The following is a 47,511-nucleotide window of genomic DNA, read 5'->3' as shown; positions in this document are numbered from 1 at the left end:
CTCCAGCGTGAAGTTCACCGTCTCGGTAACCCCTGCGATCTTGACCTCGACCTTGTAGGCCCCCGGTTCGGCGGTCGTGGACCCCGACGGCGTCGGGGGGGGGGGGGGGGGGGGGGGGGGGGGGCCCCCCCCCCCCCCCCCCCCCCCCCCCGCACCCGTTTCGCCCCACCTGTGCCACCTCTCCCACCCCACCCGTAGACCGTCGACACTCACCCCCCTCGCATCACCGCCGGTCAACCATTCGGCCGTATGTCACCCACCTGGCTGTTCAGCGGGCAGGGGACCCGGGGGCGTGTGAGTCTTGGTGTGTCGGGAGGGGGTGGCTCCTGCGAAAGGTGGCGCCGTGGGTGGCGGAGTGCGGACGATGTCCGGGACACAGGCCGGGACACAGACGACGATCCAGGTCGGAGCACAGGCCAGGTGGTCGGCAGCGGCAGCCGGACTGCTCTGCACGGCCCTTCTGCTCATAGCCCCCGGCGCGCACGCCGAGGAAAGGGCCGTCCCCAGCGAACCGCCGTCCGCGCCCCCCGCCTCCGCCCCCCTCGCCCCGTTCCGCGTGCTCCCCTCCGTGTCCCCGTCGTCCCCCCTGCTCACCGAGCGGCTCGCCGGCAGCGCGGCCGGGGAGGGGCGCACCCACCCCGGCCGGGCCACGTCCTCGCCCGCCGACAGCCCCGCCGACAGCCCCGCCGGCAGCTCAGCCGACAACCCTGCCGACAACCCTGCCGCGTCCGCCGAGCCCTCCGGCTCCCCCTCGTCCTCGGAGTCGCCCGCCGAGAGCCCGGGGACGGGCCGTGAGCCCGCCGCGGCGCCCAGGCCGCCCTTCAACACCCCGCCGCCCCGCGTCCGCCTCGAAGCCGCGCAACCGTACGCCCCCGGGCCCGCCCCACGGACGTACGAGCCGAGTGCGGGCCCCTTCGACGCCATGGAGGCCACAGGCTCCGAGCGCGCCGAGGAGCCGGCCGACCCGGTCATGCGCGTCCTGCCACTCGGTACCGGCATGACCCTCACCGGCCTGGGCCTGGGGTTCCTCGGCCTCCGGCTGCGCCGCGGCTGACTCCGTCCCAACCCCAGGTTTGATCCCCGTCCCGCGCCTGACGGGCGGAGCGCCCGCGCCCGGCGGTCGGAGCGCTCAGGTCCGACAAACGTGCGCCTGACGCACGACGTGCTCACGTCCGACGAACAGGCGCCCGACGCACGACGCGCTCACGCCTGACGCCCGGCACACCCGGGCTGCGCATGGGCCTTGCATCGGTTCTGTCCTCCGAACGGGTGCAGGAGGTATACATAACCGCCGCGATTACCGCCGCGACCCGTACGCGCTCGTGGGCTCCCACGGCCCGCCGACCGGCCCACCCAAGGGGAAGCACCGCACCATGACCGGTTCAGCGCCGCAGGCCGGCACACCCCTGCCCGGGCGGCCCGTGCTGGAGCTCAGGAACCTGACCCGCACCCATGGCACCGGGCCCGCCGAGGTGCACGCCCTGTGCGGCATCGACATGGCCGTGCAGCCGGGGGAGCTGGTGGCGGTCATGGGCCCGTCGGGATCCGGGAAATCGACGCTGCTGACGCTCGCGGGCGGGCTGGACGCGCCCACGTCCGGGCAGGTGATCGTGGAGGGCCGGGACATCGCGAAGCTGAACCGCCGCGCGTTGGCGGCCATGCGGCGCCGGTCGATCGGCTATGTGTTCCAGGACTACAACCTCGTGCCCGCCCTGACCGCCGCCGAGAACATCGCCCTGCCCCGTGAGCTGGACGGCGTGCCCACCCGCAAGGCCCGCGCCGAGGCGATGGACGCGCTGGCCGAGCTGGACCTCACCGGTGTCGCCAAACGCTTCCCCGACGAGATGTCCGGCGGCCAGCAGCAGCGCGTGGCCATCGCCCGCGCCCTCGTGGGCGACCGCCGCCTCGTGCTCGCCGACGAGCCGACCGGGGCCCTGGACTCCCGGACCGGCGAGGCGATCCTCGCGCTGCTGCGGGCGCGCTGCGACGCGGGTGCGGCGGGCGTGATGGTCACCCACGAGCCGCGGTACGCGGCCTGGGCCGACCGCGTGGTGTTCCTGCGCGACGGCACGATGGTCGACCAGACGCTGACCGCGCGCGCCGAGGCGCAGCTCGCGGCCGAGGAACCCCGGTGAAGCGCGTGTCCGGCATACGCGTGCCGCGCGTCACGGGCGTCCCCGCCTGGCGCGCGGCCCTGCGGATCGCCCGTCGTGACGCGCTGCGCGCCAAGGCCCGCAGCGCGCTCGTCGTCGTCATGATCGCACTGCCGGTGCTGGCCGTGACGGTGGCGGACGTGACGTACCACAGCGCCGGTCCGTCCCGGGCGCAGGAGGTCACCCGGGAACTGGGTGCGGCGGACGCGCAGTTCAGCGACGCCGGGTACGGCCCGGGGCCGATCGTGCAGATGCCCGACGCGAGCCGTGTGGGGACACCGCGCGGCAGCGCGGACGAGACGCAGAACGACGGTGCCGTGGGCCGGCCCGTCGATGTCGCGGCCGTCCTCGCCGACCTCCTCCCCAAGGGCACCCGCACCGTCACCTCCCAGGACGTCGACGGGCTGGTCCGCACCACCCAAGGGCTGCGGCGCGTCACCGTCCGGGAGATGCCCGCCGCCGATGCCCTGCTGCGCGGCAAGGTCGACGTCCGCCGCGGTCTCCTGCCCGACGAGCCCCAGGAGCTGGCCGCCACCACCGCCTTTCTGGAGTCCTCCGGGCTGCACGTCGGTTCGCACACCCGGATCAAGGGCCTGGCCAGGGAGTTCCGGATCACCGCCGCCGTGGAGCTGCCGGGCGAGCTGAACGGCGAGTACCTCATCGCCCGGCCGCACGCCGTGATCGACCCGTGGCGGGTGCAGGCCGAGCGCGACAAACGGGCCGCGCCGCCGCATCCGATGCCCAAGGAGTACTACGTCGCAGCCAAGGGCGACGGGGTCACCTGGCAGGACGTACGGGCCGCCAACGAGCGCGGCGTACTCGTCCGCTCCCGCGCCGTGCTGCGCGACCCGCCGCCGGACACCGCCGTGCCGGCCGCCCGGACGCCGGGCGTCGGCATCGGTCCCGGCTCCGCCGCGGACACCGGCATGGGCTCCCGCCGGGCGACCGTGGCGCTCGCGACCGTCGCCGCGATGGCGGTCCTGGAGATCGTGCTGCTCGCGGGCCCGGCCTTCGCCGTCGGGGCCCGCCGCGCCCGCCGTCAGCTCGGGCTGATCGGCATCTGCGGCGCCGACCGCGGGCAGCTACGGGCGGTGGTGCTGGCGGGCGGCTTGGTGCTCGGCACCGCCGGCGCCGTCCTCGGGGTCCTCCTCGGGCTCGGGCTCAGCGTGCTGTGCCGACCGGTGTTCGAGGAGTGGGACGGGCAGCGCTTCGGGCCCGTCACCGCCGTGCCGTCGCACCTGCTGACCATCGTCGGTCTCGGGGTGCTCACGGGCGTGCTGGCCGCGCTCGTCCCCGCGCTCGTCGCGGGCCGCCAGTCGGTGCTCCAGTCGCTGGCCGGCCGCCGCGGCGTGCGCCACGGCTCCCGGGTGCTGCCGTGCCTCGGCCTCGCGGCGATCCTGCTGGGCGGCGGCCTCGCCCTGGTCGGCGGGGCGACGGGCAGCGGCTGGGCGGTCGTCGCCGTCGGCTCGGTCGTGGCCGAACTCGGCATGCTGGCGTGTGTCCCCGTGCTGGTCGGAGCCTGCGCCCGGTTCGGCGGCCGGCTGCCGCTCGCCGCCCGGTTCGCGTTGCGCGACGCGGCCCGCAACCGCGGCCGTACCGCCCCCGCCGTCGCCGCCGTGACCGCCGCGGTGGCCGGGACGGTCGCGGTGGCGACGTACACGGTCAGCCTGATCGCCGAGGACCGCTTCGGGTACGAGCCGCTGCTGCGGCCCGGCACGGTCGCGCTGCTGGTCGACTCGTACGCGAACGAGGGCGGTCACCCGGAGAAGGCGCTGCCCGCCCTCCGCCGGGCCATGGAGCACGCCCTTCCGGTCACCGGCGAGCGCGCCGACGTCGACCGGGTCTGGGCGGGCGCCGACTGCTACACCCGCGCCTCCGGGGACGACTGCGGAGAGATCGAGCTCGTCCGCCCCGACACCCACCGCTGCCCGCTGGAGGGCCCGACCGGCCGGGACCTCGCCGAGCGCCTCAGCGCGGACGAACACCGGCGGCTGCGGCGCGGCCCCGAGTGCGTGGACGCCGGAGGCTTCTCCTCCATCGGCGACGCCGGGGAGAAGGTCCTGGTCGGGGACGCCCGGTTGCTGCGCACGTACGTCGGGCTGCACGACCCGGCGGCCGAACGGGCCCTGGCCGAGGGCAAACCGGTGCTGCTCAACAGCGCCTACGCGCAGGACGGCCGCGTCCAGCTGAAGATCACCGCGACCGGTGAACCGCTCACGACAGCCGGCACCCCTGGCCCGCACGGCACCCCCGGCACGCACGGCACCCCCGGCCCACACGGCACCCCGAGCCCCTACAGCCCTCCCGACACACACAGCACTCCCGGCACACCTGGACCGAGCGGCCGGGGCACCGGCAGCGGCTACAGCCCCACCACCGGCCACAGGGGCCCTGTGCCCCCCACCCGCCCCGCGCCCCCCGACCCGTCCCGCAAGGTCTTCCTCGACGCCTATGTCGCCCCCGAGGCCTATGCCGCCACGCCCGGCGTGCGGCTGATCCTGCCTGCCGTCCTCGCACACCGGCTGAATCTGCACACCGCCCCGGCGGGGTCCTTCTACGCCGTGCGCCACACCCCCGGCAAGGCCGAGGAGGAGCGGGCGAACGCCGTCCTCGACCGGGGGGACGCGGCGACCAGCCTCTACATCGAGCGCGGGCCCGAGACCGACGGGGACGACTTCTTCCTGAGGGCCCTCGCCGTCTTCGCGGGCCTGGTGACCATAGGGGCCGCCGTCGCCACCACCGGTCTGGCCAAGGCGGACGCGGAGGCCGATCTGACCACGCTCAGCGCGGTGGGCGCGCCGCCGGGAGTGCGGCGCGGCTTCGCCGGCTTCCAGTGCGCGGGCGTCGCGGGGCTCGGCGTGCTGTTGGGCTCGGTCGCCGGAGTGGTGCCCGCCGTGGCGCTGCGGCTGGTCGACGGGCGCGACGCGCTGGCTGCCATGCGCCGGGATCCGCTGGTCCCCGCCCATACCCCGATCGAGCTGCCCTGGCCCACGCTGACGGTGCTCGCGGTGGGTGTCCCGGTGCTCGCCGGCCTGCTCGCGGCCTGTTCCACGCGGTCTCGGACGTCACTGCCCCGGCGCGCGGGATAGGCCTCCGCGCGCCGGAGTACGACCCGGGGCGTGCGAGGAAGGTGGATCAGGCGTGTACGGGGGCATCAACCGGGGGAAACCACGGGTGCGAGAGAATGGCGGCATGGAGATGCCGAGGAATGAACGGTCGCAGGAGAGCCCCCAGGTCCTGGTCGTAGGCCCGGACGGCATGGCTCTCGGCAACGCCAGCCCCGGCGGCGGGGTGGGTGACGACGAGTCGCGCGAGGTCCCGGTGACGGAGATGGTCGAACAGCCGGCGAAGGTCATGCGCATCGGCAGCATGATCAAGCAGCTGCTGGAGGAGGTCCGGGCAGCTCCTCTGGACGAGGCGAGCCGGGTCCGGCTCAAGGACATCCACCACAGCTCCGTCAAGGAGCTGGAGGACGGCCTGGCGCCGGAGTTGGTGGAGGAGCTGGAGCGCCTGTCGCTCCCGTTCACCGACGACGCCATTCCGACCGAGGCGGAACTGCGCATCGCGCAGGCGCAGTTGGTCGGCTGGCTGGAGGGTCTTTTCCACGGCATCCAGACGGCGCTGTTCGCCCAGCAGATGGCGGCACGCGCCCAGTTGGAGCAGATGCGCAGGGCCCTGCCGCCCGGTGTGATGGGTGAGGACGACGACGAGGGCCACCACGGCGGCGCCCGCTCCGGTCCGTATCTGTAAGGCCGTCAGACGGTAAGTCCCGTCAGCCGATAGATTCTACCGGAGATCGCAGAGCGGTTCGTGCCCGGTGCGTCTCGCGAGACGCACCGGGCACGCGCGTGTGCGGGTCCTAACCGGGTCCTACCGGGTCCTACGAGGGGTCGCCCGTCGAGACGGTGAGCACGAACTGCGCGCTCGGCGACTTCGGGTCGAACGGGTCGCCCGCGGCCGGCACCTGGTTGAGCACCGTGCCCTTGCCCCAGGTGTTCTCGGCCTGGACGTCGACCCGGTACTTCCAGCCGGCGGCCTGGAGGCACTCCTTCACCGAGTCGATGTAGATGTACTTGAAGTCGGGCGCGGACTTCTTCGTCTTGTCGTTGTAGACGTCGTAGGCCTTGCTGCACTTCTCCGGGGCGATGGTCTTGGACTTGTCGCCGTCCTTGTGGCTGCTCTGCGGCACGGTGCCACCGGTGCCGCCGCCCGTCGTCGTGCCCGCCGCGGGCGACTGCGAGGCCGTGCTCTGCCCGGCCTCGTCCTTCGTGTCCTTGCCGTTCAGCGCGATGGCGGCGATCACGCCGATGACGGCGAGGACCGCGACGACGCCCGAGCCGATGAGCACGCCCTTGTTGCTCTTGCCGCCGCTGCCGCCCGTACCGCCGCCGTGCGAGGACGGGGCCGGGGACGGGTTGATCGTGTACGGCGGCGGGGTGTGCGGGCCCGGGCCGGACTGCTGGTAGGACTGGGCCGGGGTCGGGTAGCCCTGGTTGGCCGGTGCCGGGGTCGCCGGGCCGTAGCTGTTGTACGGGCTGTGCGCGGTCGGCTGGTAGGGCGTCTGCACGCCCTGCGGACCGGGCGCCGCGGCCTGCTGGTCGACGGGCGGGAAGACGGCCGAGCCGACGCCCGCGCCGCTGCGCGCCGGCGGGCCGCCCGAGATGATGATCGGCGAGGGCGCGGCGTGCGCCGTGCCGGCCACGCGCGCGCACTCGTCCCGCATGGACTCGGCGCTGGGGAAGCGCTCGTTCGGGTTCTTCTTCAACGCCCGGGCGACGAGGGCGTCGACGGCCGGCGGGATCGAGCTGTTGATGGTCGACGGCGCGACCGGCTCCTCCTGGACATGCGCGTAGGCGATGGCCAGCGGGGAGTCCGCGTCGAAGGGCAGCCGACCGGTCAGCAGCTCGAAGAGCATGATGCCCGTCGAGTACAGGTCGGAGCGGGCGTCGACGCCGCGGCCGAGGGCCTGCTCGGGGGAGAGGTACTGCGGGGTGCCGACGACCATGCCGGTCTGGGTCATCGAGGTGACGCCGGACTGCATGGCGCGCGCGATGCCGAAGTCCATGACCTTGACCACGTTGCGCTTGGTCATCATCACGTTGCCGGGCTTGATGTCGCGGTGGACGAGGCCCATCTCGTGGCTGACCTCGAGCGCCGCCAGCACATCGGCGGTGATCTTCAGCGCCTTCTCGGTGGGCATGGCGCCGTACTGACGGACGTCCGCGTCGAGCACGGACCGCAGCGGCTGGCCCTCGACGTACTCCATGACGATGTACGGCATGGTCGAACCGTCGAGGTCGTCCTCGCCCGTATCGAATACCGAGACGATGTTCGTGTGTGTGAGTTTGGCGACGGACTGCGCCTCGCGGCGGAAGCGCTCGCGGAAGGACGCCTCACGGCCCAGTTCGGTGTGCAGGGTCTTGATAGCGACCTGACGGTCGAGGACACTGTCATAGGCCAGGTGCACGGAGGCCATGCCGCCTTCGCCGAGCAGATCACGCAGCTGGTAGCGGCCGCCGCCGACGGAACGTCCTGTGTAGCGGCCTTGTGCGCCGTCCTGGCTCATGGTGTTGCTTCCCCCTCGGCACACGGCCTGGCGTACTGACTGGCGTACTGATCCGGCGTACCGGTCCACCTGATCGACATATCTCGGCCAAGTCTGCCCGAGGGCGCGGGCACGTCAAGCCACGTGCCCGTTCCGTGACCGGATACGCGACAAGCCGTCACGAGATTTGCCTTGGTTCGCCCTGTACAGGTTTCATAGCCGGTCCATCCCGGACCGGCGCGCCTCGCGGAGCCTGTAGCGTGCCTTAGCGGAAGACAGCTTTCATCGAGTTTCCCCGCGCATTCGCCTCCCACGCGAAGCGGCCACACACGACGGCGAGGACTGATGGCACAGACGCAGAGCGCCCAGGGTCCGTCCGACCCTGACGCCAACGGGGGCGGTATGCCCGATGTGCCTGAAATGTGGGGCAATGGCGGCCTGGTCGGCGACGGACGCTACCGCCTCACCCACAGACTCGGCCGCGGCGGCATGGCCGAGGTCTTCGCCGCCGAGGACGTGCGCCTCGGACGCACCGTCGCGGTCAAGCTGCTGCGCGGGGACCTCGCCGAGGACCCGGTGTCCAAGGCGCGCTTCACCCGCGAGGCGCAGTCCGTCGCCGGTCTGAACCACCACGCGGTGGTCGCCGTCTACGACTCCGGCGAGGACCACGTCGGCCGCAACGTCGTGCCGTACATCGTCATGGAGTTGGTTGAAGGCCGCACTATCCGGGACCTGTTGCTCGGCGCCGAGGCGCCGCCGGTCGAGCAGGCCCTGATCATCGTCTCGGGCGTGCTCGAGGCGCTGGCCTACAGCCACCAGCACGGCATCGTGCACCGTGACATCAAGCCCGCCAACGTGATCATCACGCACAACGGCGCCGTCAAGGTCATGGACTTCGGCATCGCCCGCGCCCTGCACGGCGCGGCCTCCACCATGACCCAGACCGGCATGGTCATGGGCACCCCGCAGTACCTCTCCCCCGAACAGGCCCTCGGCAAGACCGTCGACGCCCGCTCGGACCTCTACGCCACCGGCTGTCTGCTCTACGAACTGCTCGCGCTGCGCCCGCCCTTCACCGGCGAGACCCCGCTCTCGGTGGTCTACCAGCACGTCCAGGACACTCCCGTGGCGCCGTCGCAGGTGCTGGAGTCGGTGCCGCCGGAGCTCGACGGGCTCGTCATGCGCTCCCTCGCCAAGGACCCGGACGACCGGTTCCAGAGCGCGGAGGAGATGCGCGGTCTGGTCCAGTACTCGCTGCAGATGCTGCACGAGTCCGGCAGCCACACGGGCGCCTGGAACACCGGCCCGGTCGCGCACACCGGTGCCGCCACCACGGCCATGGGCATGGCGAACACCACCGCCCTGCCGCACGCCCCGCACGGTGACACCTCGCAGCAGCCGATCGTCCCGTCCCGCAACGGCGGTGACGAGGGCGGCTTCGACGGCTACGGCGGCGGTCACGGCGGTCGCAACGGCGGCGGCAAGGGCAAGATGTGGCTGGTCGCCGCCCTCGCGGTGATAGCGATCGCGGTGGGCGTGGTCTTCGCGGTGAACCAGGGCAACAAGTCGTCCGGCGACACCCAGAAGAAGAAGCCGGACAAGACCACCACCGCACCCAGCTCGCCGAGCCCCGGCACCTCCAAGAGCCCCGAGAAGCACTCGCCCTCCGCCGAGCCCAACGGCACCACGGGCAACACGGGCGAGGAGGAGCCGGATCCGGAGTGGACCCGGGACACGGGCAACCACCCGACCAAGGACCCGACCAAGGACCCGACGACCGGGCCCACGACCGGCCCGACGACCGGGCCGACGGCCCCGGTCACCCAGGACCCGACGACGGGCCCGACGGACGACCCCAAGCCGCCCACGAACCCCCCGGGCGATTCGGGCGGCACGCAGGGTGGCGCCGTCCAGGGCGCCACCGGCTGAGTGACGACAGCCGAGAAGCAGTGAGGCCGGGCCCGTCCCGGCCCGCCCCCGGTCCGCCAAGGACCCGGAGCGGGCCCGGGACGGGCCTGTAGCCGTTTCTGAGGGCCTTACGCGCCGCGCGCCGGGAAAAACCCTCACCCGCCCCCGCTCAGTCCGTGAAAGCCTCGCGCACGGCCTCGTACTCGCGCGTCCACCACACCGACAGCGCCGCCGACGCGGGGAAGCCGGGGTCGGCGCGGTGGTCGCCGAGCTGATAGCGCCAGCGCAGCATCCAGAAGTCGTTGAGCCGCTCCCACCACACCCGGTGCACGGCGGCGGCCAGTTCGGCCTCGCTCGCGCCGGTCGCGCCCCGGTACGCGCGCGCGTACGGGCGTACCTTCGCGAGGTCCAGCGTGCCGCCGGGGCGCAGGAAGAAGATCACGGCGGCCCGTACGGCCTCCTCCGCGCGCGGCTGGACGCCCAGGCGGTCCCAGTCGACGATCGCGGCGGGTTCGGCGCCCCGGTAGAGCAGGTTGAGCGGGTGGAAGTCGCCGTGCACCCACCCCCGGGCGGGGGTGGCGCAGGGGGTCGGCCGGCGGTGGGCGTGCGCCTCCAGCAGGGCGCGGCGCTCGACGAGGCGGTGCTCGGCCAGTTCGTCGAAGGGGTCGCGGGGGCGGCCGCCCTTGCGGCGGACCAGCGTCAGGAGCTCCTCGATGAGGGTGTAGGTGTCCTCGGGGTCGGCTGCGGCGTCCGGGGCGGGCCCGGAGCCATCACAGGCCCCCTCCGGGCCCTCCATGACCTGCTCCAGACACGTGTGGACGTGGCCCAGCAGGGTGCCGAGGCGGCGGGACTGGACGGCGGTGAGCTCCTCGCCGTCGCGGTGCCGGCCGTCGACCCAGGGGTGCAGGGCATAGCAGCGGCCGCCGAGGACGGTGACCGTGGAGCCCTCGGCGTCGGCGACGGGAGGGGCGACGGGCAGGCCGAGCGCGCCCAGCCGGAGCGTCACATGGTGCTGGCGGGCGATGGCGGCCTGGTCGCCGTCGAGATGGTGCTTGAGGAAGAAGCGGCCGCGGGTGGTGGAGAGGCGGTAACCGCGGTTGAGGAGGCCCTCGGTCAGCGGTTCGCAGGAGACGGGCTCACCGTCGAGTCCGTAGCGGCCCAGCAGGGTGCGCAGGGTGCCGCCGTCGGGCCCCTGAGCTCCGGCGTGAACAGGTCCGGCATGAACAGGGGAGACAAGTGAGCGCGGCACATGTCAAATGTTAGATCACGGCGAGTGCGTGAACTGTCGCGCGGGGACGCCTTCCAGGTGATGCAGGCTGATGAACTGCGGTTCGATGCACAGGTATTCGGGATCGAAGGGGGCTCCGTCCGCGGTGCGCGGGGGGCGCCCGAACAGCTCGGTCTCGGCGGGGCTCGGGGTGAAGAGCCGTGCCATGCCCACGAATTGGACGGTCCACACGTCCTCGTCGCCCTCTTCGCGACCGCTGAGGTTGTCGGCGCTGTACGCGACGACGCTGCCGTCGCACGCCTGGGCGTAGCCGAAGCCGCCGTGCAGTCGCAGCAGGACGCGGGGCGAGGGCGACGCGGGGGCGTCGACCACGATGTGGCGGGCGACGGTGACGAACGGGAGGGCGCGCATGCTGACCGAGGCCCGGCCGTAGGGCGTGCGGGCGAGCAGATCGAGCGCTCGGCGCTCGTCGGTCGCCTCCGGGCGGGCGATGGCCGGGGACGGCTGGGGAAGCTCGGAAAGCATGGTCACCACTGTGCCCGCTGAGAGCGGTGCGAAGGAAGAGGACACCCGGCCCTTTCGTTTCGGGACGTTGGTCCCGAATCCCTGCGTTTTGCCTGGCCGGCGGCGGTCGTCGTACGCACCGCCGCTGCGCGACGGTTGTCCTCAAACGCCGGACGGGCTTGATTCGGACGGCCTCAGCCACATCAAGCCCGCTGGGGGTCCCCCCAGCGGTAGCTGGGGGAGATTGAGGACGCGCCCGCAGGGCGCCCGCCGCCGCAGGCGGCAAGGACGGCCCGCAGTCGACGGACCGCCGGCCAGGCGAGAGGCGTCAGCGGGACTTCTCCGCCTGGAGCCGTGCGACATACGCGGCGGCCTGGGAGCGGCGCTCCATGCCCAGCTTGGAGAGCAGGCTGGAGACGTAGTTCTTGATCGTCTTCTCGGCGAGATGCAGCCGCTCGCCGATGACGCGGTTGGTCAGGCCCTCGCCGATCAGGTCCAGGATCCGGCGCTCCTGGTCGGTGAGGTTCGCGAGCCGGTCGTCGCCCTTGGGGTCCTTGCCGTCGCGCAGCCGCTCCAGTACCCGGGCGGTCGCCACCGGGTCCAGCAGGGATTTGCCGGCGGCCACGTCGCGCACCGCCGAGAGCAGTTCATTGCCCCGGATGGCTTTCAGGACATAGCCCGACGCACCTGCCATGATCGCGTCAAACAGGGCTTCGTCGTCCGCGAACGACGTGAGCATCAAACATTTGATGTTTTCGTCCTGAGAACGGATCTCGCGGCATACTTCTACTCCGCTGCCATCCGGAAGGCGAACGTCCAGAACGGCCACATCCGGCCTGGTGGCGGGAATGCGCACGAGTGCGTCGGCGACCGTTCCGGCCTCGCCCACGACCTCGATGTCCTCCTCCGCGGAGAGCATCTCGTGGACGCCCCGACGGACGACCTCATGGTCGTCGAGCAGAAATACCGTGATTTTTCGTTGTTCGGGCACACGATCAGTCTCACACATCGACTCTTCCCCTGCTCTTGTCCTCCGGGATAACGTGCGGTCGTTCCGGCAGCTCGCAAGGCTGTGCTCACAAGGCTGTGACCAGTAGCGGAACCCCGCTTTGCGCATTTACTTGGAAATCCAAGCAAAATCGCAGGTCAGTAGGGGTTTCGCAGGAATGCGGCCTTCTGGGTAACGTGCTTATTGCAGGCCTTTGGCCGGGGCGCCTGTCACGCCCGGTTCCGGCCTCGGCACACCCACCCCGTGTGCCGTCGGGGATCGAGCGAGCCTCCCCCTGTCTCACGGCGGGGGGACCCCCTCTGGCCGCCGGCGACCCCGGGGGCCGGACAGACGGAGGAGCACACGTGACCGTGGACAGCACTGCCGCGCGCAAGCCGCGACGCAGCAGCAGCAAGCGCGCCGGAAAGCCGGCCGCCTCGCCGGGACAGCCGGAGCTCGTGCAACTGCTGACGCCCGAAGGCGTACGGGTCGAGCACCCGGATTACTCCATCGACCTCACGCCCGAGGAACTGCGCGGCCTGTACCGGGACATGGTGCTGACCCGCAGGTTCGACGCCGAGGCCACCACCTTGCAGCGGCAGGGCGAGCTGGGTCTGTGGGCCTCGCTGCTCGGCCAGGAGGCCGCGCAGATCGGCTCCGGCCGGGCCACCCGCCCCGACGACTACGTCTTCCCCACCTACCGCGAGCACGGCGTCGCCTGGTGCCGCGGGGTCGACCCGACCAATCTGCTGGGGATGTTCCGCGGGGTCAACCACGGCGGCTGGGACCCCAACGAGAACAACTTCCACCTCTACACCATCGTCATCGGCTCGCAGGCGCTGCACGCGACCGGTTACGCCATGGGCGTGGCCAAGGACGGCGCCGACTCCGCCGTGATCGCCTACTTCGGCGACGGCGCGTCCAGCCAGGGCGACGTCGCCGAGGCGTTCACCTTCTCGGCCGTCTACAACGCGCCGGTCGTCTTCTTCTGCCAGAACAACCAGTGGGCCATCTCCGAGCCCACCGAGCGGCAGACCCGCGTCCCGCTCTACCAGCGCGCCCAGGGCTACGGCTTCCCCGGCGTCCGCGTCGACGGCAACGACGTCCTCGCCGTCCTCGCCGTCACCAAGGCCGCCCTCGAGCGCGCCCGCACCGGCCAGGGCCCGATGCTCATCGAGGCCTTCACGTACCGCATGGGTGCCCACACCACCTCCGACGACCCGACGAAGTACCGGCGGGACGAGGAGCGCGAGCAGTGGGAGGCCAAGGACCCGATCCTGCGGCTGCGCGCCTACCTCGAGAGCGAGGGCAACGCCGACGAAGAGTTCTTCGCCGGGCTGGAGACCGAGGCCGACGCCCTCGCCAAGCGGGTGCGCGACGCGGTCCGGACCATGCCGGACCCGGACAACATGGCCATCTTTGAGAACATCTACGCCGACGGCCACGCCCTCGTCGACGAAGAGCGCGCCCAATTCGCCGCATACCAGGCGTCCTTCGCAGAGGAGAGCAACTGATCATGGCTGCCGAGAAGCTCTCCATCGTCAAGGCCATCAACGCCTCGCTGCGCACCGCCCTGGAAACCGACCCCAAGGTCCTGATCATGGGTGAGGACGTCGGCAAGCTCGGCGGCGTCTTCCGGGTCACCGACGGTCTGCAGAAGGACTTCGGCGAGGACCGGGTGATCGACACCCCGCTCGCCGAGTCCGGCATCGTCGGCACCGCGATCGGCCTGGCGCTGCGCGGCTACCGTCCCGTGGTGGAGATCCAGTTCGACGGGTTCGTCTTCCCCGCGTACGACCAGATCGTCACCCAGCTCGCCAAGATGCACGCCCGCGCGCTCGGCAAGATCAAGCTGCCGGTCGTCATCCGCATCCCCTACGGCGGCGCGATCGGCGCCGTCGAGCACCACAGCGAGTCCCCCGAGGCGCTCTTCGCGCACGTCCCGGGCCTCAAGTGCGTCTCGCCGTCGAACGCCGCCGACGCGTACTGGATGCTCCAGCAGGCCATCCAGAGCGACGACCCGGTCATCTTCTTCGAGCCCAAGCGCCGCTACCACGACCGCTCCGAGGTCGACACCGAGGCGATCCCCGGCCCGCTGCACGCGGCCCGCACCGCCCGCCCGGGCACGGACCTCACCCTCGCCGCCTACGGGCCGATGGTGAAGACCTGTCTGGAGGCCGCCGCGGCGGCCGAGGAGGAGGGCAAGTCCCTGGAGGTCCTGGACCTGCGCTCAATGTCGCCCATCGACTTCGACGCGATCCAGGCGTCCGTGGAGAAGACCCGCCGCCTGGTGATCGTGCACGAGGCCCCGGTCTTCCTGGGCACCGGCTCCGAGATCGCCGCCCGGATCACCGAGCGCTGCTTCTACCACCTGGAGGCCCCCGTCCTGCGGGTCGGCGGCTACCACGCCCCCTATCCGCCGTCGCGTCTCGAGGACGAGTACCTTCCGGGCCTGGACCGGGTGCTCGATGCCGTAGACCGCGCGTTGGCGTACTGAGGGGCCGAGGAGAGTCGTGACGATGACTGCAAGCACTGCCAACGACCAGCGCTTCCGCGAGTTCAAGATGCCCGACGTGGGCGAGGGCCTCACCGAGGCCGAGATCCTCAAGTGGTACGTGGCCGTCGGGGACACCGTCTCCGACGGGCAGGTGGTCTGCGAGGTCGAGACCGCCAAGGCCGCCGTCGAGCTGCCGATCCCCTTCGACGGCGTGGTGCACGAGCTGCGCTTCGGCGAGGGCGTGACGGTGGACGTCGGCACCGCGATCATTTCGGTCGACACCCAGCCCGGTGCGGGACCGGCCGAGGCCGCCCCGGCGGCGCCCGCCGCGGCGCCCGCGGTCGAGGCCGAGCCGGAGCCGCAGGGCCGCCAGGCCGTGCTGGTCGGCTACGGCGCCGCGCCGTCCTCGACCAAGCGCCGCGCCCGCAAGGCGCAGCCCGCGCCGGTGCAGCAGCACATGGCCGCGGCGATCCAGGCGGAGATGAACGGCCACGCCGCCCCGGCTGCCCCTGCGCCGACCGCCCCGACCGCCCCTGCGCCGGTGCCTGCCGCGCCTGCCGCACCCGTGGAGCCCGCCGGCCGGCCGTTGGCCAAGCCGCCGGTCCGCAAGCTCGCCAAGGACCTCGGCGTCGACCTCGCGACGGTCGTCCCGACCGGCACGGACGGCATCGTGACCCGCGAGGACGTCCACGCGGCCGTGGCCGCGCGCACGGCACCGGCCCCGGTCGCGGAGGAGCCGGCGGCCCCCGCCGCGCCCGCGCCGTCCGCCGCGGCCGACTTCGCCGCCCGTGAGACGCGGATCCCGGTCAAGGGCGTGCGGAAGGCCACCGCCCAGGCGATGGTCGCGAGCGCCTTCACCGCGCCGCACGTCACGGAGTTCGTCACCGTCGACGTGACCCGCACGATGAAGCTCGTCCAGCAGCTCAAGACCGACCCCGACATGGCCGGGCTGCGCGTCAACCCGCTGCTGCTCGTCGCGAAGGCGCTGCTCGTCGCGATCAAGCGCAACCCGGACGTCAACGCGTCCTGGGACGAGGCCAACCAGGAGATCGTCCGCAAGGACTACGTGAACCTCGGCATCGCCGCGGCCACGCCGCGCGGTCTGATCGTCCCGAACATCAAGGACGCCGGGGCCAAGACCCTTCCCCAGCTGTCCGCGGCGCTCGGCGAGCTGATCGCCACCGCCCGCGAGGGCAGGACCAGCCCGGCGGACATGTCCGGCGGCACGGTCACCATCACCAACGTCGGCGTCTTCGGCGTCGACACCGGCACGCCCATCCTCAACCCGGGCGAGTCCGCGATCCTGGCGTTCGGTGCGGTCAAGCTCCAGCCCTGGGTCCACAAGGGCAAGGTCAAGCCCCGCCAGGTCACCACCCTGGCGCTGTCCTTCGACCACCGCCTGGTCGACGGGGAACTCGGCTCCAAGGTCCTCGCGGACGTGGCGGCCGTGCTGGAGAACCCCAAGCGTCTGATCACCTGGGGCTGACGCACGCGCGCGTGCCTGTTCGGGAGCCCCTGAACAGGACGAAGGGCCCGGACGCTCCCTCCTCACCCCCCTCCAGCGAGGAGAGAGCGGCGTCCGGGCCCTCTGCCCGTGTGCGGAGCGGCCTCGGGATATACCCACCCCTGGTAGAGGGTGGAATGGCCCGTGCTGCGCAATTTACTTAAGATTGACCAACACTTGCAGTGTCGGAATTTGGAGGGCGCGTGAACCGCGTCGACGGCGAGTCCATCAGCCGCCTGCTGCGCGCCTGGCGGTCCCGCGTCGACGCCCGGACCGTCCCCGAACTGCGCGGCCTCCACCCCCGCCCCGGCCGCCGGCTCTCCCAGGCGCACGTGGCCAGGATGACCGGGGTCAGCGAAGGCTGGTACCGCGCCCTGGAGGCGGGCCGCCGTCAGGACTTCTCCGAGAGCTTCCTGCTGCGCGTCGCGCAGGCGCTGCGCCTCAGCGAGGCCGAGACCCTGACCCTCTTCCTCGCCGTCTGCGGCCGCCGCCCGCCCGGCCTCCTCGCCCCCGACCCGACGGACCTCCCCCGCGGCGTCCAGGCCCTGCTCGAACAGCAGGTCTCCTACCCCGCCTACCTCTCCGACGTCGCCTGGAACGTCGTCGCCGCCAACCCCCTGATGGGCGAGTGGTTCCCCTGGGTCCTGCGCCCCGGCGCGAACCTCATGCGCTGGACCCTCCTGGACCCCGAGGCCCGCGAGCAGATGCTCGACTGGGAGGACAGCTGCGCCCGCATCTACCTCGCCATGCTCCGCGTGGCCGCCAACAGCAACCCCGCCGACGCCCAACTGCGCACCCTCGTCCACGACATCCTCGAAGCCGACGCCGACTGCCGCCGCATATGGTCCGAGGAATCCGACGTCGTCGAGCACCGTGACGGCCACGTCTTCCGGCTGCGCCTGCCGTACCACGGCAACGCGGAAATCCGCGTGACCACCCACGTCCTCCTCCCCATACAGCGCCCGGACCTGCGCTTCGTCTTCATCACCCCCATGGACGGCTGGGCGGGGGTGTAAGCGGCGTCGGGTCGGTAGCCATGTGGCGTCCCGCATCGCGAAACGCCACTCCCCACGGATACCTGTTGTATCTATGCTGTGCGCATGTCAGCAACCGCCACCGCCAAGCGTCCTGCCGCCGACCGTGTGTACGCGCATGTGAAGGACGCCGTGCTGCAGCGGCGCTACGAGGGCGGGACGTTGCTGACCGAGGGGGACTTGGCCGGTGAGGTGGGGGTCTCGCGGACTCCGGTGCGGGAGGCGTTGCTCAGACTCGAGGCCGAGGGGCTGCTCAAGCTCTATCCGAAAAAGGGGGCGTTGGTGCTCGCCGTGTCCGCGCAGGAGATCGCGGACGTGGTGGAGACCCGGCTGCTGGTGGAGAAGCACGCGGCCGGGAAGGCCGTGCCCGCGGCGCCCGCGCTCCTCGCCCGGCTGGAGGAGCTCGTGGAGGACATGCGGCGGCAGGCCGCGGCCGGGGACCTCGCCGCGGTGTCGGTCAGCGACCGGGCCTTCCACGCCGAGATCGTGCGCAGCGCGGGCAACCAGATCCTCTCGCGGCTGTACGACCAGCTCCGCGACCGGCAGTTGCGCATGGGCGTCGCCGTGATGCACGCCCATCCCGACCGGATCGCGAAGAACATCGCCGAGCACATCGAGATCCTCGAAGCGCTGCGCGCCGGGGACGCGGAGGCGGCCATCGGCATCGTCGACCAGCACGTCAGCTGGGTGCGGAACCTGGCACAGGGCCACGAACGATGACAGGGGGAGAGGCGATGAGCGGGGGTTCCACCGGGCTGCCCGGCGACCCACCCGGCGGGCGGCGGGCGATGGCCGTCTGGGGGCTGGGCGTCGGGGTGTACTTCGTCGCGATCGTCTTCCGCACCAGCCTCGGTGTGGCCGGCATCGACGCCGCCGAGCGGTTCCACATCAACGCGTCCGCCCTGTCGACGTTCTCCATACTCCAACTGCTGGTTTACGCCGGCATGCAGATACCCGTCGGCCTGATGGTCGACCGGCTCGGCACGAAGAACGTGCTGGCGCTCGGCGTCGTGCTCTTCACCGCCGGGCAGTTCGCGTTCGCGCTCTCCCACTCGTACGGCACGGCCCTCGCCAGCCGCGGGCTGCTCGGCTGCGGTGACGCGATGACGTTCATCAGCGTGCTGCGGCTCGGTGCGCGGTGGCTCCCCGCCCGGCACGGGCCGATGATCGCGCAGGTCGCGGCGCTGTTCGGGATGGCGGGCAATCTGATCTCGACGCTGCTGCTCGCGCGGCTGCTGCACAGCGCGGGCTGGACGACGACGTTCGCCGGCAGCGCCACGGCCGGCGTGGTCGTACTCGTCCTGCTGCTGCTCTTCCTCAAGGACCACCCCGAGGGGTACGCACCCGTACCCCACTCCCACACGGGCAGCGGCTTCGTCCGGCAGCAGATCGCCCGAGCCTGGCGGGAGCCGGGGACGCGGCTGGGCATGTGGGTGCACTTCACCACCGGCTTCCCGGCGATGGTCTTCCTGCTGCTGTGGGGCATGCCCTATCTCGTCGAGGCGCAGGGCCTGAGCCGCGGGACCGCGGGCGCCCTGCTCACCCTCGTCGTGCTGTCGAACATGGCCATCGGCCTCGTCTACGGCCAGGTCATCGGCCGGCACCGGGCCGCCCGGCTGCCGCTCGCCCTCGGCACCGTCGCCGCGACCGCCCTGCTGTGGGCGTCGACCGTCGTCTGGCCCGGCACGCACGCCCCGATGTGGTTGCTCATCGCGGAGTGCGTGGTCCTCGGCGCCTGCGGACCGGCCTCGATGATCGGCTTCGACTTCGCCCGCCCCGCCAACCCGCCCGAGCGCCAGGGCACGGCCTCGGGCATCGTGAACATGGGCGGGTTCGTCGCCTGCATGACCACCCTGCTGGCCGTGGGCCTGCTGCTGGACGCGACCGGCGACAACTACCGGGTCGCGTTCGCGTCGGTGTTCGTGCTGGAGGCGCTCGGCCTGTCCCAGATCCTGCGGCTGCGCACCAGGGCGCAGCGGCGGGAACGGGAACGGGTGGTGGCGTCACGGGTGGAGACGGTCCACGTGCCTGTCTGACGGGCGCGGGCCGACGGCGGGATCACGCGCGCAGGATCACGGCGTGCCCGCGGTCACGGCGTGACGGCGAACTCCCGGAGGATCGCCGCCGCCAGCCGCCGCTCACCCTCCACCTTCACCCGGTCCGCCACCGCCTCCGGGCGCACCCGCCCGCACGCCAGGCGGGCATAGGTCTCCCAGTCCAGGGCGAGCGTCGCCGTCGGCCCCAGCGACACACTGCTGTCGATCGCCCCCCTGCCCTGCGCGTCGATGCGCACCGTCCGCAGGAACTCCAGCGGCCCGTGCACGTCGAAGACGACCGCCGACCCCGCCGGAGCGCCCGCGTCCATCGCGACGACCTTGGGCAGGGCGAGAAGCAGGAAGTCACGGGTGAGGGCCGCGCCCGGGGAGTCGAGGTTGCCGGGCTTGCCCAGGGCGCGCCGCAGGTCCTGTTCGTGCGTCCACACGTCGAAGGCCCTTATCGTGAGCGCCCGTTCCAGCGTCTGCTCGTTGCCGCTGCCCAGCGGCCAGCGGACCGGCGCCTGCGGGGAACGCGTCTCGTTGCGCAGCTGACGCGAGCGCCGGATGATCGTGTACTCCAGCTCGGACGTCATCTCCAGAGCCGTGTGGCAGCGCCGCACATCGACCTGCACCTCGATGTACCGCGAGAACTCGTCGGTCACGTGGTAGAGATCGCGCGGCAGTGTGTGTATCGGCCTTGGCTCGCCCAGCATTTCGCACTCGACGCCGATGACGTGCGAGACCACGTCGCGCACGGACCACCCGGGGCATTCGGTGGCCCGGTTCCATTCGCTCTCCGCGAGCGGTCTCACCAATTCGTTGATGGCCTCGATGGAATGGGTCCAGGCGTCGATGGCGGGCTGGAGGCTTGGGTGGACGGTCACGGGACCCCTCGGGCGGTGCGGTACGTACGCGGACTGACTGCTCGGACGGGCTGCGCTGCTACTGCCGTGCTGCTACTGGAGTTCGGTTAAGTGCTGTATGGGTTCTATGCAGTTAAGTTACGCTGCGCACGGGCGCCCCGGCAGGGCTTTCAACGACGAACGCGTGCCGCGCCGACGGTTCGAATGCTGAGAGTGGTGGTACTGTGCGCGCCTCTTTGATCCAGATCGGTGTGGACCCGGACGAGCCGGTCGCCGAGCGCCGGACGCGAGTGGCTTCCCTCGTGCGCGAGCAGCGGGGCAGCGATCTCGTGGTGCTGCCCGAGCTGTGGACGGTGGGCGCCTTCGCGTACGAGTCCTTCGCCGAGGAGGCCGAGGCGCTGGACGGCCCCACGGCCGAGGCCATGGCGGCGGCCGCCTGGGACACCGGCGTCTGGCTGCACGCGGGCTCGATCGTCGAGCGGGACCCTGACGGCCCGCTCTACAACACCTCCCTCGTCTTCTCGCCCAAGGGCGACCTGGTCCGCACCTACCGCAAGATCCACCGCTTCGGCTTCGACAAGGGCGAGGCCGTCATGATGGCCCCCGGCTCCGAGGCCGTCACCGTGCCGCTGCCGCAGACCACCCTCGGCCTCGCGACCTGCTACGACCTGCGCTTCCCCGAGCTGTTCCGCGCACTCGTCGACGCGGGCGCGCAGACGCTGGTCGTCCCCGCGGGCTGGCCGGCGCGGCGCCGCGAGCACTGGACGCTGTTCGCCAAGGCGCGGGCCGTGGAGAACCAGTCGTACGTCCTCGCCTGCGACACCGCGGGCACCCACGCGGGCGTCGAGCAGGCCGGGCACAGCATCGTGGTCGACCCCTGGGGCGAGGTCCTGGCCGAGGCGGGCACGGGCGAGGAGGTCCTCACCGTGGACCTGGACACCGCCCGCGTCGCCAAGGTCCGCGAGGACTTCCCGGCGTTGAAGGACCGGGTGCTGGGCCGGAAGTAGCCCGGAAGCAGCCGGGCCGGGCCCGCCCGGCCCGGCAGGAATACCCGCGCCGACCGGTGATGTTGGATAGGGGCATGGCCCCACACGCACGCGTCCGCGCCCCCGAACTCATCGGAAAGGGCGGCTGGCTGAACACCGGCGGCACCGCCCTCACCCTGGCCGACCTGCGAGGACGCATCGTCATCCTCGACTTCTGGACGTTCTGCTGTGTGAACTGCCTGCACGTCCTGGACGAGCTGCGGGAGCTGGAGGAGAAGCACCGCGACACCGTCGTGATCATCGGTGTGCACTCGCCGAAGTTCGTCCACGAGGCCGAGCACCAGGCCGTCGTCGACGCCGTCGAGCGCTACGAGGTGCACCACCCCGTCCTGGACGACCCCGAACTCGCCACCTGGAAGCAGTACGCCGTGCGGGCCTGGCCCACGCTCGTCGTCATCGACCCCGAGGGCTACGTCGTCGCCCAGCACGCAGGCGAGGGCCATGCCCACGCCCTGGAGCAGCTCGTCGGCGAGCTGGAGGCCGAGCACGCGGCCAAGGGCACTCTGCGGCGCGGCGACGGCCCCTACGTCGCCCCCGAGCCGGTCGCGACCGATCTGCGCTTCCCCGGCAAGGCCGTGCTGCTCCCCGGCGGCACCTTCCTCGTCTCGGACTCCACCCGGCACCAGCTCGTCGAGCTGGCCGCGGACGGCGAGAGCGTCGTGCGACGCGTCGGCTCCGGCGAGCGCGGCTTCGGCCCCGACGGCTTCAGCGAGCCGCAGGGCCTGGCGCTGCTCCCCGACGGCACGGTCGCCGTCGCCGACACGGTCAACCACGCCCTGCGCGCCTACGACCCCGCCACCGGCGCCGTCACCACCCTCGCGGGGACCGGCCGCCAGTGGATGCAGGGCCGCCCCACCTCCGGCCCCGCCACCGAGGTGGACCTGTCCTCCCCCTGGGACGTGGCCTGGTTCGCGGACCGGCTGTGGATCGCCATGGCGGGTGTGCACCAGCTGTGGACGTACGACCCGGCGACCGGCACCGTCGAGGTCGCGGCCGGTACGACGAACGAGGGGCTGGTCGACGGACCGGCGCCCGAGGCGTGGTTCGCCCAGCCGTCCGGGCTGGCCGCCACCGAGGACCGGCTGTGGGTCGCGGACTCGGAGACCAGCGCCCTGCGCTACGTCGAGCGGGACGGTGAGGGCTTCGCGGTCCGCACGGCCGTCGGCACGGGGCTCTTCGACTTCGGACACCGCGACGGCGAGGCCGGTCAGGCCCTCTTCCAGCACCCACTGGGGGTGACCGCCCTGCCCGACGGCTCGGTGGCCGTCTCCGACACGTACAACCACGCCCTGCGCCGCTACGACCCGGCGACCGGCGAGGTCACCACGCTCGCGACGGACCTGCGGGAGCCGTCGGACGCGGTCCTCGTCGGCGACGACATCGTGGTCGTGGAGTCCGCCCGGCACCGGCTGACACGGCTGCGGTTGCCGGAGGAGGCCGTTCGGGTGGAGTCCGTCGCGCACCGCACCCAGCGGGCGGCGACCGACGTCGCGCCCGGGCGGCTGCGGCTGGACGTCGTCTTCCAGGCCCCGACGGGCCAGAAGCTGGACACCCGCTACGGGCCGTCGACCCGTCTTCTGGTGAGCTCGACCCCGCCGGAACTCCTGGCAGAGGGCTCGGGCACCGGTACGGACCTGGGCCGCGACCTGGTGCTGGCGGACGGCATGACCGAGGGCGTGCTGCACGTCTCGGCGATGGCCGCGTCCTGCGACGACGACCCGGAGAACGAATACCCCGCCTGCCACATGCACCAGCAGGACTGGGGGGTACCGGTGCGCGTCGTGCCCGGCGGCGCCGAGCGGTTGCCGCTGGTCCTGGCGGGCCTGGACACGTAAGCGGCTCAGGGCGCCGGGGTCAGCGCGTGTAGCGGTGTTCCTCCTCGACGACGGGCGCGGCCGGGGGCGGCGGCTGCGTCCTGCGTCGCTGGAAGATGCTGACGTAGGCGCAGACGCCGAGGATGCCGACGGCCATCAGGATCAGGCCGAGCAGGGTGACGTTCACGCCGTCCATGTGCCAGTCCACGGCGAAGGTGAGGATGGCCCCCACCGCGATCAGACCGATGCAGCCGCCCATACCCATGGCAAACGCCTCCGATGTCGATTGGCCGTTCCGGTTCGCTGGGGTGCGGGTACCCCGGACCGGGCCGGCCAATCAACGTCGGTCCGCTACCACTTGAGCGCGGCGGCCTGACTGTCCTGCCAGTACGTCCCCTGGGCCTGGTCGTCGACGTGGACGGAACCGCCGGGCAGGGGGGCGTCCACCTTGTCGCCGACGCTGCTGCCGTCGCCCGGGCCCTGGAAGGAGACGGCGAGCTTCTTGGCCTTGCGGCCGGTGCCGCCCGAACCGTCGGCGGCGGAGGTGATGATGCCCGCGTAGGCGGACTTGCCCGGGGCGAGGGTGACGGGAGCCTGGGGGCGGCTCTTGTCGATCACGGGGGTCGTGGCCTGGTCCTGGTCGAAGCGCAGGAACGGATAGCCGTGCGCGGTGCAGGCCGACTTCGAGGTGTTGGTGGCCACCACCAGCAGGTGGTTGACGGGCGTGCTGACGGCCTTGACCTCGACCTTGACGGTGCCCGAGGCGCAGACGCCGGGCGCGGCGCTCTTGCCCTTGTCGCTGCTGCCGGCCGCGGAGCCGCTCTCGCCGCCCTTGGCCTCCGCCGCCGCTTCCTCGTCCTTGGCGGGCGACGCCGTGCCGGCCGGGCCGGTCTTGTCCGACGTGGAGCCCGCGTCGTCTCCGCCACCACCACAGGCGGTGAGGGTGAGGGCGGCCGTGGCGCTGAGCGCGGCGGCGGCTATGCGGGTGCGCATGGACATGGTGGTTTCTCCCCGATGAGACGGTTGACGGGCCGGTAAGGCCGATCTTCCCACCCGTGCGGGCGGACCACCGCTGCGCGGCGGTGTCCTCAATCGCCGGACGGGCTGCGATTGGCTGGGCTCAGCCATATCCAGCCCGTCCGGCGATTGAGGACGCGCCCGCAGGGCGCCCGCCGCCGTAGGCGGCACAGCCGGGCCTCAGCCCTCCAAGAAGGCGGTCAGCGCACCCGCGAGAAGGTACGGGTCATCCGCCCCGCACAGCTCGCGCGCCGAGTGCATGGAGAGGATCGCGACGCCGATGTCGACCGTGGTGATGCCGTGCCGGGCGGCCGTGATGGGCCCGATGGTGGTGCCGCAGGGCATGGAGTTGTTGGAGACGAAGTGCTGCCAGGGCACGCCCGCCCGCTCGGCCGCGGCGGCGAAGACGGCCCGTCCGCTGCCGTCGGTCGCGTACCGCTGGTTGACGTTGACCTTCAGGATCGGGCCGCCGTTGGGCATCGGGTGGTGGCCCGGGTCGTGGCGCTCGGAGTAATTGGGGTGCACGGCGTGGCCGGTGTCGGAGGACAGACAGACCGTGCCGGCGAACGCACGCGCCTTGTCCTCGAACGAACCGCCGCGGGCGAAGACGGACCGCTCCAGGACATTGCCCAGCAGCGGGCCTTCGGCGCCGGTGTCGGACTGGCTGCCGTTCTCCTCGTGGTCGAACGCGGCGAGCACGGGGATGTACGGCAGGCTCGCGGACGCGGTGGCCGCGGTGAGCGCGGCGATGCCGGCGTGCACGGACAGCAGATTGTCCATCCGGGGGCCGGCCAGCAGCTCCTGGTCGCGTCCGAGGTAGGCGGGGGCCTCGACGCTGTGGACCATCAGGTCCCAGCCCGTGACCTCCTCGGCCGCGACGCCCGCCTCCTCGGCGACGAAACGGATGAGGTCGCCCTCGTGCGGGTCGCCCAGGCCCCAGATCGGGGTCATGTGGCGCTGCTTGTCGAGCTTGAGGCCCTCGGAGTTCACCGACCGGTCGAGGTGCACGGCGAGCTGCGGCACGCGCAGCAGCGGCCGGTCCACGTTGACGAGGTGGTGGCTGCCGTCCCGCAGGGTGATCCGGCCGGAGAGGCCGAGGTCGCGGTCGAGCCAGGTGTTGAGCAGCGTCCCGCCGTAGAGCTCCACGGCGATCTGCCGCCAGCCGTGCGAGCCGGTGTCCGGCACCGGCTTGACGCGCAGGTTGGGGGAGTCGGTGTGCGCACCGATGATCCGGAAGGGGGTGGCCGTGGTCGCCCCGTCCGGCACGTACCAGGCGATGATCGCCCCACCGCGCGTCACGTACTTGCCGCCGGTCGACGCGTCCCACGCGTCGGTCTCCGCGACCTGACGGAAGCCCGCCTTCTCCAGCCGCTCGGCGGTGTTGGCCACCGCGTGGTACGGCGAGGGGCTCGCCGCGAGAAAGGTCATCAGGTCGTCGGTGTGGCCGCGGTCGAAGCGGTGCGCAGAGCTCATGGCCTCAGGATAAGGATCAGGGCAAGTGATCGGGGGGTCTTGCACGGTTGATGCGCGAGATGCGAAAGGCCCGCCTCCCCAGGGGAAAGCGGGCCTCGCGCATGACGGGATCAATCCCTGGAGCAGACCTTTAGAACGCGGCCTCGTCCAGCTCCATCAGGGAGTTGTCGACGGACTCGGCGAGCGAACGCTCGACGGAGACGCCGGGCAGGATGTTCTGGGCGAAGAACTTCGCCGCCGCGATCTTGCCCTCGTAGAAGGCCTTGTCCTTCGAGGAGGCGGAGCCGAGCTTCTCGGCGGCCACCGCGGCGCCCTTGAGCAGCAGGTAGCCGATGACGACGTCACCGGAGGCCATCAGCAGGCGGGTGGAGTTGAGACCGACCTTGTAGATGGACTTGACGTCCTTCTCGGTCGCGGCGAGGTCGGTCAGCATCGCGCCGACGATCCCCTCCAGGTCGACCGCGGCCTTGGCGAGCTGGTCGCGGGCGGCGGCCAGGTCCTCGCCGCCGGCGGCCTCGGCGAGGAACTTCTTGATCTCCTCGGAGAGGGTGGTCAGCGCCTGGCCCTGGTCGCGGACGATCTTCCGGAAGAAGAAGTCCTGGCCCTGGATGGCCGTGGTGCCCTCGTACAGCGTGTCGATCTTGGCGTCACGGATGTACTGCTCGATCGGGTACTCCTGGAGGTACCCGGAGCCGCCGAAGGTCTGGAGCGACTGCGCGAGCTGCTCGTAGGACTTCTCCGAGCCGTAGCCCTTGACGATGGGCAGCAGCAGGTCGTTGAGACCGTGCAGCGCCTTGGCCTCCTTCAGGGAGGCCTCGTCGCCCGCGTGCTCCTTGACCAGGATCTCGTCCTGGACGGCGGCGGTGTAGAGGACGAGGGCGCGCATGCCCTCGACGTACGCCTTCTGCGTCATCAGCGAGCGGCGGACGTCGGGGTGGTGCGTGATGGTGACCTTGGGGGCGGCCTTGTCCATGAAGTTGGCCAGGTCCGGGCCCTGCACGCGCTCCTTGGCGTACTCCAGCGCGTTGAGGTAGCCGGTGGAGAGGGTGGCGATGGCCTTCGTGCCGACCATCATCCGGGCGAACTCGATGATCATGAACATCTGGCGGATGCCGTCGTGCTTCTCGCCGACGAGCCAGCCCTTGGCGGGGTGCTTGTCGCCGAAGGTCATCTCGCAGGTGTTGGACGCCTTGAGGCCCATCTTGTGCTCGACGTTGGTGGCGTAGACGCCGTTGCGCGCGCCCAGCTCACCGGTCTCGAAGTCGAACTCGAACTTCGGCACGAGGAAGAGCGACAGACCCTTGGTGCCCGGGCCGTGGCCCTCGGGGCGGGCCAGCACGTAGTGGAAGATGTTCTCCGCCATGTCGTGCTCACCGGAGGTGATGAAGCGCTTGACGCCCTCGATGTGCCAGGAGCCGTCCTCCTGCTTGACGGCCTTGGTGCGGCCGGCACCGACGTCCGAACCGGCGTCCGGCTCGGTCAGCACCATGGTGGAGCCCCACTGCTTGTCCACCGCGAGCTTGGCGATGCGCTTCTGCTCCTCGGTGCCCTCCTCGTAGAGCACGCCCGCGAACGCGGGGCCGGAGGAGTACATCCAGATCGCCGGGTTGGCACCCAGGATGGTCTCGGCGAAGCCCCAGAGCAGGGAGCGCGGCGCGGTGGTGCCGCCGATGCCCTCCGGGATGCCGAGACGCCACCACTCGGCGTCCATGTAGGCCTGGTAGCTCTTCTTGAAACTGGCCGGAACCGGAGCGGTGTTGGTCTCCGGGTCGAAGACCGGCGGGTTGCGGTCGGCGTCCACGAAGGAATCGGCCAGCTCGTTCTCCGAGAGGCGCGCGATCTCCGCGAGGACGCTCTTGGCGGTCTCGACGTCCATCTCCGCGAACGGGCCGGTGCCGTACAGCTTGTCGCGGCCGAGAACCTCGAAGAGGTTGAACTCGATGTCGCGGAGATTCGACTTGTAGTGGCCCATGACAACGGCTCCGTAAGGGTGGGAGGTGGATCCTCAACAACTACCGGGCAGTAATTTCCATGATGCTACCGGTCGGTAATAAGACGCAACCCCTGATCGCCCAACTGTGACTGAGTACGCTTCGGTGCATGTACGGCTACGACCAGAACGTGGGCACACAGGGCTACGCCCCGCCGCAGCAGTCCGGCGGCTACGGCGAGCAGCCGCTCTACCCCGAGCCGTCCCCGCCGTCGCTGGCCGACGCGGTGCGGGCCTTCACCACGGGCTCGATGTCCGCCGAGGACTTCCAGATCATCTTCTCGACCTCGAAGGTCTACTGCCCGCGCGGGGACACGCCGGGCTTCCTCGCCCTGCACAACACCCAGCAGCCGGTGATCCCGATGTTCACCTCGCTCAAGGAGCTGCGGCGGTACGCGGGCAAGGAGTCCAAGTACTTCGTGATCACAGGCGCCGAGGTCATCGATCTGCTGCCCACCGGCTACGGCTTCGTGCTGGACATGGAGGGCGACCACCGGATGGTCTTCGACGCGAAGGCCGTCGAGCAGATGGTCGACTTCGCGATGCGCCGGATGTATGGCTGACCGTGGCCGGTTCGGCTGCATGCAGCCCGTCCGGCGATTGAGGACGACCTTCGCGTAGCGAAGGTGCGCACGCCACGGCCCGCAGGGGCCGACGTTCGCGGCTAACCCGTCGCCCGGCGGTAGAGCTTCTCGATGTCGTCGCCGAAGTACGAGCTGTACGACGTCTCGTCGTCGCCGCCGCCCTGGAAGCCGCCCAGGACGCCGTTGATCGTGCCCAGGCCCGTGGCCCGGTCGACGTCGGTGAGGATGGGGCCGCCGCTGGTGCCGTTGGGCAGGCCGTGGCACTCGAAGCGCAGCTGGGTGGGGCCGCGGGTGCCGGTGGTGTTCTGGCAGGCGAGGGGGCGCTCCTCGCCGATGGGGTAGCCGATCACCCGGGCCGGGCGGTCCGGCTCGGGGCGGAAGCGGATGCGCTCGGCGCCCGTGACCCGCTCGATGGGGGTGTCGTCGCCCACCCGGCGGACCCGCAGGAACGCCACGTCGTGGTCCTGGTCGCCGCCGGCGGCCCACTCGGGGGCGATGTCGACGGACGTGGGCACCCAGACGCCGTAGGGCGCCAGGCCGTCGTGGTAGCCGGGGACGAAGGCGATGTCGGTGCGGAATTCGCGCTGGTACACGCAGTGGGCGGCGGTGACGACCAGATCGCCCCGGGGGCTGTGGACGACGCCGGCGCTGCAGCTGTGGTCCGGTTCGCCCTCGCCCGTGTAGAACAGCGGGCCCACGGCCGGCGAGGGGTCGCTCTCGCGGGCCTCCAGGGGCTTCGAGGCGGGCAGCGGGTCGCTGCCGGAGCCGACGGCCGCGGGTGCGGGCACGGGGGGCTTCGCCGGGGTGCGGACCACCGACCGCATCGCCTCGGCGCTCTCGTCGCCCAGGGCCCTCGGCTCCTCGTAGTGCCCGTCGGCGTCGCCCTCGGCCAGGGGCGCGTCCGAGGCCTGACCGCGGGTCGCCATCAGCAGGCCGATCACGATCAGGGCCAGGACGGCGGCGATCAGAGCGGCTGTCCCGGCGGGACCCGAGGCGTAGCCGCGGTCGGTGGCTTTCAGGCGCATTCACCCAGTGTCCACGTTCGAATGATGTTCGCGCCGGAGGCGCGCGCCCGGCGCGTGCCCCGGAGTGCGGCCGTCGGGTGCCCCGGGAATGGGGGCGCCCTTGCAGGTTGTTCACTCTTCAACTAACTTGAAGGCGTCGCAACCGAGGAGGCTGTCATGCCCGCAGTAACCGTAGAGAACCCGCTGACCCTGCCCCGCGTGGCCGCCCCGGCCGACGGCCGGCAGCGGCCGGTGCTGCACGTCGCGACCGCGCCGAGCGGTTTCGAGGGCGAGGGCTTCCCCGTCCGCAGGGCCTTCGCGGGGCTCTCTTACAAGTACCTCGACCCGTTCATCATGATGGACCAGATGGGGGAGGTGGACTACGGACCGGGCGAGCCGAAGGGCACGCCCTGGCACCCCCACCGCGGCTTCGAGACGGTCACCTATCTGATCGACGGCACCTTCGTGCACCAGGACTCGCACGGTGGCGGCGGCACGATCAACGACGGCGACACCCAGTGGATGACCGCCGGGTCCGGTCTGCTGCACATCGAGGCCCCGCCGGAGTCCCTCGTCGTCAGCGGCGGGCTCTTCCACGGCCTCCAGCTGTGGGTGAACCTGCCGAAGGCCGACAAGATGATGGCCCCCCGCTACCAGGACATCGGCGGCGGCAAGGTCAAGCTGCTCACCTCGGCCGACGGCGGCGCGCTGCTGCGGCTGATCGCGGGCACCATCGACGGCCACGAGGGCCCGGGCATCACCCACACGCCGATCACGATGACGCACATCTCCCTCAACCCGGGCGCGGAACTCACCCTGCCCTGGCGGCCGGACTTCAACGCCCTCGCGTACGCGCTCTCCGGCAGCGGCACGGCGGGCGCCGAGCGGCGGCCGTTCGGAATGGGGCAGTCCGTGGTCTTCGGCAACGGCGACTCGATCACGGTCCGGGCGGACGACAAGCAGGACACCCGCGGCCCGAACTTCGAGTTCGTGCTGCTCGGCGGGCAGCCGATCCGGGAGCCGATGATGCACTACGGCCCGTTCGTCATGAACACCCACGCGGAGCTGGCGCAGGCCTTCGAGGACTACCAGGCCGGCCGCCTCGGCACGGTGCCGGCTGACGCCGTGTAGTTCGTGCGGGCCGTCCGTGCCGCCTGCGGCGGCGAGCGCCCTGCGGGCGCCCGCCGCCGCAGCGGGGGTGCGCACACCCCTCACCCACCCGGCCCCGACCACCGAGCTCTCAGCGCATCACCGTGATGCGCTGAGCCCGTGCCGACCGAATCGGAGCTGAAGCCGCTGCTGCCCCGTGCCGTGCGCAAGCTGGCGGCCTGGTGCCTGGTCCTGCTGCTGGTCGCGGGGGTCGCCGCCGTCGGGGTGTGGCTGTGCGTCCAGCTGAAGGCGGCTGTCACGCCCGTACTGCTCGCGCTGCTCGGCACGGCGCTGCTCGGGCCCGTGCACCGACGGCTGCTCGCGATGGGCGTGCGGCGCTCGCTCGCGGCGGCGCTGACCTGCCTGCTGCTGCTCGCGGTCGTCGGCGGCACCGGCTACGTCGTGGCCGCCGCGCTGATCGACACCGGGGACCAGATCATCGCCTCGGTCAAGGAAGCCGCCCGGAAGCTCGCGGACCACTTCGGCGCCGCCGGGACCTCGCTCGACGACCTGGCGAGCAACGGCAAGGAACTGCTGGGCAAGTTCGGCAGCACGGCCGCCTCCGGTGTGCTGTCCGGGCTCAGCGTCGTCGGCGAGATGATCGCCCTCGCCGTGCTGGCCCTCTTCCTCACCTTCTTCTTCCTGCGCGACTCCGACAAGGCCGCCGCCACGGTGCACGCCCTCGCCCCCGGGAACTCCGGCCCCCGCCTGGAGGCGATGGGACGGCGCGGGTACCGGGCGGTCGAGGGGTTCATGCGCGGCACCACGCTCATCGCGCTGATCGACGCGGTGTGCATCATGGCCGGGCTGCTGATCCTGCGGGTGCCGGGCGCGGCGGGCCTCGGCGCGCTGGTCTTCGTCACCGCGTACATCCCCTACCTCGGCGCCTTCCTGTCCGGAGCGGTCGCGGTTCTGGTGGCCCTGGCCGACCGGGGCCTCGGCACGGCCGCGTGGGTGCTGGGGGTGGTGCTGGCCGTACAGGTGCTGGAGGGGCACGTGCTCCAGCCGATGATCCAGAGCCGTACGGTGCAGATGCATCCGGCGACGGTCATGCTGACGATCACGGCGGGTGCGAGCGTCGCGGGGATCCTCGGCATGCTGCTCGCCGTGCCGCTGACGGCGGCGGTCTTCGGCGTCGTCTCGGAGCTGCGCGCGCATTACGCTCCGCGGTCCCGGGCGGGCGGGTAGACCACCGGGCGGGCTTGTTTCAAGCCCGTCCGGCGATTGAGGACGCGCCCGCAGGGCGCCCGCCGCCGCAGGCGGCAACGACGGCCCGCAGCCGAAGGCGCTACGTCACCTCCGCCAGCCCCTCCGGACTCAGCAGCGTCCCGTGTGTGCCCGACGCCCCGGACGCCTCGAACAGCTCGAACCAGATGTTCTTGCCCTCGCCCCGGGGGTCGACCCCCCACGCACTGGCGAGCAGTTCCATCAGCACCAGGCCGCGTCCGGAGGACGCCATCTCGCCCGGGTGGCGGCGGTGCGGCAGCTCGTCGCTGCCGTCCTCGACCTCGACGCGCAGACAGCGCTCGCCCTGCTCGCCCGTTATCTCGGCGACCAGCAGCGCGTCCCCGTCCGTGTGGACCAGGACGTTGGTGACCATCTCGGAGACCATCAGCACCGCCGAGTCGATCTGGTCCACGTCGCGCCAGTCGTGCATGAGCTCGCCGAGCTGGTGCCGGCACTCCGCGATGCGCTCCGGTTCGGCCTGGGCGATGGTCAGGACCATGCGGCGGGCCGGGTGCGGGAGCGTGACGCGGCCGGTCCCGGCGGGGGCGGGGGCCTCGCGGGACAGCAGGAGCACGGCGATGTCGTCCTCGCGCCGGTCGACCAGCGGGCCGGTGGTGTAGTGGGAGGGCGGGCCGTGGACGGCCTGGACGAGGGCGTCGGCGAGCTGTTCCAGATCACCGGCACCCTCCCGGCCGTCCAGCGGGAAGCCCTCGATGACCTCGCGCAGCCGGCTCCAGCCGGTCTCCAGGTCGTGGCCGCCGGTCTCGATGAGCCCGTCCGTGCAGACCATCATCGTCTCGCCGGGTTCGAGGACGAGCCGGGTGGTGGGGTAGTCCGTGTCGGGGACGATGCCGAGCGGCAGGCCGCCCGCCGTGGGCCGGACGAGCACCGTGCCGTCGCTGAGGCGTATCGCGGGCTCGGGGTGCCCGGCGCGGGCGATGTCGAGGAGCCCGGTGGCGGGGTCGACCTCGATGTAGAGGCAGGTGGCGAAGCGCGGGTCGGTGTCCTCGGTCTCGGTGTCGTTGACGCCCGAGAGGAAGCGCGAGGCCCGGGAGAGGACCGCGTCGGGGTGGTGGCCCTCGGAGGCGTACGCGCGCAGCGCGATCCGCAGCTGCCCCATCAGCCCCGCGGCCCGTACGTCGTGCCCCTGGACGTCCCCGATGACCAGGGCGATCCGCCCCGAGGGCAGCGGGATCATGTCGTACCAGTCGCCGCCCACCTCCAGCCCGCCGCCGGTCGGGACGTACCGGGCGGCCACCTTCATGCCGGGGATGTCCGGCTGGACGGTCGGCATCATCGAGCGCTGGAGGCCGACGGTCAGCTCGCGCTCCGACTCGTGGAGGCTGGCCCGGCTGAGGGCCTGGGCGAGCATCCGGGCGACGGTGGTGAGCACGGACCGCTCGTCGGGGGTGAAGCTGACCGGGATGGAGAACCCGGCCATCCAGGCGCCGATCGAGTGACCCGCGTTGATCAGCGGCAGAAAGGCCCAGGACTGACGGCCGAAGTGCGCGACCTGCTTCCAGGCCTCGGGGAAACGGCGCTCGTAGTCCTCGGGGTTGGGCAGATAGATCGCGCGGCCGGTGCGGATGACCTCGGCCGCCGGGTAGGCCGCGTCCATCGGCAGGTCCAGGAAGGGCTCCGCCTCACCCGGACCGTAGCCCTGGTGGCCGATGACCCTCACCCGGTTGCCCTCGGCGCTGAAGACCGCCAGTCCCGACGGTACGAAGCCGGGCATCGACAGGCCCGCCGCGACCCGCAGCACCTCGGCCGTCGAGCGGGCCTCGGCCAGCGCCCGGCCCGCGTCGAGCAGGAAGGCCTCGCGGTTGCGCCGCCAGTCGCCGGTCACCTGGGCCCGGACGGCGGACGTGCCGGGCTGTGCCTCGGGGACCTCCTGAACGGTCCCGACCAGCAGGTAATCCTTCTCGCCCGCCACGGGCCGGGAGCGGCTGCGCACCGTCCGCAGCACCCGCCCCACGTCGTCGACCACGCGCAGCCGGGCCTCGGCGAGGGTGCCCTCGGCCACGGCCAGATTGATGATGCCCATGATCTCGACCCAGTCCACGGCGTGGAACCGGGCGCGGGCGGCCGACTCGGTCAGCTCGACGCGCTCCGCCGGCAGGCCCAGGAGACGGGCGGCCTCGGCGTCGAAGGTGGCGATGCGCGAGGCGTTGTCCCAGTGCCACAGGCCGGTCGCCACGGCTGCCAGTACGTCCTCGGTGCGCATTGCCCCACTTTAAGCGGGTTAGTCAGCTTTATGCAGGTCTGAGAATGGGCGACGACCGATGGCAGGTGGGGCAGTACCCTTGCACACGTGCTGTGTGCACGCTAACCCAGTGCAACGCCAGCTTCGATCAACCCCCTCGACCAACGACTTGGATGAACGATGCATCGGTACCGGTCCCACACCTGCGGCGAGCTCCGTGCGGCTGACGTCGACACCGACGTGCGACTGAGCGGCTGGCTGCACAATCGGCGCGACCTGGGCGGCATCCTCTTCATCGATCTGCGCGACCACCACGGGCTGGTGCAGCTCGTCGCCCGTCCGGGCACCGCGGCGAACGAGGCCCTGAGCCACCTCACCAAGGAGACCGTCGTCCGCATCGACGGCAAGGTCGTCGGCCGTGGCGCGGACAACGTCAACCCCGAGCTGCCCACCGGTGAGATCGAGGTCGAGGTCGCCGCGGTCGAGGTGCTGGGCACCGCCGAGCCGCTGCCCTTCACGATCAACACCGACGACGGCGTGAACGAGGAGCGGCGCCTGGAGTACCGCTTCCTGGACCTCCGCCGCGAGCGCATGCACCGCAACATCATGCTGCGCTCCGCCGTCATCGCCTCGATGCGCCAGAAGATGACCGCCCTCGGCTTCAACGAGATGGCGACCCCGATCCTGTCCGCCACCTCCCCCGAGGGCGCGCGCGACTTCCTGGTCCCCTCCCGTCTGCACGCCGGCAAGTTCTACGCCCTGCCGCAGGCGCCCCAGCAGTTCAAGCAGCTGCTGATGATCGCGGGCTTCGACCGCTACTTCCAGATCGCGCCCTGCTTCCGCGACGAGGACGCCCGCGCGGACCGCTCGCCGGGCGAGTTCTACCAGCTCGACGTCGAGATGTCCTTCGTCGAGCAGGAGGACGTCTTCCAGGTCATCGAGAAGGTCATGACCGACCTCTTCGAGGAGTTCGGCAACGGCCGCCACGTCACCTCCCCCTTCCCGCGGATCCCGTTCCGCGAGGCGATGCTGAAGTACGGCTCCGACAAGCCGGACCTGCGCGCCCAGCTCAAGCTGGTCGACGTCTCCGATGTCTTCGCCGACAGCGGCTTCAAGGCATTCGCCGGCAAGCACGTCCGCGCGCTGGCCGTGCCGGACACCGCGGGCCAGTCCCGCAAGTTCTTCGACGGTCTCGGTGAGTACGCCGTCGAGCAGGGCGCCAAGGGCCTGGCATGGGTCCGGGTGGGCGGAGACGCCGGAAAGCTGGACCTGTCCGGCCCGATCGCCAAGTTCCTCACCGAGGACGACACCAAGGCCCTCACCGAGGCCCTGGACCTGGCCCCCGGCCACGCCGTCTTCTTCGGCGCGGGCGAGTTCGACGAGGTCTCCAAGATCATGGGCGCGGTCCGCGTCGAGGCCGCCAAGCGCGCCGGCCACTTCGAGGAGAACGTCTTCCGGTTCTGCTGGATCGTCGACTTCCCGATGTTCGAGAAGAACGAGGACACCGGCGCGATCGAGTTCTCGCACAACCCGTTCTCCATGCCGCAGGGCGGCCTGGAGGCGCTGAACACGATGGACCCGCTGGACATCCTGGCCTGGCAGTACGACATCGTCTGCAACGGCACCGAGCTGTCCTCCGGCGCCATCCGCAACCACGAGCCCGAGGTCATGTACAAGGCCTTCGAGATCGCCGGTTACTCGAACGAGGACGTCGAGCGCGAGTTCGGCGGCATGCTGCGCGCGTTCAAGTTCGGCGCCCCGCCGCACGGCGGCATCGCCCCGGGCGTCGACCGCATCGTGATGCTGCTGGCCGACGAGCCGAACATCCGCGAGACCATCGCCTTCCCGCTCAACGGCAATGCCCAGGACCTGCTCATGGGTGCCCCGAGCGAGGTGGACGAGTCCCGCATGAAGGAGCTCCACCTGTCGCTGCGCAAGCCGCAGGTGAAGGACGCGAAGTAGCCGCCTTGCCCGGGTAGGGCACAGGGAGGCACACACGAGGGGCCCGGAACCGCCGATAGGGTTCCGGGCCCCTCGTGTGTGCCCGGAGGGCCGGGTGGAGGCCGGTCCTCCGGACGCTCTTCGGTTCTTACCAGCCGGTCGTACCGTCGATGCGTTCGCGCAGCAGGTCGGCGTGTCCGTTGTGGCGGGCGTACTCCTCGATCATGTGCACGAAGATCCAGCGCAGCGACACGGGGGCTCCGGACAGCTCGCCGGCGACGGGGGCCCAGGGGAAGGTGCCGGTGGCGTCCAGGGAGAGCGGTTCGCAGTTGGCTCTGGCCAGCTCGATCTCGGCCTGCCAATCGGCGAGCGCCCCGGCGAGCGTGGCGTCCTCGGCGACCTCGAGGCCGACGTCACGTCCCTCGACGAGGTCCTGGGGTCCCAGAGGGGTGTCGTCGGTGCCGTAGACCGTCGCCACCTTCTCCCCGGTGAGTATGCGGCGGAACCACGTCCGCTCCACCTCGGCCATGTGCTGGACGAGGCCGGTCAGGGACAGTTCGGAGGGCCCGACCGAGGCCTCGCGGGCCTGCTCGTCGGTCAGTCCGGCGCATTTGTGGGCGAGGGTGGCTCGGTGGAAGTCGAGCCAACCCTCCAGCGTGGAGCGTTCGTCGGCGTTCAGCGGCGGGATGGGCCTTGTGGAGATCGACATGCCGATCAGACTCACACAAGAGCCGTGAGCACCGGGAGACGCGGGCAGCATCCTGCCGCGTTGTGCACGGCCCGGGAGAGCCGCCCCGCCGTCAGCCGCTCGCCCCACAGCACGGACGCCACCCCGTACTCCTCGATCGCCATCTGCTCCGTCTCGCTCAGCTCCTCGGCGACCACGACGACCGGCGTCCGCCCGTCGCGGGTCAGCCGCCGCAACTGGACCCCGGCGGTCTTGTCGTTCCGGCCCAGGAACAGGATGTCGACGGCACCGCCCTCGCGGACCACGCCGAACCAGGGTGTCGGCCGAAGCTGTCGGACGATCCGGGCCCGGGTCAGCTCGTCGCCGGCATGGACACTCACGGTGATGCGCTTCTCGTACAACACTGTTCTTCCTCGTCTCCCCCGCGAAGCCAACTCCTTCAGCTTCCCGGGGCGCGCTGAACAAACGATTGCCGATCGATCAACGCGGCCGCGCCGCGGATGCACAAGGGGCCCGGTACCGTGCGCGCGCACGGTACCGGGCCCCTCGAACCGGCTCAGGCGGCGCTGTCGTCCCCGCCGCCGAAGCGCTCACGGTAGGACTCCAGGTCCTCCTCCGTGATCTTCGCGAACAGCACCGGCGGCACGGTGAACGGCGTGCCCACCGGAACGGACGACAGGGACGCCGCCTCGTCGCGCGAGACCCACGTCGCCGTGTCGCCGGTCAGCGCGAACGCGCCCCGCATGGCGGCGGCCGAGGCCGGGATGAACGGCTCGGAGACGATCGAGTACAGGTGGATCAGGTTCATCGCCGTGCGCAGCGTCAGGGCCGCGGCGTCCGGGTCGGTCTTGATCTCCAGCCAGGGGGCCTTGGTCTCCAGGTAGGAGTTGCCCGCGCTCCACAGGGCGCGCAGTGCCTGCGCGGCCTTGCGGAACTGCATGGCCTCCATGTGCTCCTCGTACTCCTGGAGCAGCTGGGCGATCTCCCGGCCGAGGGTGGCCTCGGCCTCGCCCGCCTCGGCGCCGGCCGGGACCTCCTCGCCGAAGCGCTTCTTCGAGAAGGACAGGACGCGGTTGACGAAGTTGCCCAGGACGTCGGCGAGGTCCTTGTTCACGGTGGCCGAGAACAGCTCCCAGGTGAACGACGTGTCGTCCGACTCGGGGGCGTTGGCCATCATGAAGTAGCGCCAGTAGTCGGCGGGCAGCAGCTCCAGGGCGTCGTGCGTGAAGACGCCGCGCTTCTGGGACGTGGAGAACTTGCCGCCGTAGTAGTTCAGCCAGTTGAAGGCCTTGACGTAGTCGACCTTCTTCCACGGCTCGCGGGTGCCGAGCTGGGTGGCCGGGAACATCACCGTGTGGAACGGGACGTTGTCCTTGCCCATGAACTGGGTGTAGCGGACGTCCGTCGCCTCGTACCACCAGGACTTCCAGTCGCGGTTCTGCGGGTCCTGGTCCGCCCACTCCTTCGTCGCGCCGATGTACTCGATCGGGGCGTCGAACCAGACGTAGAAGACCTTGCCCTCGGCCGCCAGCTCCGGCCAGGTGTCGGCCGGGACCGGGACGCCCCAGTCCAGGTCACGGGTGATCGCGCGGTCGTTCAGGCCCTCGGTCAGCCACTTGCGGGCGATCGAGGAGGCCAGGATCGGCCAGTCCTTGCCGTGCTCGTCGATCCACGCCTCGACCTCGCCCTGGAGCTTGGACTGCAGGAGGAAGAGGTGCTTGGTCTCCCGGACCTCCAGCTCGCTGCTGCCGCTGATCGCCGAGCGGGCGTCGATCAGGTCCGTGGGGTCCAGGACGCGGGTGCAGTTCTCGCACTGGTCGCCGCGGGCCTTGTCGTAGCCGCAGTGCGGGCAGGTGCCGACGATGTAGCGGTCGGGCAGGAAGCGGCCGTCGGCCAGGGAGTAGACCTGGCGGATCGAGCGCTCCTCGATGAACCCGTTCTTCTGCAGCTGACGCGCGAAGTGCTGGGTGATCTCCCGGTTCTCCGGGGAGGAGCTGCGGCCGAAGTAGTCGAAGGACAGCCCGAAGCCTTCGTAGATCGCCTTCTGCGCGTCGTGCTGCTGGGCGCAGAACTCGTCCACGGGCAGGCCGAGCTCCTTGGCGCCCAGCTCGGCCGGGGTCCCGTGCTCGTCGGTGGCGCAGATGTACAGCGTCTCGCGGCCGGTCTGGCGGAGGAACCGGGCGTACACGTCCGCCGGGAGCATGGACCCCACCATGTTGCCCAGGTGCTTGATCCCGTTGATATACGGAAGGGCGCTGGTGATGAGGTGTCGAGCCATTGCCGGCTGCTCCCTGGTCGATGCGGCTGATGCTGTTTTTACGGGCACCTTTAGCGTATCCGAGTGCCAGGGGGCAGCCGCGCGGCATTTATGTCGGCTCGATGTCGGGCGTTCTTCCTGCGTACGCCGGGTGCTCAGGCCCCGGGGGGCCGTGCCATCCAGGCCCGCCAGGGCCTGACGATCATCTCCCGATACGTGTGGTGCGACGGGTTCCGCCCCGCGTGCCGGAACGTCCAGCCCTGCGCCTCGCCGGCGTCCTCCCCGGGCTCGGAGCTCTCCTCGCACACCGCGCACTGCATGGCGTACGTGACGGGCTCCGCGTCCGGCTCCAGGTCCGGCTGCAGGGTCCAGTCCCCGAACGCGAAGACGCTGCGCGTGCTCAAAGCCCCCACCTGCTCTCCGTCTTGCCTTCGGGTGTCCGTGTCGCGGTACGGGCCCGCCGTGCCTCCGCCTCGGAGGCGGGCCGGGCGCATTCGGGCGGGCAGTCCCACTCGAGCCCGCCTTGGGGAGGACGTAGCTGTAGGTGGCCGGCGTGCCGGTCCATGACCTGGCCGAGTCGGTCGGTGCGGGTGTCCACGACGTAGGTGACGGGAGTGGGAGCGGTGACGGGCGGGGGGTTCTCATTGCTCACGCCCTTATAGATGCCCACTGAGCCACTGTCTGATCAGTGACGAGGCGGCTACGGAGCATGATGCGCGGATCCCGGGTGACGGTGGATCGCCGCAGGTGAGCCCCGGGCTTCGGGCTGCGTGGTCCGAGCGCTCTATGCAAGGAATGGGTGGGTTGGTACAACCCACCCACCCTCCCAATGTCCGCGTACAGCACGGGAGATGACTTTTTGTGATCGGGTTGCGACGCGGCGTTGCGAGGCCCTAGCGTTCGCAGCAACAAACGACCCCGGCCGGTGTTAGCAGCACCATGCCGGGGTCTCACCCTCAAGATCGAAGAGGCGATCCTGTGGCTTCTGAAGACTTTAGCGCTGCCCCGCGCGCCTCCGCATGTGTCATGGCCAGTCCCGGCTACGGAAAGCGCGGTGTGCCCGGCCAATCCCCTCGCCGCAAGGGCGACTTCGCACACCTGCCCACGCGTGAAGCGGTCATCGCGACGCTGATCGACCGGCTGCCCGAGGGCGCGTCGATGGACGCCAAGACCCTCGCCCGCATCAGCCCGGACTACGGCCAGGCCGCATGCCGCACCGCCCTCCGGCGGCTCACCGAGGCCGGGCATCTGCGGCGGATCACCGAACACCTGGTCACGGAGGACGGCTACCGCTGCGTGACCAGGACGTACTTCTCCCGAACGGCCCGTGGCGACGGCTGGTGGGCGCGGTTCCTGGCGGGGGACGTGGCGGAGGACGAAGCCGAGGAGCCCGAAGCGCCGCCCGCCTCGCCACCCCGCCGTTTCCGCCCCGCCCGATCCCGCGCGTACGCCGCCCTGGCAGGGCTGAGCAGTGCCGACATCCGTCTGGCCCTCTCGGCCGCCGAGTGCGCGGCGCTGGAGGAGCTGGCCGCCGAGTGGCTGGCGCGGGACCCGGACGAGGGGCGGATGGTCAGCGCGTTGACGGCCGGGCTGCCACGCGAGGTGCACTGCCCCGGCGCCCTGATGCGCACCCGGCTGATCGAGAAACTGCCGCCCGAACGTCGCGGCCCCGTGCTCCCGCCGCCGGACCGGTCGCCCTTGCGCATCATGGAATGCGCCGTCTGCCGGGTGCCGGGCCGCCCCGAGGCCCTGCCCGGCGGCTTGTGCCGCGCCTGCCGAGGCGAGCCGGACCGCTCGGAGCCGGACGGGCCGTCGGCCGCCGAGGTACGCGCCCGTGTCGACCGCATCCGGGCGGACGTCCGCGCACGAGAGAGGACCCGCGTATGACCGTCTTGCGGGCCGCACCCTCCGACACCGGGGCACCATGGAGGGGAGGAGGCGACGCCATGACCGCCAGGCCGCCCTCACGCACGAGGGCGGCCGTTTCGTCAGTTCAGCGGAGGTGCATGTGGAACCGCTGGCTCTCGCTGTTGTTGCACTTCTTCAGGAAGAGCCACTTGTTGTTGCCCCGCTCGTTGGGCAACGAGTCCATGCAGTAACCGGTGGCCACGTGCTTGATGTAGGCGGCATGGGCGTCGACCGAGTCCGTGACCCACTTGAAGAGCTGGGTCTGCTGCCCCTGGCAGTCCCACTGGTTGAAGTAGCTCCCCTCCCAGGCTCCGGTGCCGCCGTACACGTCGACGCACTTTCCGGAGAGTTCATTGACCATGTTGAACTGGCCGCCGCCGCTGTTGCGTATCCGCCAGGTCTGGTTGTTGCTCCGGTGATCGTCGTACGTGATGAGGTGGGCGCCGTTGTCGCGGCTCTCGAATTGCACGTCGATGGCTCGCCCCTGATTGCCGTCGCTCGTCAGGAGGAGCGGCGCGTTCGGCTGGGCCTCGCGCAGCCGGCGGAACTGGACCGGGTAATGGTCGGAGCTCATTCCGTTGCGCAGTTCGGCCTCGACGGGCAAAAGATTGCGGGACGAGATCATGTAGTCGAGTTCATGCGCGCTCTGGTGAGTGGCACGCCCGCTGTGATAGAGGTGCCCGCCGACATTTCGGGCTTCGTCCGCCATCGTGGCCGGATCCCGGTTGAAGTCCCCGATGGCGTGCCAGTTGCGGTTGCCCTGCTGCCTCGCCAGGTCCCTGATGCTCGCCAACAGGGCGGGGGCGTTGGTGCCCCGGGCGGCCGAGGCGTGGACGTCGAAATAGATGTCGCGACCGTAGACCAGGCCGAGCGAAGGCCGCTGCGCCGCGGTTCCCTCGCCCCGTGCGACGACGACGCCGTCCGCTGCTTCCCGGGTGACGATCGCGAGATTCACCCGCGTGTCACCGAAGGGAATCATGAAGTAGACGTGCCACTCCTGTGATCCTCTGCGCCACAGGTAATGCCTGATCTGGAAACCGCCGTAGGTGCCCCGCTCCACCTCACGCATTCCGACCAGGGCCAGGCCGTTGTGGCTCCCCGCTTCCTGGAGCATGACCATGTCGTTGTCCGCCATGAGCGTGGAGACATCATTCCAGCGGGCGCCCTGCGAATTGTAGGTGGCTATGCGTCGCTCATGGGGTTCCCATGCGTGGGCCGGAGCGGCGGGAACGCCGACCAGCAAGGTGAGAATTCCGGCGAACGCCACCAGTGCGGCGAGCGTCCGGCTCGTGATTCTCGCGCGGGTAGGACCGAGGGTTGGCACGTGTGGCTCCTGCGGTAGGTCTGGGCCCGGCTGTGACACCCGGCCGGGGCTCCCCACTCTCCGGCTCACCGCTGACGTTCCACTCACGCCCCGCTAATGCCCACCGCGCCGGGGCGTCCGGGGCGTGATCCTGTAGCCGCACCCACGACCTCCGTGCTGCCACCACACCCGCACCGGGCGCGGTGTGCACCCGGGTGCGAGGGGTGAAAGGGCCCTAGCCGACGATCCCGGCCGCGCGGGCCTCGATCAGCCACTCCGGGAACTCGACCATGAGCTCCTTGTAGAGCCCGGCATCCGTCAGCGCGCGCGGGTCGCGGCCGGCGTGGAAGAAGCCCGCGTTGTCGACGACGCGCTTCTCCGGCACCGCCAGGTCGTCCAGCTTGCGGAGGAAGTCGAAGCCACGGGCGTCGGGGTCGCCGAAACCCACGAACTGCCAGAAGATCGGGAGCTTCGCCGCCGCGCACAGGGCGCGTTCGGCGGCGGCCTTGCTGGTGGGAGCGCCGTCGGTCTGGAAGATGACGAAGGCGGGATCCTTGGCGCCGGACTTCTCGTAGTGCGCGACCACGGCCTCGATGGCCCAGTGGTAGTTCGTCCGGCCCATGTGGCCGAGGCCCTCGTGCAACTCCTGGATCCGGCCACCGTAGTTGGTGAGATCGAGGTCGGCCGTGCCGTCGACGTCGGTGGAGAAGAAGACGACGGGGACCGTGCCGTCGTCGTCGAGGTGCGCGGAGAGACCGAGGGCCTGCTCGGCGAGGTGCTGGACCGTGCCGTCCTTGTAGTAGTTCCGCATGGAGCCGGAACGGTCGAGGACGAGGTAGACGGCCGCCCGCTGGCCCGTGAGGCCCTGCTTCTCCAGGGAGACGGACGCCGCCTTGTAGAGGCTGACCAGCCCGGGCGCGGACTGCTGGATCTTCTCCAGGGAGATGGCCGGGGCGGCGGACGGCTCCGTGGCGTCATCCGCCGGAGTCGACGGGGGAGCCGCCACGGGAGCAGCCACGGGAGCAGCCGTCGTCAGAGCCGTCGTCAACGCCGGTGCGGGCTCCGGCGTCGGGCCGGGGGCCGGTTCCGGGGTGGGCGTCGGCTCCGGGCCCGGGGCGGGCTCGGGCACCGGGTTGGGCTCCGGGGTCGGGACCGGCTCCGGCTGGGGGATCGGCTTGGGAGACGGCATCGGAGTCGGTGCGGGCTCCGGCTGCGGGCGCGGGTCGGGGGTGGGGACCGGGCCCGGAATCGGGTCGAGCGGCCCCGGGTCGGGAACGCGCTCCTCTGCGGCTCCGTCTGCGGTTTCGTCCGCGACGGGCGCGGTGGTGACGGCGTCGTCCGCGACGGGTGCGGTGGGCTCCGTGCCGACGGGCTTCGCGGCGGGCGCGACCGGCTCGGCGGCTCCGGCGACGGCCTCGTCTGCGACGGGCTCGGCGCCAACCGGCTCCGCGCCGGCGGGCCCCGCGCCAACCGGCTCGGCACCAACGGCACCCGTGCCAACCGGCTCCGCGCCGGCGGGCCCGGTGGGCGCGGCGCGTTCCCCGATCGTCGGCGGAGCCGTCGGCTGCGTCGGCAGCACCGGGGTCGGGGCCGCCGAGCGGAGCTCATCCGTGGAGACCCGCGGCTTCGCGATCGCGTCCGCCGTCGGCGCCGGGTTCACCTCTGCCGCCGGTGCGGGCACGGTGGCGGATACGGACTCGGCGGCCCCGGCACTGTCGACGGTGTCCGGCCCCGCGTTCTGCTGGGGCAGGCTCGGTTCGTCGCGATCGGCCTTCCTGGACCGGCCGAACGCGTTCCTCAGCAGACTCCGAATGCCCATGTGGAGAAGTCCTTCACGTGTCTCGGGTGCGATGAAATGTCCGTAGTGGGGTGATAAGTCCCAGGGCGGGACGGCTACGTAAGGCTAGCCGTCAAGCCCTGCCCGGCGTGTTCGACCCTCGCGAGCCGTTTCGTGCGCCACCCTCAGGGAGCGCATCTGCTACGTCCCAGTGGCCTCAAGGGTCGTTACCCGTCGCTTTCGCACTCATACCGTCGGACGGTCCGGCCACCACACCATCAGGCCATCACACCGCGTCCGGGATCCAGTTGCCGTGCAGCCCGAGCGGCACCCGCACCGGCAGATGGATCCGGGCCACCGGCCCCGCCGCGAGGTCCTGGGCGGCCAGTACGACCAGGTCCGTGGCGCCGCGCTCCGAGTCGAAGGCGTAGGACATCAGCCAGCCGTCGTCCTCCGCCGCCCCCGGCCGCGACGGTACGAACACGGCCTCACCGATGTCACCGCCCGCGGGGACGCGGTACTCCTCGCTCGTGCCGCGCTCCAGGTCGTACTTGACCAGCCCGGCCGGCACGCCGTACCCCGCCGCCTCCGCCACGGCGTAGCCGAAGCGATGACGGGCGGTGAGGCGGCGCGGGTCGACGCGCGGGAACTCCACCGCGCGGTCGTCGAGCCGTCGGCGCCGGACCCGGCCGGTCACCGGGTCGACGGTCCAGCGCTCCAGATACGCGGGCCGCTCGCCCGGACCCGGCCGGGGACCGTCGAAGAGGCGGTCGTAGCGGACGACGTGGAGGGTGATGAGGCCGTCGCGCTCGTAGGCGTTCATGGGGTGCAGGACGAAGCAGGGGTCGATCTCCAGCCATTGCACGTCCGCCGATCCGCCGTCGCGCGGGAGCACGCCCAGCCGGGCGGCGCGGCCCGGGTCCCACGCGTACGGGAAGCCGACGGCCGGCCGGCCCGTGTGGGGGGTGAAGACGACCGGCAGGTCGTACAGCACGACATGCCGTTCGGTGAGGGAGAAGTCGTGCATCATCGGGCGGCCCGGGACGGCGATGTCGACCCGGCGGCGGACGCAGCCGTCGACCCCGGCCACGAGGTACTGCACGTACGGCCAGGCCCAGCAGTACGCGACCGCGTGCAGCTCGCCGGTGGCCGGGTCGACGACGGCGTGCGCGGCGAGGCCACCGGGCAGGGTGCCGTGGAAGTCGAACGGGCCGATCGTGAACAGCTCGTCGTCCAGCTCGTACGGCAGCGCGCCACCCTCGACGAGCGCGAGGTAGTGCCCGGCGAAGTTCAGGATGTGGGTGTTGGGTGCGAAGTCCATGTCCAGATGGCGCGGCCCGTGCAGCAGCTTCTCGCCGAGCCGCCCGGCGACCGCGTCGGAGCGCACCCAGCGGTTGCGGTACCACTCGGCGCGGCCGTCGCGCAGCCGCACGCCGTGCACCATGCCCTCGCCGCTGAACCAGTAGTGGCCGGCCGGCCGGTCGACGCCCAGCGGATTGGGGCCGTTGCGGAGATAGCGGCCGCGCAGGCACTCCGGGACGCTGCCGGTCACCGGCAGATCGACGGCCGTGATCTCGTCGTGGACGGGTGCGAAGTGGCCGCTGAGATAGGGATTGCCGAGCGCGTCCCCGGCGACCCTTCGTGCGGAACGTCCCGGCGTGCCGTACGTGGCGCTTCCGGTGCCGCCCTCACCCCTGTGTGCTGTGCCTTTACGGCCCTCGGCCTCGCGCTCGTCGGTCATGCCGCCCTCCAACGGCCCGCCCCCGCGCGGCCGTTCTTCCACCATCCAGCGGAAGGGCCGGTTCGGCCAGTCTCCTCACCCTGATCCCGTCATCTGGCGCTATCGGCGGGCATGCGTGGCCATCTGCCGCCATACGGTGTCACCGGCGCAGCGGGCGCGTGACGACCAGCAGCTCGGGCTCCGGCGCGGGCGGCCGGATCCGCCCGACGGCCTGCCAGCCCCAGGCGCGGCAGGCGGACCGCGCCGCCTCGGCGTCCGGTGCGAGGAATCCGGCGGCCAGCGCCGCGCCCGTCCCGGACAGCAACTGGTCGTGCAGCCGCTTGCCGATGCCGTGGCGGCGGCGCCGGGGCAGGACCATCAGCTCGGCGACGGCGAAGATCCGGCCGGCGGCCGTCAGCTCCTCCAGCTCCTCGGGGACCGGCCCCACGAACCCCCGCCAGTGGCCTCCGTCCCGCGTCACCGGGAATCCGTACGCGCAGCCGACCGGTCCGCCGTCGTCGGCGACGACGAGATCGAAACCCGGCAGCGCCGCGTGCTCCGCCAGCCGGTCCATGAACCGTGAGCGGATGTCGAACGCCTCGCCCGGGGGTTCCTCGTATGCCGAGCCGTGCAGATCCGCGAGCTGCTCGCGGTACTGATCGGCCTGCCAGCGGCTCAACCTGCGCAAGAAGACGTCGCCCATGCGACCTTCCTGCCCAGTGCGGCCCGCGGCCACCCGCGCGAAGGCCGGGTAAACCGCGTGTGGCGGGCTGTCGTTTTCCGTGGCGGCGCCGGGAACGGCATGGGTCGGGCAGACCACGGGCAGGACAAGAGCTGGGTAAGAAATGGGTGCAGGGCAACCTTTTCCACCCGTTCCCGCCTCTTCTTCGGTGAACATGGCTCGACCGAACATGAGTACCCACCACGGGGGCAGGGAGTTGAGGGGCACATGGGCCTGACCAGTCGGTCGCTCTTGTATGCGGTGGCGTTCGCAGCCGTGTTGTGTGTGGCGCTGACGGTCTGGTGGTGGCCGCGGCTCTCCGGGCGGGGACCGCTGCCCCTGCTGGGGCGGCTCGGCGCCATCGCGCTGACGCAGCTGTCCCTCACGGCCGTGCTGGCCCTCGCGGTGAACATCAGCATGGGGCCCTTCTACTCCTCGTGGAACCAACTGCTCGGGCGGGTCGACAAGTCGCCTGTGAACGTCACCGGCTTCAGCAAGGGCGGCGGGTACGGCACGGTCGGGGCCACCAAGGGCGGCCTGGTGCAGCCCACCGGCCCCAACGGGCTGGACAAGGTGCACGGGCTCCCGAAGGGCCCCGAGGACCAGGTCGGCAAGGTGCAGTCCGTGCGCATCATCGGCCGCCGGTCGAACGTGATCAACCCGGCCTTCGTGTATCTGCCGCCGCAGTACTTCCAGAAGCAGTACGAGCGCCAGCGCTTCCCCGTGATGGTGACCATCAGCGGCTACCCCGGCGGCACCGTGAGCCTCGCCCAGCACCTGCAAGTACCACAGACGGCCGCCAAGTTGGTGGCCGCGAAACAGCTCCAGCCGACCGTGATCGTGATGGTCTCGCCGACCATCGCGCCGCCGCGCGACACCGAGTGCGTGGACGTGCCGGACGGACCGCAGGCGGAGACGTTCTTCACCAAGGACCTGCCCGAGGCGCTGCGCAGCAGCTACCGGGTCGGTCGTGACGCCGGCGCCTGGGGCGCGCTCGGCTACTCCTCGGGCGGCACCTGCGCCCTGGAGCTGGCGATGCGCGCGCCCGACGTCTATCCGACGGCGGCGGCCCTCTCCCCCGACTACAGGATCAAGAACGACCCCACCACCGGCAATCTCTTCGGCAGCGGTGAGCAGGGCAAGCAGCGCAAGCGCGAGCACGATCTGATCTGGCGGCTGGAGAACATGCCGATTCCGCGTGCGTCGGTGCTGGTGGCCAGCAGTGAGAAGGGTGAGAAGAACTTCGGGGACACCAAGAAGTTCCTCGACGCGATCAAGCCGCCCATGACCAAGGCGAGCATCATCCTGCCGGAGGGCAGCCATCACTTCACGACCTGGCGGCGGGAGATCGAGCCGGCGATGAAGTGGATGGGCGAACAGCTCACCTTCCCGCAGGACGTCGTCGACAACCGCAAGCCGTCGGACCGGC

Annotated in this window: 39 protein-coding genes (1 of these 39 cut by a window edge); 19 read left to right on the top strand and 20 right to left on the bottom strand. The window is 71.3% G+C overall.

The features are described from left to right. The first annotated feature begins 364 nt into the window (after positions 1-364). The 4 genes from ACZ53N_RS17710 to ACZ53N_RS17695 all read left to right on the top strand — a co-directional run bounded on the left by ACZ53N_RS17710 (position 365) and on the right by ACZ53N_RS17695 (position 5,903). On the top strand, positions 365-1,054 hold the full coding sequence (locus ACZ53N_RS17710) for a hypothetical protein (RefSeq protein ID WP_469141744.1): 690 nt from the start codon (positions 365-367) through the stop codon (positions 1,052-1,054). 319 nt (positions 1,055-1,373) lie between these two features. Further along, positions 1,374-2,135, top strand: coding sequence for an ABC transporter ATP-binding protein (locus tag ACZ53N_RS17705; protein ID WP_469141743.1), 762 nt, complete (start codon positions 1,374-1,376; stop codon positions 2,133-2,135). Next, positions 2,132-5,242 (top strand): FtsX-like permease family protein, encoded by a 3,111-nt coding sequence (locus tag ACZ53N_RS17700; RefSeq protein WP_469141742.1) that lies wholly within the window; start codon positions 2,132-2,134, stop codon positions 5,240-5,242. Before ACZ53N_RS17705 ends, ACZ53N_RS17700 begins: the two co-directional genes overlap by 4 nt. 103 nt (positions 5,243-5,345) lie before the next feature. After that, positions 5,346-5,903: a bacterial proteasome activator family protein gene (locus ACZ53N_RS17695; protein ID WP_469141741.1), complete on the top strand. Its 558-nt coding sequence runs from the start codon at positions 5,346-5,348 to the stop codon at positions 5,901-5,903. Between the two features lie 130 nt (positions 5,904-6,033). Here ACZ53N_RS17695 and ACZ53N_RS17690 read toward each other — a convergent pair whose 3' ends face one another. Then, positions 6,034-7,719 carry a protein kinase domain-containing protein gene (locus tag ACZ53N_RS17690; protein ID WP_469141740.1) on the bottom strand — a complete coding sequence of 562 codons (1,686 nt, stop codon included), beginning with the start codon at positions 7,717-7,719 and terminating at the stop codon, positions 6,034-6,036. A 324-nt stretch (positions 7,720-8,043) separates the two neighbouring features. Here ACZ53N_RS17690 and ACZ53N_RS17685 point away from each other — a divergent pair, with 324 nt between their 5' ends. Continuing rightward, positions 8,044-9,627, top strand: coding sequence for a protein kinase domain-containing protein (locus ACZ53N_RS17685; RefSeq protein ID WP_469141739.1), 1,584 nt, complete (start codon positions 8,044-8,046; stop codon positions 9,625-9,627). A 148-nt stretch (positions 9,628-9,775) separates the two neighbouring features. Here the strand turns inward: ACZ53N_RS17685 and ACZ53N_RS17680 are convergent, their stop codons facing one another. The 3 genes from ACZ53N_RS17680 to ACZ53N_RS17670 form a co-directional block, all read right to left on the bottom strand. Then, positions 9,776-10,855, bottom strand: coding sequence for a phosphotransferase (locus ACZ53N_RS17680; protein WP_469141738.1), 1,080 nt, complete (start codon positions 10,853-10,855; stop codon positions 9,776-9,778). Positions 10,856-10,870: 15 nt separating this feature from the next. After that, complete coding sequence (locus tag ACZ53N_RS17675; RefSeq protein ID WP_469141737.1) at positions 10,871-11,359, bottom strand: pyridoxamine 5'-phosphate oxidase family protein; 489 nt, start codon at positions 11,357-11,359, stop codon at positions 10,871-10,873. 307 nt (positions 11,360-11,666) lie between these two features. Further along, positions 11,667-12,329, bottom strand: a complete 663-nt coding sequence (locus tag ACZ53N_RS17670) for a response regulator (RefSeq protein WP_469141736.1) — start codon at positions 12,327-12,329, stop codon at positions 11,667-11,669. A gap of 362 nt (positions 12,330-12,691) precedes the next feature. Here ACZ53N_RS17670 and pdhA point away from each other — a divergent pair, with 362 nt between their 5' ends. The 6 genes from pdhA to ACZ53N_RS17640 all read left to right on the top strand — a co-directional run bounded on the left by pdhA (position 12,692) and on the right by ACZ53N_RS17640 (position 19,397). Next, positions 12,692-13,840: a pyruvate dehydrogenase (acetyl-transferring) E1 component subunit alpha gene (pdhA, locus tag ACZ53N_RS17665; protein WP_469141735.1), complete on the top strand. Its 1,149-nt coding sequence runs from the start codon at positions 12,692-12,694 to the stop codon at positions 13,838-13,840. Positions 13,841-13,842: 2 nt separating this feature from the next. Then, entirely contained in the window at positions 13,843-14,823 is a 981-nt protein-coding gene (locus ACZ53N_RS17660) for an alpha-ketoacid dehydrogenase subunit beta (RefSeq protein WP_130878659.1), read from the top strand. A 22-nt stretch (positions 14,824-14,845) separates the two neighbouring features. Beyond that, positions 14,846-16,309 carry a dihydrolipoamide acetyltransferase family protein gene (locus ACZ53N_RS17655; RefSeq protein WP_469141734.1) on the top strand — a complete coding sequence of 488 codons (1,464 nt, stop codon included), beginning with the start codon at positions 14,846-14,848 and terminating at the stop codon, positions 16,307-16,309. A 221-nt stretch (positions 16,310-16,530) separates the two neighbouring features. Beyond that, positions 16,531-17,343, top strand: coding sequence for a helix-turn-helix transcriptional regulator (locus tag ACZ53N_RS17650; RefSeq protein ID WP_469141733.1), 813 nt, complete (start codon positions 16,531-16,533; stop codon positions 17,341-17,343). Between the two features lie 84 nt (positions 17,344-17,427). Beyond that, on the top strand, positions 17,428-18,081 hold the full coding sequence (locus ACZ53N_RS17645) for a GntR family transcriptional regulator (RefSeq protein WP_469141732.1): 654 nt from the start codon (positions 17,428-17,430) through the stop codon (positions 18,079-18,081). 14 nt (positions 18,082-18,095) lie between these two features. Continuing rightward, positions 18,096-19,397, top strand: coding sequence for an MFS transporter (locus ACZ53N_RS17640; protein WP_469141731.1), 1,302 nt, complete (start codon positions 18,096-18,098; stop codon positions 19,395-19,397). Between the two features lie 53 nt (positions 19,398-19,450). Here ACZ53N_RS17640 and ACZ53N_RS17635 read toward each other — a convergent pair whose 3' ends face one another. Next, positions 19,451-20,281, bottom strand: a complete 831-nt coding sequence (locus tag ACZ53N_RS17635) for a maleylpyruvate isomerase family mycothiol-dependent enzyme (protein WP_469141730.1) — start codon at positions 20,279-20,281, stop codon at positions 19,451-19,453. Between the two features lie 203 nt (positions 20,282-20,484). On the opposite strand from ACZ53N_RS17635, the gene ACZ53N_RS17630 reads away from it, so the two are divergent. Next, complete coding sequence (locus ACZ53N_RS17630; RefSeq protein ID WP_469141729.1) at positions 20,485-21,267, top strand: carbon-nitrogen family hydrolase; 783 nt, start codon at positions 20,485-20,487, stop codon at positions 21,265-21,267. Between the two features lie 74 nt (positions 21,268-21,341). After that, positions 21,342-23,141, top strand: coding sequence for an NHL domain-containing thioredoxin family protein (locus tag ACZ53N_RS17625; protein WP_469141728.1), 1,800 nt, complete (start codon positions 21,342-21,344; stop codon positions 23,139-23,141). A 19-nt stretch (positions 23,142-23,160) separates the two neighbouring features. Here ACZ53N_RS17625 and ACZ53N_RS17620 read toward each other — a convergent pair whose 3' ends face one another. The 4 genes from ACZ53N_RS17620 to ACZ53N_RS17605 form a co-directional block, all read right to left on the bottom strand. Further along, positions 23,161-23,385 carry a DUF6458 family protein gene (locus tag ACZ53N_RS17620; RefSeq protein WP_130878667.1) on the bottom strand — a complete coding sequence of 75 codons (225 nt, stop codon included), beginning with the start codon at positions 23,383-23,385 and terminating at the stop codon, positions 23,161-23,163. Positions 23,386-23,471: 86 nt separating this feature from the next. Next, positions 23,472-24,119, bottom strand: a complete 648-nt coding sequence (locus tag ACZ53N_RS17615; protein ID WP_469141727.1) for a DUF4232 domain-containing protein — start codon at positions 24,117-24,119, stop codon at positions 23,472-23,474. Between the two features lie 198 nt (positions 24,120-24,317). Then, positions 24,318-25,610 (bottom strand): M18 family aminopeptidase, encoded by a 1,293-nt coding sequence (locus ACZ53N_RS17610; protein ID WP_469141726.1) that lies wholly within the window; start codon positions 25,608-25,610, stop codon positions 24,318-24,320. Positions 25,611-25,740: 130 nt separating this feature from the next. Beyond that, entirely contained in the window at positions 25,741-27,582 is a 1,842-nt protein-coding gene (locus ACZ53N_RS17605; protein WP_469141725.1) for an acyl-CoA dehydrogenase, read from the bottom strand. Between the two features lie 128 nt (positions 27,583-27,710). Between ACZ53N_RS17605 and ACZ53N_RS17600 the strand changes: the two genes are divergently transcribed. After that, entirely contained in the window at positions 27,711-28,163 is a 453-nt protein-coding gene (locus ACZ53N_RS17600; RefSeq protein WP_130878671.1) for an SseB family protein, read from the top strand. Between the two features lie 101 nt (positions 28,164-28,264). Here ACZ53N_RS17600 and ACZ53N_RS17595 read toward each other — a convergent pair whose 3' ends face one another. Further along, a complete protein-coding gene (locus ACZ53N_RS17595; RefSeq protein WP_469141724.1) occupies positions 28,265-29,209 on the bottom strand; it encodes a trypsin-like serine peptidase in 945 nt (314 codons plus the stop codon). Between the two features lie 156 nt (positions 29,210-29,365). Here ACZ53N_RS17595 and ACZ53N_RS17590 point away from each other — a divergent pair, with 156 nt between their 5' ends. Then, positions 29,366-30,319, top strand: a complete 954-nt coding sequence (locus tag ACZ53N_RS17590) for a pirin family protein (RefSeq protein ID WP_469141723.1) — start codon at positions 29,366-29,368, stop codon at positions 30,317-30,319. Between the two features lie 138 nt (positions 30,320-30,457). Beyond that, positions 30,458-31,525 (top strand): AI-2E family transporter, encoded by a 1,068-nt coding sequence (locus ACZ53N_RS17585; RefSeq protein ID WP_469141722.1) that lies wholly within the window; start codon positions 30,458-30,460, stop codon positions 31,523-31,525. 100 nt (positions 31,526-31,625) lie between these two features. On the opposite strand, the gene ACZ53N_RS17580 is transcribed toward ACZ53N_RS17585, so the two are convergent. Beyond that, complete coding sequence (locus ACZ53N_RS17580) at positions 31,626-33,788, bottom strand: SpoIIE family protein phosphatase (RefSeq protein WP_469141721.1); 2,163 nt, start codon at positions 33,786-33,788, stop codon at positions 31,626-31,628. 159 nt (positions 33,789-33,947) lie between these two features. Between ACZ53N_RS17580 and aspS the strand changes: the two genes are divergently transcribed. After that, complete coding sequence (gene aspS, locus ACZ53N_RS17575; RefSeq protein ID WP_469141720.1) at positions 33,948-35,729, top strand: aspartate--tRNA ligase; 1,782 nt, start codon at positions 33,948-33,950, stop codon at positions 35,727-35,729. Positions 35,730-35,856: 127 nt separating this feature from the next. On the opposite strand, the gene ACZ53N_RS17570 is transcribed toward aspS, so the two are convergent. The 5 genes from ACZ53N_RS17570 to ACZ53N_RS17550 all read right to left on the bottom strand — a co-directional run bounded on the left by ACZ53N_RS17570 (position 35,857) and on the right by ACZ53N_RS17550 (position 39,305). Beyond that, positions 35,857-36,417, bottom strand: a complete 561-nt coding sequence (locus ACZ53N_RS17570; protein WP_469141719.1) for a DinB family protein — start codon at positions 36,415-36,417, stop codon at positions 35,857-35,859. An 11-nt stretch (positions 36,418-36,428) separates the two neighbouring features. Continuing rightward, entirely contained in the window at positions 36,429-36,776 is a 348-nt protein-coding gene (locus ACZ53N_RS17565; RefSeq protein ID WP_469141718.1) for a DNA-binding response regulator, read from the bottom strand. A 176-nt stretch (positions 36,777-36,952) separates the two neighbouring features. Beyond that, positions 36,953-38,674: a methionine--tRNA ligase gene (gene metG, locus ACZ53N_RS17560; protein ID WP_469141717.1), complete on the bottom strand. Its 1,722-nt coding sequence runs from the start codon at positions 38,672-38,674 to the stop codon at positions 36,953-36,955. Between the two features lie 134 nt (positions 38,675-38,808). Further along, on the bottom strand, positions 38,809-39,066 hold the full coding sequence (locus ACZ53N_RS17555; protein ID WP_469141716.1) for a DUF7848 domain-containing protein: 258 nt from the start codon (positions 39,064-39,066) through the stop codon (positions 38,809-38,811). Continuing rightward, positions 39,054-39,305: a hypothetical protein gene (locus ACZ53N_RS17550; RefSeq protein WP_469141715.1), complete on the bottom strand. Its 252-nt coding sequence runs from the start codon at positions 39,303-39,305 to the stop codon at positions 39,054-39,056. Before ACZ53N_RS17550 ends, ACZ53N_RS17555 begins: the two co-directional genes overlap by 13 nt. Before the next feature lie 374 nt (positions 39,306-39,679). Between ACZ53N_RS17550 and ACZ53N_RS17545 the strand changes: the two genes are divergently transcribed. Next, positions 39,680-40,540, top strand: coding sequence for a hypothetical protein (locus ACZ53N_RS17545; protein WP_469141714.1), 861 nt, complete (start codon positions 39,680-39,682; stop codon positions 40,538-40,540). A gap of 106 nt (positions 40,541-40,646) precedes the next feature. Here the strand turns inward: ACZ53N_RS17545 and ACZ53N_RS17540 are convergent, their stop codons facing one another. The 4 genes from ACZ53N_RS17540 to ACZ53N_RS17525 all read right to left on the bottom strand — a co-directional run bounded on the left by ACZ53N_RS17540 (position 40,647) and on the right by ACZ53N_RS17525 (position 46,064). Further along, on the bottom strand, positions 40,647-41,885 hold the full coding sequence (locus ACZ53N_RS17540) for an RICIN domain-containing protein (RefSeq protein ID WP_469141713.1): 1,239 nt from the start codon (positions 41,883-41,885) through the stop codon (positions 40,647-40,649). A gap of 214 nt (positions 41,886-42,099) precedes the next feature. Then, complete coding sequence (locus ACZ53N_RS17535) at positions 42,100-43,683, bottom strand: VWA domain-containing protein (protein WP_469141712.1); 1,584 nt, start codon at positions 43,681-43,683, stop codon at positions 42,100-42,102. A gap of 244 nt (positions 43,684-43,927) precedes the next feature. Continuing rightward, positions 43,928-45,382 carry a carotenoid oxygenase family protein gene (locus tag ACZ53N_RS17530; protein ID WP_469141711.1) on the bottom strand — a complete coding sequence of 485 codons (1,455 nt, stop codon included), beginning with the start codon at positions 45,380-45,382 and terminating at the stop codon, positions 43,928-43,930. A gap of 139 nt (positions 45,383-45,521) precedes the next feature. Next, complete coding sequence (locus ACZ53N_RS17525; protein ID WP_469141710.1) at positions 45,522-46,064, bottom strand: GNAT family N-acetyltransferase; 543 nt, start codon at positions 46,062-46,064, stop codon at positions 45,522-45,524. 246 nt (positions 46,065-46,310) lie between these two features. On the opposite strand from ACZ53N_RS17525, the gene ACZ53N_RS17520 reads away from it, so the two are divergent. Beyond that, on the top strand, positions 46,311-47,511 hold the 5' portion of the coding sequence (locus tag ACZ53N_RS17520; RefSeq protein WP_469141709.1) for an alpha/beta hydrolase. The gene runs 107 nt beyond the window's last position; the window shows 1,201 of its 1,308 coding nt (coding positions 1-1,201); its start codon is at positions 46,311-46,313; the stop codon falls past the right edge of the window.

It is taken from the genome of Streptomyces sp. NPDC033229, assembly GCF_055576875.1.
The sequence above is the reverse complement of the archived record's forward strand: the minus strand, read 5'-3'. Positions and strand labels throughout refer to the sequence as shown.

Bases quoted from the DNA above. Each gene is read 5' to 3' on its own strand.
- ACZ53N_RS17710 (WP_469141744.1), top strand. From the start codon at position 365: ATGTCCGGGACACAGGCCGGGACACAGACGACGATCCAGGTCGGAGCA.
- ACZ53N_RS17705 (WP_469141743.1), top strand. From the start codon at position 1,374: ATGACCGGTTCAGCGCCGCAGGCCGGCACACCCCTGCCCGGGCGGCCC.
- ACZ53N_RS17695 (WP_469141741.1), top strand. From the start codon at position 5,346: ATGGAGATGCCGAGGAATGAACGGTCGCAGGAGAGCCCCCAGGTCCTG.
- ACZ53N_RS17690 (WP_469141740.1), bottom strand. From the start codon at position 7,719: ATGAGCCAGGACGGCGCACAAGGCCGCTACACAGGACGTTCCGTCGGC.
- ACZ53N_RS17685 (WP_469141739.1), top strand. From the start codon at position 8,044: ATGGCACAGACGCAGAGCGCCCAGGGTCCGTCCGACCCTGACGCCAAC.
- ACZ53N_RS17675 (WP_469141737.1), bottom strand. From the start codon at position 11,359: ATGCTTTCCGAGCTTCCCCAGCCGTCCCCGGCCATCGCCCGCCCGGAG.
- ACZ53N_RS17660 (WP_130878659.1), top strand. From the start codon at position 13,843: ATGGCTGCCGAGAAGCTCTCCATCGTCAAGGCCATCAACGCCTCGCTG.
- ACZ53N_RS17655 (WP_469141734.1), top strand. From the start codon at position 14,846: ATGACTGCAAGCACTGCCAACGACCAGCGCTTCCGCGAGTTCAAGATG.
- ACZ53N_RS17645 (WP_469141732.1), top strand. From the start codon at position 17,428: ATGTCAGCAACCGCCACCGCCAAGCGTCCTGCCGCCGACCGTGTGTAC.
- ACZ53N_RS17640 (WP_469141731.1), top strand. From the start codon at position 18,096: ATGAGCGGGGGTTCCACCGGGCTGCCCGGCGACCCACCCGGCGGGCGG.
- ACZ53N_RS17625 (WP_469141728.1), top strand. From the start codon at position 21,342: ATGGCCCCACACGCACGCGTCCGCGCCCCCGAACTCATCGGAAAGGGC.
- ACZ53N_RS17620 (WP_130878667.1), bottom strand. From the start codon at position 23,385: ATGGGTATGGGCGGCTGCATCGGTCTGATCGCGGTGGGGGCCATCCTC.
- ACZ53N_RS17615 (WP_469141727.1), bottom strand. From the start codon at position 24,119: ATGTCCATGCGCACCCGCATAGCCGCCGCCGCGCTCAGCGCCACGGCC.
- ACZ53N_RS17610 (WP_469141726.1), bottom strand. From the start codon at position 25,610: ATGAGCTCTGCGCACCGCTTCGACCGCGGCCACACCGACGACCTGATG.
- ACZ53N_RS17605 (WP_469141725.1), bottom strand. From the start codon at position 27,582: ATGGGCCACTACAAGTCGAATCTCCGCGACATCGAGTTCAACCTCTTC.
- ACZ53N_RS17600 (WP_130878671.1), top strand. From the start codon at position 27,711: ATGTACGGCTACGACCAGAACGTGGGCACACAGGGCTACGCCCCGCCG.
- ACZ53N_RS17595 (WP_469141724.1), bottom strand. From the start codon at position 29,209: ATGCGCCTGAAAGCCACCGACCGCGGCTACGCCTCGGGTCCCGCCGGG.
- ACZ53N_RS17590 (WP_469141723.1), top strand. From the start codon at position 29,366: ATGCCCGCAGTAACCGTAGAGAACCCGCTGACCCTGCCCCGCGTGGCC.
- ACZ53N_RS17580 (WP_469141721.1), bottom strand. From the start codon at position 33,788: ATGCGCACCGAGGACGTACTGGCAGCCGTGGCGACCGGCCTGTGGCAC.
- aspS (WP_469141720.1), top strand. From the start codon at position 33,948: ATGCATCGGTACCGGTCCCACACCTGCGGCGAGCTCCGTGCGGCTGAC.
- ACZ53N_RS17570 (WP_469141719.1), bottom strand. From the start codon at position 36,417: ATGTCGATCTCCACAAGGCCCATCCCGCCGCTGAACGCCGACGAACGC.
- metG (WP_469141717.1), bottom strand. From the start codon at position 38,674: ATGGCTCGACACCTCATCACCAGCGCCCTTCCGTATATCAACGGGATC.
- ACZ53N_RS17545 (WP_469141714.1), top strand. From the start codon at position 39,680: ATGGCCAGTCCCGGCTACGGAAAGCGCGGTGTGCCCGGCCAATCCCCT.
- ACZ53N_RS17535 (WP_469141712.1), bottom strand. From the start codon at position 43,683: ATGGGCATTCGGAGTCTGCTGAGGAACGCGTTCGGCCGGTCCAGGAAG.
- ACZ53N_RS17530 (WP_469141711.1), bottom strand. From the start codon at position 45,382: ATGACCGACGAGCGCGAGGCCGAGGGCCGTAAAGGCACAGCACACAGG.
- ACZ53N_RS17525 (WP_469141710.1), bottom strand. From the start codon at position 46,064: ATGGGCGACGTCTTCTTGCGCAGGTTGAGCCGCTGGCAGGCCGATCAG.